Source organism: Micromonospora sp. NBC_01699, assembly GCF_036250065.1.
Taxonomy (GTDB): domain Bacteria; phylum Actinomycetota; class Actinomycetes; order Mycobacteriales; family Micromonosporaceae; genus Micromonospora_G.
Genome location: NZ_CP109199.1, coordinates 3,790,516 through 3,848,186, shown reverse-complemented (window position 1 = coordinate 3,848,186; position 57,671 = coordinate 3,790,516). Strand labels below are relative to the sequence as shown.

50 protein-coding genes and 1 pseudogene (2 of these 51 only partly in view) are annotated in these 57,671 nt (G+C 71.4%); 40 read left to right on the top strand and 11 right to left on the bottom strand.

From position 1 onward, the window contains the following. Together OG792_RS16825 and OG792_RS16820 are read right to left on the bottom strand one after the other, a co-directional pair. Nucleotides 1-961, bottom strand: the 5' portion of a protein-coding gene (locus OG792_RS16825) for a LacI family DNA-binding transcriptional regulator (RefSeq protein WP_329110683.1). 32 nt of this gene lie to the left of the window's left edge; 961 of the gene's 993 nt are visible here — the first part of the coding sequence; the start codon lies at nucleotides 959-961; the stop codon falls past the left edge of the window. Nucleotides 962-1,114: 153 nt separating this feature from the next. Further along, complete coding sequence (locus OG792_RS16820; RefSeq protein WP_329110681.1) at nucleotides 1,115-1,897, bottom strand: IclR family transcriptional regulator; 783 nt, start codon at nucleotides 1,895-1,897, stop codon at nucleotides 1,115-1,117. 205 nt (nucleotides 1,898-2,102) lie between these two features. On the opposite strand from OG792_RS16820, the gene OG792_RS16815 reads away from it, so the two are divergent. From OG792_RS16815 to OG792_RS16725, 19 genes are all read left to right on the top strand, one after another. Further along, nucleotides 2,103-3,203, top strand: coding sequence for a cupin domain-containing protein (locus tag OG792_RS16815; RefSeq protein ID WP_329110679.1), 1,101 nt, complete (start codon nucleotides 2,103-2,105; stop codon nucleotides 3,201-3,203). 26 nt (nucleotides 3,204-3,229) lie between these two features. Continuing rightward, a complete protein-coding gene (locus OG792_RS16810; protein WP_329110677.1) occupies nucleotides 3,230-4,105 on the top strand; it encodes a fumarylacetoacetate hydrolase family protein in 876 nt (291 codons plus the stop codon). A gap of 225 nt (nucleotides 4,106-4,330) precedes the next feature. Further along, entirely contained in the window at nucleotides 4,331-5,071 is a 741-nt protein-coding gene (locus tag OG792_RS16805; RefSeq protein ID WP_329110675.1) for an IclR family transcriptional regulator, read from the top strand. 220 nt (nucleotides 5,072-5,291) lie between these two features. Beyond that, entirely contained in the window at nucleotides 5,292-6,581 is a 1,290-nt protein-coding gene (locus OG792_RS16800) for an FAD-dependent oxidoreductase (protein WP_329110674.1), read from the top strand. 182 nt (nucleotides 6,582-6,763) lie between these two features. Further along, nucleotides 6,764-7,954, top strand: coding sequence for an ABC transporter ATP-binding protein (locus OG792_RS16795; RefSeq protein ID WP_329110673.1), 1,191 nt, complete (start codon nucleotides 6,764-6,766; stop codon nucleotides 7,952-7,954). Next, a complete protein-coding gene (locus OG792_RS16790; RefSeq protein WP_329110672.1) occupies nucleotides 7,951-9,780 on the top strand; it encodes an ABC transporter permease in 1,830 nt (609 codons plus the stop codon). The genes OG792_RS16795 and OG792_RS16790 overlap by 4 nt, the downstream gene beginning before the upstream one ends. 79 nt (nucleotides 9,781-9,859) lie before the next feature. After that, the gene (locus OG792_RS16785; RefSeq protein WP_329110671.1) at nucleotides 9,860-10,999 is read left to right on the top strand and encodes an ABC transporter substrate-binding protein; all 1,140 of its coding nucleotides are present in this window, start codon (nucleotides 9,860-9,862) and stop codon (nucleotides 10,997-10,999) included. A 96-nt stretch (nucleotides 11,000-11,095) separates the two neighbouring features. Continuing rightward, nucleotides 11,096-12,193 (top strand): cupin domain-containing protein, encoded by a 1,098-nt coding sequence (locus tag OG792_RS16780; protein WP_329110670.1) that lies wholly within the window; start codon nucleotides 11,096-11,098, stop codon nucleotides 12,191-12,193. A gap of 22 nt (nucleotides 12,194-12,215) precedes the next feature. Then, on the top strand, nucleotides 12,216-12,614 hold the full coding sequence (locus OG792_RS16775; RefSeq protein ID WP_329110669.1) for a hypothetical protein: 399 nt from the start codon (nucleotides 12,216-12,218) through the stop codon (nucleotides 12,612-12,614). Between the two features lie 30 nt (nucleotides 12,615-12,644). Further along, complete coding sequence (locus OG792_RS16770; protein ID WP_329110666.1) at nucleotides 12,645-13,805, top strand: Rieske 2Fe-2S domain-containing protein; 1,161 nt, start codon at nucleotides 12,645-12,647, stop codon at nucleotides 13,803-13,805. Nucleotides 13,806-13,892: 87 nt separating this feature from the next. Then, nucleotides 13,893-14,639, top strand: coding sequence for a class II aldolase/adducin family protein (locus tag OG792_RS16765; protein ID WP_329110665.1), 747 nt, complete (start codon nucleotides 13,893-13,895; stop codon nucleotides 14,637-14,639). Between the two features lie 50 nt (nucleotides 14,640-14,689). Beyond that, nucleotides 14,690-16,144 (top strand): ethanolamine ammonia-lyase reactivating factor EutA, encoded by a 1,455-nt coding sequence (locus OG792_RS16760; RefSeq protein WP_329110664.1) that lies wholly within the window; start codon nucleotides 14,690-14,692, stop codon nucleotides 16,142-16,144. Nucleotides 16,145-16,304: 160 nt separating this feature from the next. After that, nucleotides 16,305-17,333 carry an amidohydrolase family protein gene (locus tag OG792_RS16755; protein ID WP_329110663.1) on the top strand — a complete coding sequence of 343 codons (1,029 nt, stop codon included), beginning with the start codon at nucleotides 16,305-16,307 and terminating at the stop codon, nucleotides 17,331-17,333. 7 nt (nucleotides 17,334-17,340) lie between these two features. Continuing rightward, entirely contained in the window at nucleotides 17,341-18,369 is a 1,029-nt protein-coding gene (locus OG792_RS16750) for a hypothetical protein (protein WP_329110662.1), read from the top strand. Further along, complete coding sequence (locus OG792_RS16745; protein ID WP_329110661.1) at nucleotides 18,366-19,058, top strand: RraA family protein; 693 nt, start codon at nucleotides 18,366-18,368, stop codon at nucleotides 19,056-19,058. The genes OG792_RS16750 and OG792_RS16745 overlap by 4 nt, the downstream gene beginning before the upstream one ends. Beyond that, nucleotides 19,055-19,708, top strand: a complete 654-nt coding sequence (locus tag OG792_RS16740; protein WP_329110660.1) for an RraA family protein — start codon at nucleotides 19,055-19,057, stop codon at nucleotides 19,706-19,708. Before OG792_RS16745 ends, OG792_RS16740 begins: the two co-directional genes overlap by 4 nt. Beyond that, entirely contained in the window at nucleotides 19,705-20,340 is a 636-nt protein-coding gene (locus OG792_RS16735; RefSeq protein WP_329110659.1) for a 4-carboxy-4-hydroxy-2-oxoadipate aldolase/oxaloacetate decarboxylase, read from the top strand. The genes OG792_RS16740 and OG792_RS16735 overlap by 4 nt, the downstream gene beginning before the upstream one ends. A gap of 54 nt (nucleotides 20,341-20,394) precedes the next feature. Then, nucleotides 20,395-21,414, top strand: a complete 1,020-nt coding sequence (locus OG792_RS16730; RefSeq protein ID WP_329110658.1) for a PDR/VanB family oxidoreductase — start codon at nucleotides 20,395-20,397, stop codon at nucleotides 21,412-21,414. 99 nt (nucleotides 21,415-21,513) lie between these two features. Then, nucleotides 21,514-21,750, top strand: coding sequence for a preprotein translocase YidC (locus OG792_RS16725; protein WP_329110657.1), 237 nt, complete (start codon nucleotides 21,514-21,516; stop codon nucleotides 21,748-21,750). A gap of 18 nt (nucleotides 21,751-21,768) precedes the next feature. Here OG792_RS16725 and OG792_RS16720 read toward each other — a convergent pair whose 3' ends face one another. After that, the gene (locus OG792_RS16720; RefSeq protein ID WP_329110656.1) at nucleotides 21,769-24,687 is read right to left on the bottom strand and encodes an ATP-binding protein; all 2,919 of its coding nucleotides are present in this window, start codon (nucleotides 24,685-24,687) and stop codon (nucleotides 21,769-21,771) included. Nucleotides 24,688-25,025: 338 nt separating this feature from the next. Between OG792_RS16720 and OG792_RS16715 the strand changes: the two genes are divergently transcribed. Next, a complete protein-coding gene (locus OG792_RS16715) occupies nucleotides 25,026-26,252 on the top strand; it encodes a hypothetical protein (RefSeq protein ID WP_329110655.1) in 1,227 nt (408 codons plus the stop codon). 93 nt (nucleotides 26,253-26,345) lie between these two features. Here the strand turns inward: OG792_RS16715 and OG792_RS16710 are convergent, their stop codons facing one another. Continuing rightward, nucleotides 26,346-28,562, bottom strand: a complete 2,217-nt coding sequence (locus tag OG792_RS16710; protein WP_329110654.1) for a peptidase M6 immune inhibitor A — start codon at nucleotides 28,560-28,562, stop codon at nucleotides 26,346-26,348. Between the two features lie 379 nt (nucleotides 28,563-28,941). Between OG792_RS16710 and OG792_RS16705 the strand changes: the two genes are divergently transcribed. Then, a complete protein-coding gene (locus OG792_RS16705; RefSeq protein ID WP_329110652.1) occupies nucleotides 28,942-29,637 on the top strand; it encodes a hypothetical protein in 696 nt (231 codons plus the stop codon). Between the two features lie 101 nt (nucleotides 29,638-29,738). Here the strand turns inward: OG792_RS16705 and OG792_RS16700 are convergent, their stop codons facing one another. Continuing rightward, the gene (locus OG792_RS16700) at nucleotides 29,739-30,413 is read right to left on the bottom strand and encodes a hypothetical protein (protein ID WP_329110650.1); all 675 of its coding nucleotides are present in this window, start codon (nucleotides 30,411-30,413) and stop codon (nucleotides 29,739-29,741) included. Between the two features lie 236 nt (nucleotides 30,414-30,649). Next, nucleotides 30,650-32,350, bottom strand: a complete 1,701-nt coding sequence (locus OG792_RS16695) for a cholesterol oxidase substrate-binding domain-containing protein (RefSeq protein ID WP_329110648.1) — start codon at nucleotides 32,348-32,350, stop codon at nucleotides 30,650-30,652. Nucleotides 32,351-32,531: 181 nt separating this feature from the next. Here OG792_RS16695 and OG792_RS16690 point away from each other — a divergent pair, with 181 nt between their 5' ends. Continuing rightward, nucleotides 32,532-33,659 carry an AI-2E family transporter gene (locus OG792_RS16690; RefSeq protein ID WP_329110647.1) on the top strand — a complete coding sequence of 376 codons (1,128 nt, stop codon included), beginning with the start codon at nucleotides 32,532-32,534 and terminating at the stop codon, nucleotides 33,657-33,659. Nucleotides 33,660-33,987: 328 nt separating this feature from the next. Beyond that, nucleotides 33,988-35,577: a pectate lyase family protein gene (locus tag OG792_RS16685; RefSeq protein ID WP_329110645.1), complete on the top strand. Its 1,590-nt coding sequence runs from the start codon at nucleotides 33,988-33,990 to the stop codon at nucleotides 35,575-35,577. 150 nt (nucleotides 35,578-35,727) lie between these two features. Here OG792_RS16685 and OG792_RS16680 read toward each other — a convergent pair whose 3' ends face one another. Beyond that, nucleotides 35,728-37,032 carry a D-alanyl-D-alanine carboxypeptidase family protein gene (locus tag OG792_RS16680; protein ID WP_329110644.1) on the bottom strand — a complete coding sequence of 435 codons (1,305 nt, stop codon included), beginning with the start codon at nucleotides 37,030-37,032 and terminating at the stop codon, nucleotides 35,728-35,730. Between the two features lie 163 nt (nucleotides 37,033-37,195). Here OG792_RS16680 and OG792_RS16675 point away from each other — a divergent pair, with 163 nt between their 5' ends. From OG792_RS16675 to ptsP, 9 genes are all read left to right on the top strand, one after another. Further along, complete coding sequence (locus tag OG792_RS16675; RefSeq protein ID WP_329110643.1) at nucleotides 37,196-37,534, top strand: hypothetical protein; 339 nt, start codon at nucleotides 37,196-37,198, stop codon at nucleotides 37,532-37,534. Between the two features lie 248 nt (nucleotides 37,535-37,782). Then, nucleotides 37,783-38,544: a DeoR/GlpR family DNA-binding transcription regulator gene (locus OG792_RS16670; protein ID WP_329110641.1), complete on the top strand. Its 762-nt coding sequence runs from the start codon at nucleotides 37,783-37,785 to the stop codon at nucleotides 38,542-38,544. Then, nucleotides 38,541-39,485 carry a 1-phosphofructokinase gene (gene pfkB, locus OG792_RS16665; protein ID WP_329110640.1) on the top strand — a complete coding sequence of 315 codons (945 nt, stop codon included), beginning with the start codon at nucleotides 38,541-38,543 and terminating at the stop codon, nucleotides 39,483-39,485. The genes OG792_RS16670 and pfkB overlap by 4 nt, the downstream gene beginning before the upstream one ends. 75 nt (nucleotides 39,486-39,560) lie before the next feature. Beyond that, complete coding sequence (locus OG792_RS16660; RefSeq protein ID WP_329110639.1) at nucleotides 39,561-40,727, top strand: PTS mannitol transporter subunit IICB; 1,167 nt, start codon at nucleotides 39,561-39,563, stop codon at nucleotides 40,725-40,727. A 38-nt stretch (nucleotides 40,728-40,765) separates the two neighbouring features. Next, nucleotides 40,766-41,074 (top strand): PTS lactose transporter subunit IIB, encoded by a 309-nt coding sequence (locus tag OG792_RS16655; protein WP_329110637.1) that lies wholly within the window; start codon nucleotides 40,766-40,768, stop codon nucleotides 41,072-41,074. Continuing rightward, complete coding sequence (locus OG792_RS16650) at nucleotides 41,067-41,525, top strand: PTS sugar transporter subunit IIA (protein WP_329110635.1); 459 nt, start codon at nucleotides 41,067-41,069, stop codon at nucleotides 41,523-41,525. The genes OG792_RS16655 and OG792_RS16650 overlap by 8 nt, the downstream gene beginning before the upstream one ends. Then, nucleotides 41,522-42,562, top strand: a complete 1,041-nt coding sequence (locus tag OG792_RS16645) for a zinc-dependent dehydrogenase (protein WP_329110633.1) — start codon at nucleotides 41,522-41,524, stop codon at nucleotides 42,560-42,562. Before OG792_RS16650 ends, OG792_RS16645 begins: the two co-directional genes overlap by 4 nt. A 34-nt stretch (nucleotides 42,563-42,596) precedes the next feature. Beyond that, nucleotides 42,597-42,881: an HPr family phosphocarrier protein gene (locus OG792_RS16640; RefSeq protein ID WP_329110631.1), complete on the top strand. Its 285-nt coding sequence runs from the start codon at nucleotides 42,597-42,599 to the stop codon at nucleotides 42,879-42,881. Next, on the top strand, nucleotides 42,874-44,529 hold the full coding sequence (gene ptsP, locus OG792_RS16635) for a phosphoenolpyruvate--protein phosphotransferase (RefSeq protein ID WP_329110629.1): 1,656 nt from the start codon (nucleotides 42,874-42,876) through the stop codon (nucleotides 44,527-44,529). The genes OG792_RS16640 and ptsP overlap by 8 nt, the downstream gene beginning before the upstream one ends. A 9-nt stretch (nucleotides 44,530-44,538) precedes the next feature. Here ptsP and OG792_RS16630 read toward each other — a convergent pair whose 3' ends face one another. After that, nucleotides 44,539-45,330 carry an alpha/beta fold hydrolase gene (locus OG792_RS16630; protein WP_329110628.1) on the bottom strand — a complete coding sequence of 264 codons (792 nt, stop codon included), beginning with the start codon at nucleotides 45,328-45,330 and terminating at the stop codon, nucleotides 44,539-44,541. A gap of 103 nt (nucleotides 45,331-45,433) precedes the next feature. On the opposite strand from OG792_RS16630, the gene OG792_RS16625 reads away from it, so the two are divergent. The 5 genes from OG792_RS16625 (at nucleotide 45,434) to OG792_RS16605 (ending at nucleotide 51,984) form a co-directional block, all read left to right on the top strand. Continuing rightward, entirely contained in the window at nucleotides 45,434-46,921 is a 1,488-nt protein-coding gene (locus tag OG792_RS16625) for an MFS transporter (protein ID WP_329110627.1), read from the top strand. Then, nucleotides 46,918-48,540: an ABC transporter ATP-binding protein gene (locus OG792_RS16620; protein WP_329110626.1), complete on the top strand. Its 1,623-nt coding sequence runs from the start codon at nucleotides 46,918-46,920 to the stop codon at nucleotides 48,538-48,540. The genes OG792_RS16625 and OG792_RS16620 overlap by 4 nt, the downstream gene beginning before the upstream one ends. Before the next feature lie 65 nt (nucleotides 48,541-48,605). Beyond that, complete coding sequence (locus OG792_RS16615; protein WP_329110625.1) at nucleotides 48,606-50,255, top strand: ABC transporter substrate-binding protein; 1,650 nt, start codon at nucleotides 48,606-48,608, stop codon at nucleotides 50,253-50,255. Further along, entirely contained in the window at nucleotides 50,252-51,178 is a 927-nt protein-coding gene (locus tag OG792_RS16610) for an ABC transporter permease (RefSeq protein WP_329110624.1), read from the top strand. Before OG792_RS16615 ends, OG792_RS16610 begins: the two co-directional genes overlap by 4 nt. Then, nucleotides 51,178-51,984, top strand: a complete 807-nt coding sequence (locus OG792_RS16605; protein WP_329110623.1) for an ABC transporter permease — start codon at nucleotides 51,178-51,180, stop codon at nucleotides 51,982-51,984. The genes OG792_RS16610 and OG792_RS16605 overlap by 1 nt, the downstream gene beginning before the upstream one ends. Nucleotides 51,985-52,013: 29 nt before the next feature. Here OG792_RS16605 and OG792_RS16600 read toward each other — a convergent pair. The 3 genes and pseudogenes from OG792_RS16600 to OG792_RS16590 form a co-directional block, all read right to left on the bottom strand. Further along, nucleotides 52,014-52,759, bottom strand: a pseudogene (locus tag OG792_RS16600) (IclR family transcriptional regulator). 140 nt (nucleotides 52,760-52,899) lie between these two features. Continuing rightward, nucleotides 52,900-53,700, bottom strand: a complete 801-nt coding sequence (locus OG792_RS16595) for a methyltransferase domain-containing protein (RefSeq protein ID WP_329110622.1) — start codon at nucleotides 53,698-53,700, stop codon at nucleotides 52,900-52,902. Nucleotides 53,701-53,711: 11 nt separating this feature from the next. Next, nucleotides 53,712-54,428, bottom strand: a complete 717-nt coding sequence (locus tag OG792_RS16590; protein ID WP_329110621.1) for a cyclase family protein — start codon at nucleotides 54,426-54,428, stop codon at nucleotides 53,712-53,714. Nucleotides 54,429-54,692: 264 nt separating this feature from the next. Here OG792_RS16590 and OG792_RS16585 point away from each other — a divergent pair, with 264 nt between their 5' ends. The 3 genes from OG792_RS16585 to aroF form a co-directional block, all read left to right on the top strand. Next, nucleotides 54,693-55,163, top strand: coding sequence for a MarR family winged helix-turn-helix transcriptional regulator (locus OG792_RS16585; RefSeq protein WP_329110620.1), 471 nt, complete (start codon nucleotides 54,693-54,695; stop codon nucleotides 55,161-55,163). 247 nt (nucleotides 55,164-55,410) lie between these two features. Further along, nucleotides 55,411-56,607 (top strand): cytochrome P450, encoded by a 1,197-nt coding sequence (locus tag OG792_RS16580; RefSeq protein ID WP_329110619.1) that lies wholly within the window; start codon nucleotides 55,411-55,413, stop codon nucleotides 56,605-56,607. Nucleotides 56,608-56,655: 48 nt separating this feature from the next. Next, nucleotides 56,656-57,671: the 5' portion of a 3-deoxy-7-phosphoheptulonate synthase gene (gene aroF, locus OG792_RS16575; protein ID WP_329110617.1), read on the top strand. The gene runs 37 nt beyond the window's last position; 1,016 of the gene's 1,053 nt are visible here — the first part of the coding sequence; the start codon lies at nucleotides 56,656-56,658; its stop codon lies beyond the right edge, outside the window.

The window sequence follows — 57,671 nt, the reverse complement described above, 5'->3', positions numbered from 1 at the left end:
GGACGACGAGCTGCGTGGGGAGGACCCGTCGCCGCGCCACGGCGCGGCCGGGGCCGACGTTTCGTTCGGCGATGCGCCGGTGCAGCCAGCGCGCCGCGGTCGCGCCCAACGCGCGCATCGGCTGGCGGACGGTGGTCAGGCCGGCGAACCGGGCCGCGAGCATGTCGTCCCATCCGGTCACGGCCAGGTCATCGGGTACGGCGCGGCCGGCGGCCTGTGCCGCGAGGTGCACGCCGAGCGCGAGTTCGTCGTTGGCGCAGACGATCGCGTCGGTGCTCTGCCCCATCAGTTCGGCGCCGGCCCGCTCGCCGGCTTCGATGTCGTAGGCGCACGGGACGCAGCCGGGCGCGGGCAGGCCGTGGGCCCGGAGCCCGCGGACGAGCCCGGCGTGGCGGCCGGCCATGTCCGGCGAGGCGGCCGGGTCGCCGACGAAGACGATCCGCCGGTGCCCGTGTGCGGCGAGGTGCGCGGCCAGTTCGGCGGCGGTGCGTTCGTTGCGGGTGCGGATGGTGTCGATGCCGGCGACCGGCGGGCGGGCCAGCAGCACCAGCGGGGTGCCGGTGGCGGCGATCGTCCGGACGACGGCGTCGTCGACGGTGTTGCCCATGACGGCCAGCCCGTCGACCCGGCCGGCGAGTTCGACCACGGCGGCTGCGGCGTCGCGCCGGCCGTGGGTGGCCAGGATGAGGACACTGCGGCCGAGTTCGGAGGCCGCCTCCTCGTAGCCGAGCACGACCTCGGCGTAGTAGGGGCCGGTCAGGTCGGGGAAGACGATGCCGTTGGCGGCGTGCCGCCCCTCGGCGAGCGATCGGGCGAGCCGGTTCGGGGTGTAGTGGAGTTCCTCGACGGCCCGTCGTACGCGTTCCCGGGTGGCCGGGGTGACCAGGTCGGAGTCGCGCAGCGCGCGGGACACGGTGGCGATCGACACGCCGGCCCGGCGGGCGACCTCGTAGATGGTCACCGCTCTGGGGCCTGCCTTCGACGCTGAAAGCGCTTTCATCGCCACGGCGCGGCAGGTACCCGGGGTTAACGCATCGGAAACATTGGATCCATCATGTGCACGCAGCGACAAATTGCTCCCAACCGTCCACCATGGCCGGTTGGGGCGCGGGCGTCACAACTCGTTGCGCAGCAGGGCCTGGATCGCCTGGGCCGCCCGTACCACCGCGGGTGCGTGTGCCCGGCCGGACTCGCGAGTGGACATCCGACTGGCCGGTACGGCGATCGCGACGCCGGCCAGGGGAGCGCCGATCAGGTCGCGTACGGCGGCACCGACCGCGCTGATCCCGTTCTCGCTCTCCTCGACGTTGAGGCCGAAGCCCGCCTGCCGGATCTGGGCGAACTCCTGCTCCAGCGCCTTCCACTGGGTCATCGACTGCGGGGTGCACGCCGGCAGCTGCTGACCGGAGTAGCGACGTTTCAGGTCCGCCGGCGGGAGGGTGGCGAGGATCGCCTTGCCGGACGCCGTGCAGTGGGCCGGCAGGACCAGACCGGTACGGGATCCGACGCGGACCGACCGTGGGCTCTCCACGCAGTCGATGAACCGTACGGTGCGACCTTCGAGCAGTACCAGGCTGCTGGTTTCCTGGGTCTCGTCGCGCAGGGTCTCCAGGATCGGGCGGGCGACCCTCCTGATGTCGATGCGACCGATGGCGGCCAGCCCGATCTCGTTGAGGGCCGGTCCGGGGCGGTAGGCCCCGTTCGGTTTGTCCTGCATGACGAAGCCGCGTTCGCGCAGCGCGGCGAAGAGGCGGTGGGCGGTGGACCGGCCGATGCCGAGCAGGTCGGCCGCCTCGGAGACCCGGAGCGCCTGGTGTTCGCCGACGAGCTGAAGGAGATAGAGAGCGTTGTCCACAGAGCTGGACGTCGCCGGCTTAGGCAGGTAGGTATTCGACATAGAGGAATCGTAGGGTCAGGAACTTCTTAAGAACAGAACGAGCGAATAGTGTCTGGCCGTGACGCCCGCCACTGCCTGGCCACCCCGGGCTGGCCGTACGCGCTGGCCAGCGTTGTGGACCCGGTGGTCCAGTCTTGCCGTCCCGACCGGTCCGGTCTTTCCGTGCCGACCGGCCCAGTCTTCTTATGCCGACGAAGGAGTACCCGTGAGCATCGACCTGCCGTCGAGGGATACGGACGTCTCGGGTGAGCTGGGCGCGCTCTACGAGTCGCTCGCCCGCGCGGATCTTGCCCCGCTCTGGAACATCACCGACCAGCTGCTGACCCCCACGCCCCGGCCGAAGGCCGTGCCCTGGCTCTGGTCCGCGACGACCCTGCGACCGCTCGCCGAACGGGCCATCGCGCTCGTACCGATCGAGCGCGGCGGTGAGCGCCGGGTGCTGAGCCTGGTCAATCCCGGTCTGGGCGGTCGCCCGTACGCGGCCGGCACGCTGTGGGGGGCGTTGCAGTGCCTCGGCCCGCGCGAGTCGGCGCCGGCGCACCGGCACAGCCCCGGTGCCATCCGTTTCGTCCTGTCCGGTGCGGGCGTCTGGACGACGGTCGACGGCGACGCCTGCGACATGGCTCCCGGCGACCTGGTCCTGACCCCGGCCTACAACTGGCACGACCACACCAACGGCGGCGACGAGGCGATGCTCTGGTTCGACGGGCTGGACCTGCCGGTGGTCGAGGCGCTCGACGCGGTCTTCTTCGAGGAGTACGGCGAACTCCAGCAGCCGCACCTGCGCCCGCACAACCGCTCCGAGACCGAGTACGGCGCGACCGGCTACCGGACCGTCCCGGACGCGGTGACCGAGCAGCTGGATCCCACCCCGTCCCCGCTGCTGGTCTACCGCTGGGCGCAGACCGACGCCGAACTGGCCCGGCTCGCGGCGGAGACCGACTCGGCCAAGGTCACGATCGAGTTCACCAACCCCCGCTCGGGTGCCAGCGTCCTGCCCACCCTGGGCTGCTTCATGCACCGGATCGCGCCGAACGGGTCGAGCCTGCCCGAGCGGCAGGCCGGTAACCAGGTGTTCGTGGTCTTCGACGGCAGTGGCCACAGCGTGATCGACGGTGAGCTGTTCGAGTGGTCCGCCGGTGACTGCTTCGTCGTGCCCTCCTGGGCGCCGGTGGAGCACCACGCGCGGGAGCGGGCCGACCTGTTCAGCATCAGTGACGCTCCGGTGCTGCGGGCGCTGGGACTGTTCCGCCGGCAGACCCTGGACGCGGCCCAACCCGTGCTCCGGGTGTTCCAGCCGCGCTAGCCGTACCGACCAAGGAGGCACCTGCGATGCGATTGGCTATCTTCGACGACCACCGGCTGGGCGCGGTGGTCGACGGCGGACTGGTCGACGTGACCTCGGCGCTGCCGTGGGCACACGACCCCGACCCGCTGACGGCCGGCTGGTGGCGGCGGCTGTGTCGGGACTTCCCGACGGTCCGCGACCAGCTCGGCAGGACGGCGCGGGAGGGTCCCGTACTGCCGCTGGACCGGGTCCGGCTCGCCGCCCCGGCGCTCGGGCCATCCAAGATCATTGCGGCGGCGAGCAACTACGCCGAGCACGTGGCGGAGATGCACGGTGTACAGGAGCGGACCCTGGGCGGGGTCGAGGCGTGGATGATGAGCTTCGACGTCTTCCTGAAGGCGCCGTCGTCGATCGTCGGTCCGGGTGCCGACATCGTGCTGCCCGCCGACGTCCTGGCCGCCGGGCACGAGATCCACCACGAGTCCGAGCTGGTGATCGTGATCGGTGCCGGCGGGAAGGACATCTCCCCGGAGCGCGCCCTCGACCACGTCTTCGGCTACACCATCGGGCTGGACATCACCGTACGCAGCGCGGCCGACCGGTCCCGGCGAAAGAGCTACGACACCTTCAGCCCGATCGGCCCCTGGGTGACCACGCCCGACGACGGCGTGGACCCGACGGACCTGACGATCGACCTGACCGTCAACGGGACGCGACGCCAACACGTCAACACCGGGGACATGCTGATGGGGGTCGCCCGGATCATCGCGTACGCCTCGTCGGTGATGACGCTGCTGCCCGGTGACCTCATCTTCACCGGGGCCCCGCCCGGGGTGGGGCCGATAACCGAGGGTGACGATCTGCGTACGACCATCGGTGGCCTGGGTGAGCTGCGCACCCGCGTACGCCGAGCCGCCTGACCGGGGCGAATCCCACCCTCCACGGTGGACTCGGGTCGTACGGTCGGACGGGTTTGTCGTCGGGACGCGGCCCGGCCGGCCGGCGATGACGCCTGCGCGCGGCACGGGAGGACCCCGTCCGACCGGCCCCGATCGCCCGGCCGTACTTCTTGCGGGCGGCACCAATATTGGTAGCATTCCGCCATGGCGAACGACGCGTTGACTCCCGTCAAAGGCCTCGCCTCTGTGGATAATGCCCTGCGGTTGCTGGGACTTCTCGGTGAGCACCAGGTGCTGCGGGTCTCCGAGGCGGCCGACGAGCTGGGTGTGGCGCGTTCCACCGCCCACCGGCTGCTGGCGGCACTGCGTCAGCGCGGGTTCGTGATCCAGGACCGGCCGAACGGTGCCTACCGGTCCGGGCCGGCGTTGAACGAGATCGGCATCGCCGCCATCGGTCGGATCGACGTACGTCGTATCGCCGCGCCGATCCTGGAGGAGTTGCGTAACGCGACCGGCGAGACGGCCAGCCTCACCCTGTTGGAGGGCAACCTCGTCCGGTTCCACGACTGCGTCGAGAGCCCTCGGGCCGTCCGGGTCGGTGATCGGACCGGTGTCGTGCTCCCGGCCCACTGCACCGCGGGTGGCAAGGCCATCCTGGCCGGGCTGGAGCCGCACGACCTGGAGCGCCGTTACCCGACCAGGTCACTCGACGGTCGTACGCCCTCCTCGGTCACCACCTGGCAGGAGCTGACCGAGGAGCTGGAGTCGATCCGCGAGCGCGGATACGCCCTCAACTTCGAGGAGGGCGAGACCGGCATCTGCGCGGTGGCCACCGCCATCCCGGACCTAGCCGGAACCCCCTTGGCAGCCATCGCCGTCGTCGTCCCCGCCAGCCGAATGCCCGGCATCCCCGAGGCCGAAGCGCTGGCACCCCACCTAATAACCGCCCGCGAAAACATCAAACAACGCCTCCACGCAGCGCTATAACCCCCCCCGCGCCCCCGCGCCCCCCCCGCGTGCCCCCGCCACCCCCGCCTGCGTCGATCTAGGGCAAATACGTGTGCTTAGAGATCAACTAGCACGTATTTGCCCTAGATCGACGGGGAAGGCTGCGGGGGGGGGCGGGCTTTGGGGTGGGGAATTCTGCACGGTGGAATCCTGGGGGGATAACTTGTTGTGGGTGGAATAGCTATCTAGGGTCCCGGCCATGGGCAAACGGAACCTGCCGGCCGCTGGGGCGGCCGTTGGATCGACCAGGGGATCGACTGAGCGTCCGGTGATCGTGGTGGGCGGCGGACCGGTGGGTATGACGGCCGCGGCGACGCTCGCCGACGCCGGCATACCGGTGGTGGTGGTCGAGGCCCACCCGGAGCCCAAGACGGACTGGCGCGCCTCGACCTTCCACGCCGCGACGCTCGAACTGCTCGACCGGTTGGGCGTGGTCGGCCGGATGCACGACGAGGGCATCGTCGTGCCGAGGTACCAGTTCCGCGACCGCCGCGACGGGTTGGTCGCCGAATTCGACTTCGGGTTGCTGCGTACCGAGACGGCTTATCCGTACCGGCTCCAGCTCAACCAGCAGCATCTCGTACGCATGCTGCACGAACGCCTGGCCCGCGACCCGGCGGTGACGCTTGCGTTCGGCACCCGGGTGGTCGACGCCGGTGAGGGTGCGGACGGGCCGTGGATCACGGTCGACTCGCCGGCCGGTCGCCAGACCTGGCCCGCGTCGTTCGTGATCGGCGCGGACGGGGCGAGCAGTGGCGTACGCGGTGCGCTGGGCATCGAGTTCGAGGGCTACACCTATCCCGAACGTTTCCTCATCGTGAGCATGGCCGAGGACCTGCGGGAACTGATTCCCGATCTGGCCGACGTGAACTACGTCGCGGATCCCGAGGAGTGGCTGTTCATCCTGCGTACCCGGGAGTCGTGGCGCACGGTGTGGCCGGTGCCGCCGGACGCGGGCACCTCGGCGGAGGCGATGGCCCCGGCGGCGTTGCAGGCCGGGCTGCAACGTCTGGCCCACCATCCCGCCGGCTACCGGGTGCTGGACGCGCAGATCTACAACGTCCACCAGCGGGTCGCGGCCCGGTTCCGGGTCGGTGGGTTCGCCCTCGTCGGCGACGCGGCCCACGTCAACTCGCCGATCGGCGGGGTGGGCCTGAACAGCGGGATCCACGACGCGATGGACCTGGCCACCCGGCTGATCCGGCTGTCCGGGACCGGCGGTGATCTTGACGGGGAACTCGACACCTTCGCCCGGCTGCGCCGCCTCGTCGCGGTTGAGTACGTGCAGGCCGACACCCAGCGCAACACCGAACGGCTGCGGGAGCGGGACGAGTCGGTGCGCCGCCGTACCCATGACGAGATGCGGGCCATGGCGGCCGACCCGGATCGGGCCCGCGCGTGGATGCGACGGGTGTCCCTGCTGGAGAGCGTCCGGCGGTACGGGATCGGGCTTCCGCCGCAGGAGCTGGAGGTCCCCGCCGGGGCCTGAGTACGCCGGACCGCCCGGTTCCGGGCGGCGCGTCCTTCTTTGCCCGTTCTTTTCGGGCAGGTTACAAGCGATGACCTTTCAGGCAACTATTCCTCTGTGCGAAACACTTGCCGGTCATCTTTCGCCATAGCGCACTTGTGGTTAAGGTCGCACCACGACGCAGGATCGACAGGGAGAGCCCCATGGCATCAGCGCCCACCACCTCGTTGACCTCGGACGCAACGCGTCCCGCACCGGGCGACGCCGGGTTGGCGCCCGCCGATGGTTCCCCCGCTCCGGCGCAACTCACCCTGACCGGCGTCACCCGCCGGTTCGGCGACTTCGTCGCGGTGGACGGCATCGACCTGGAAATCCCGTCCGGCGAGATCTTCGCTCTGCTCGGGCCGAGCGGATGCGGCAAGACCACCACGTTGCGGATGATCGCCGGGCTGGAGCGGATGGACGCCGGCCGGATCGTGATGGGCGAGCGGATCCTGGCCGACGCCGGCTCGGGACGGTCACTCCCGCCGGAGCGGCGCGAACTCGCGATGGTGTTCCAGTCGTACGCGGTCTGGCCGCACATGACCGTGGCGCAGAATGTCGAGTTCCCGCTCCGGATGCGGCGCGTCGGACGGGCCGACCGGCGCCGCCGGGTCGCCGAGATCCTTGAGGTGACCGGCCTGTCGGCGGTGGCCGACCGGTCCGCCACCCTGCTCTCCGGCGGCCAGCAGCAACGGGTGGCCCTGGCCCGCGCCCTGGTCTACGCCCCGGACCTGCTGCTGCTCGACGAGCCGCTGTCGAACCTCGACGCCAAACTGCGCACCCAGATGCGGCACGAGATCCGCCGGCTCAACCGGGAACTCGGCACCACCATGCTCTTCGTCACCCACGACCAGGACGAGGCACTGTCGCTGGCCGACCAGGTGGCGGTGATGAACAAGGGCCGGGTCGAACAGGTCGGCCGCCCGGTCGAGCTGTACGAACGCCCGAAGACCCCGTTCGTCCGCGACTTCCTCGGCCGGCTCGTCATGATCGAGGGCATCCTCGACCGGACCGGGTCCGGGCCCCGGGTCCTGACCAGGGCCGAGGGGCTGGGGCAGGAGCACGTCACCGTCGACGAGGCACCGCCGGACCTGCCCGACGGCGCCCGGGTCGGGATCTTCTGCCGTCCGGAGGACCTGGACATCCGGGCCCGGGGCGACGGTCCGGCCGGTCCCAACGAGGTCCGCGCGGTTGTCGTCTCGGCCGCCTACCTCGGCGACTGCCTGGAGTACGTACTCGACGTCGGCGGGTCGACCGCGGTGGTCACCGGCACCCGCCGGTCCGTACACGCCATCGGGGACATTGTGCTGCTGGCGGTCGACCCGGCCCGCGCGACCGTGTGGCCGCTGTGAACGGGCGCGGGAAGCACGGCCCGGCGACGGGCGGATCGGTCGGCCTGCTCACCCCGCGGGGCCAGACCCCGGCCGGCGGCCCGACCCCATCCGGCCCGGCCCGGAGTACGTCCTCGGGCGTGCGGCGGCGGGCCCGCGTACAGGGTTCGCTGGTCTTCGCGTTCGTCGCCGCGGTGACCCTGGTACCGGTCGGGATGCTGCTGTTCAACAGCCTCAACGTCGCCCGCCCCGGCCAACCGGCCCGGTACGGCTTCGCCAACTGGGAACAGGCGTTCAGCGATCCGACGCTGCGCGACGCGGCCTGGAACACCTTCCGGCTCGGCGTACCCCGGGTGCTCATCGGCCTGGTCATCGCCACCGTGCTGTCCTGGCTCATCGCCCGCACCGACATGCCCGGCGGCAAAGTGGCCGAGGTGCTGTTCTGGTTCGCCTTCTTCATCCCGTCGCTGTCGATGACGCTGGGCTGGATCCTGCTCGCCGACCCGACCAGCGGCGCGGTGAACCAGTTGCTGCGCCACCTGCCCGGTCTGTCCGGACACACCGAGGGACCGCTGAACATCTACAGCTACTGGGGCATCATCTGGTCGCACCTGACCGCGACCACGGTCCCGATCATGACGATCCTGCTGATCCCGTCCTTCCGCCGGATGAACGCGTCACTGGAGGAGGCGGCGCAGGTCAGCGGGGCGAGCCGGTGGCGGACCGCGATCCGGATCACCGTACCGGTGATGTTGCCGACGTTGCTCGGCGCGGCGCTGCTGAGCTTCATCTACTCGCTCAAGGCGTTCGAGATCGAGCTGCTGCTGGGCAGCCCGATCGGGCTCAACGTCTACTCCACCCAGATCTACGACTGGATCCGGGACAACCCACCGTCGTACGGGATCGCGACCGCGCTCGGCGCGGTGTTCATCCCGGTGCTGATCCTGCTGGCGGTGGCCCAACGGTACGGGGTGCGGCGGCGTAACTACGTCACCCTCGGCGGTCACACCTACTCCGACGAACCGGTCCGGCTCGGTCGGGTCGGGCGCTGGGTGGCGGCCGTACTCGTCGGGCTCTACCTGCTCGTCACGGCGGTGCTGCCGATCGCCGCGATCGTGGTCGGTTCGTTCATGCGCCGGTTCGGCTTCTTCGAACTGGACAACCCGTTCACCACCCGGCAGTGGACGGCGCTGTTCGACGACAACCTGTTCCTCTCCTCGATCGGCAACAGCCTGCTGATCGGGCTCGCCGCGACGCTGATCGGCATCGTGTTCTACTTCGCGGTCGCGTACGTCATCGTGCGCAGCAAGCTGCCCACCCGTGGCGGGGTGGACGTGATGGCCTGGCTGCCGGCGGCCATCCCCGGCATCCTGCTCGGCCTCGGCCTGCTCTGGCTCTACCTCGACACCCCGCTGCGGACCGTCCTGTACGGCAACCTGCTCGGCCTCACCATCGCCGTGGTGATCAGCCACATGTCGACCGGCACCCAGCAGATCAAGGTCGCCCTGATGCAGGTCAGCCCGGACCTGGAGGCGGCGGCCCGGATCAGCGGCGCCGGCGCGCTGCGGGCCAACTGGCGGATCCTGCTCCCGCTCGCCGGACCCGCGGTGGCCGCGGCCGGCGTCCTCACCTTCCACTCGGCGGTCAGCGACATCAGCACCGTCGTCCTGTTGAGCAGCAACAACTCCCGACCGCTGTCGGTCCTGTTGCTGGAGTACAGCACCAGCGGCGCGCTGGAACAGGCGGCGGCGGTGGGCGTGGTCATCAGCGCGTTGACCGTCACCGTCGCACTCATCGCCCGTGCCCTCACCGGGGGACGGCTGCGCCGGGGCCTCGGGCCCAGGTAGAGCCGTGTCCACCCCCCACCCCGATGACAACTCAGTGCCGGCTCTGCGATCAGGGCCCGTTAAGGAAGAAGGCCGAACCATGACCCCAGGTCGGTGGAGAGCGCGAGTCATCGTCGCCGTTGTCGCCGTGTCGCTGACCGCCGCGTGCGGCGGTGGCGGCGGGAGCGACGATCCCGGCGCGGTCGCCAGCGGTGGCTCCGGATGCATACCCGCCAGTGACCCGCTGGTGGCGGCGGCGCGGCAGGAGGGCACGGTCGTCATGTCCGGTCCGCCGGACGCGAACGTCCGCCAGAAACTGCCGGCGGCCTTCGAGGAGGCGTACGGCGTACCGGTGGACTACATCGGCACCGGTGGCAGTGACAACGCCGCCCGGCTGCGTTCCGAGCGGCAGGCCGGTATCTACTCCCAGGACGTCTTCCTCGGTGGCGGCGAGACGATGGCGAACACGTACGCCGCGTCGAACTGGCTGGCCCCGCTGACCGACGTGCTGCCCGCCGACACCCTCGCCGGCGCCCAGTGGCGCGGCGGCAAGGTGCCGTTCGTGGACCCGAACAGCCGCATCCTGAAGATCAGCGAGTACGTCGCCCTGCCGCTGGTGATCAACACCGACCTGGTCAAGCCCGGTGAGATCTCCACCTGGAAGGACCTGCTCGACCCGAAGTGGCGCGGGAAGATCGCGATGATCGACCCCCGGCGTTCCGGCGGCGCGGTCTACAACGTCGGCATGTTCCTGGCCGACGCCGGCTACGGCGAGAGCTTCGTCCAGCAGCTCTACCACGACCAGCAGCCGGTCCTGCTCACCGAGTCCCGCCAGGGCGTCGACGACGTCGCCCGGGGCAAGTACCCGATCGGCATCGCCTTCGGCCAGGCCGACGTCGACACCGCGATGGCGGACAAGCTGCCGATCGAGGTCGTCGTGCCGGACCTGCTCCAGGTGACCAGCGGCTTCGGCTTCCTGGCGGTCGCCGACAAGATGCCCCACCCGAACGCCGGCAAGCTGCTCGCCTCCTGGCTCGCCTGCCAGGGCGGAAACGCCGTCTGGAACGACGCGTACGGCAGCATCAGCACCCGGACCGACGTGACCCCGGCCGCCGACACCCCCAAGTGGCAGGTCCCGGACCCGGCGGTCAAGTACTTCAACGCCAGCTCCTGGGAATTCCTCTCCGGTGGCCGCAACGCCGCCACGGAGAAGGTCAAGAGCGTCATCGGCGCCGGCTGACCGACCGGGACGCGGTGGGCGGCCGCCTCCCCCGCCCACCGCATCCCGGTCACCCGACCTGCCAACAATCAGCGCATCGTTTCGAGGAGATCCCACGTGACCGACGCACCAGCCGACCTGCCGTCGATCAGACGCCCGACCGCGTACGACACCTGGTTGGTCGAGGAAGGGCTCACCGTCATCGCCGGGCTGTACATCGAGGACCTGAAGACGGTGGAACTCGGTGACTGGGCCCGTCGCGGTTGCCGGGCCGCCGTCGCCCGGCTCCAGGGCACCGAGGACGTCAACGACGCCCACATCATCGAGATCCCGGCGGGTGGCTCGATCAACCCGGAGCGGCACCTGTACGAGGAACTCGTCTACGTGGTGTCCGGGCGCGGCTCGACCTCGATCTGGAACTCCGCCGGTGCCCGGTCGACCTTCGAGTGGCAGGAGGGCAGCCTCTTCTCCGTGCCGCTCAACGCCTGGAGCCAGCACTTCAACACCAGTGGCAGCCAGCCGGCCCGGTTCTACTCGGTGACCAGCGCGCCGTTCATCATGCGGCTGTTCCACAACCGGGACTTCATCTACGACTGCGACTTCGACTTCACCGACCGGTTCAACCCGGATGCCGACTTCGCCGGCAACGGTACGGCGTACCAGAACCGGGTGTGGGAGACCAACTTCATCCCGGACGTGGCCGCCATGGAGCTGAAGAGCTGGGACGCGCGCGGCACCGGCAGCAGCAACATCATGCTCGAACTCGCCGACAGCAGCATGTGCGGGCACATCTCGCAGTTCCCGGTCGGGATGTACAAGAAGGCCCACCGGCACAACGCCGGCGCCCACGTGATCGTGATCAGCGGGGTCGGCTTCTCCCTGCTCTGGCCCGAGGACGAGCCGCTGGAGCAGGTCCAATGGCGGGCCGGTTCGGTCATCGTGCCGCCGGACCGCTGGTTCCACCAGCACTTCAACACCGGCGCGGAGCCGGCGCGCTACCTGGCCCTGCGCTGGGGCAGCAAGAAGTACCCGGTGTTCAAGAACTTCCAGATCGACCGGCCGACCACCCAGGGCGGGGACCAGATCGAGTACGAGGACGAGGACCCGATGGTGCGCCGGCTGTTCGAGGACGAGTTGGCGGCCAACGGTGCCACCAGCCGGATGGACTCCGTCCACGCCCGGCGTCCCGGTCACACCGCTCCCGGCGCCGGATGACCCGGATCGAGGGGTGACGCGCGTGGTGTACCTGCGGAACCGGTTCGTTGACGAGTTCTTCGTGGCGACCGACGACGAGATCCTGCTGGTCGACTTCTGGAGCTTCCTCAACGCCGCCCAGGCCCGACTGGACTGGAGCCAGCTCTCCGACCGGGTGTGGAACTACCTGGAGGAGCTGGAACGGGAGTTCGAGCCGGCGCTGGAGGGCCTGGCGCCGACCGCGCCCGGACCGTTCCTGGCCGAGTTGAGCCGCCGGTGGGCGGCCCCGGCCGGGCCCAACGCGCCGGCCGGCCCGGCCGCCGAGCGGGTCGCGGTACGCCACGAGGTCGCCGCGATGCTGGCCGAGGCGCTGGAAACCAGGACGCGGCCGGACGCGGCCGGGATTGTGAGGGTGGCCGATGGTCGCCGCAGTGTCGAGTAGAAGCAGTGTCGAGTAGAACAGGAGAAGACGATGCTCAGTGCCGAGCAGAATGACTTCCTTTGCCGTGTCGGACCCGGCACTCCCGCGGGGGAGCTGCTGAGGCGGTACTGGCATCCGATCGCCGTCGCGGAGGACCTGTCCGCGCAGCGGCGTACCAAGCGGGTCCGGGTGCTGGGCGAGGACCTGGTCCTCTACCTCACCGACGACGACACGTACGCGCTGGTGCAGGAGCAGTGCGCGCACCGCCGGGTGTCGCTGTACTACGGCTTCGTCGAGGGTTGCGCGCTGCGCTGCCCCTACCACGGGTGGAAGTACGACCGGGACGGGCAGTGCCTGGAGCAGCCGTTCGAGCAGGACAACCGGCGGGCCCGCGAGCGGGTACGGATCGCCGCGTACCCGGTGCGGCGTTACCGGGGGCTGCTCTTCGCCTACCTCGGTCCCGGCGAACCGCCGGTGCTGCCCCGGTGGGACGTGCTGGAGCGCACCGACGGCGAGCTGACCCTGTACGTCGAGGAAGACCTCCAGTGCAACTGGTTGCAGCCGATGGAGAACGCGGTCGACACCGTGCACACGTACTGGCTGCACGGGCACACCATGCACCTCAAGGGCATCGACAAGGGGCAGTACTACTACCGGCCGATCGAGAAGTACTCGTTCGAGCTGGTCGAGTGGGGCATCCTCAAGCGCCGGGTCTACCGCGACCGGGTCACCGACGAGTTGGAGGAGGAGCAGGGCCACCCGCTGGTCTTCCCGAACATCCTCCGGCTGCCGGAGGGCCCGAGGCAGGCGCTGCACTGGCGGGTGCCGGTGGACGACGAGCGCACCATGCTCTTCCGGGCCGGCCTGCTGCCGGACGCGCCGGGCCGGGAGCGGGAGCACACCGGGGAGCCGACCGTCGAGCGGATCGCGCGGGAGTTGACCCCGGACGGCGACCACGCCATGAACACCTTCTCCAGCCAGGACCGGATGGCCTGGGAGACCCAGGGCGCGATCTACGACCGGACGAAGGAGAACCTGGGCGCCGAGGACAAGGGCATCGCGATGTACCGGCGGCTGCTGCGCGAGCAGATCGGCAACGTCCAGGCCGGCGCCGACCCGATGGGCGTGATCAGGGACCCGGCGAAGGCCGTGATCACCTTCGAGGTCTCCACCGGTCAGGCCCGGCCGGAGTTCACCAGGTCCGCGAGCTAGCCCGGCGTGCGGATCAGGGGAGATCTACCGGACCCGGCGACGGACCGCGCCGAGCGAGCGGAAATCGAGCGAGCGGAAATCGAGCGGGTGCGCGACGAGCGGGTGGACGTCACCCGGATCGCGGTCGCCTGCCGGGTGCTGGGCAAGCTCGACCTCACCCGCGAGCCGGCCGGACACGTCAGCATGCGGGTCGGCCCCGACCGGGTCCTGATCAAGTCCCGGGGCGCGGACGAGTCCGGGCTCAGGTTCGCCGGCGACGCCGACGTGGTCGCGGTGGATCTGGCCGGTCGCCGGCTCGACGGCGGCGGGTCCGCGGGCGTACCCAAGGAGGTGTTCCTGCACCTTGCGGTCTACCGCGCCAATCCCGGCGTACGCGGCGTCGCGCACGTCCACCCAGTAACCCCGGTGCTGCTGACCATCTGCGCCGTTCCGCTGCTGCCGCTGATCGGCGCGTACGACCCGCTCGCCCTGCGGCTGCTGAACCGGGGGATCCCGGTCTATCCGCGCAGCGTGCTCATCGCCACCCCGGAACTCGGGGCGCAGGTGGCCGAGGTGCTCGGCGACAGTGCCGCCTGCCTGCTGCGCGGGCACGGGGTGACCACGACCGGCGACAGCCCGGAGGAGGCCGCGCTCAACGCCATCAAGGTCAACGAGATGGCGGAGCTGAGCTACCGTGCACACCTGCTCGGTACGCCACAGCCGACCGACCCGGCCGACATCGCCGCGATCGGCGAGGTCGGCGCCGAGGTACGCCGGGGGCACGTGGAGTCGGCCTGGCGCTACTACTGCCGCCTGGTCGGCGAGACACCGGTCGGGCCGGCGGCCCCGCGATGACCGGCCACCACCACCATCACCACGATCATCAGCACCACGAGCACGACGAGGTGACGATCGACGACGCCGAGCATCCGCTGCACGAGCTGGACCGGATCGAGCTGACCACCGTCGGCGTCGACATCGGGTCGGCGACCTGCCAGGTGCTCTTCTCCCGGCTGCTGCTCCGACGCCGGGCCCGCGACCTGTCCAGCCGGTACGAGGTGGTCGACCGGGAGGTCCGCTACCGGTCCCCGGTGACGCTCACCCCGTACGCCGAGGGTTTGCTCATCGATGAGCGGGCCGTGCGCGGCCTGTTCCGGACCTGGCTGGCGGAGGCGGGTCTGACCAGCGACGACATCGACACCGGCGCGGTCATCCTGACCGGCGAGGCGACCCGGCGGCGCAACGCGCGGGCCCTGGCCGAGCTGTTCGCCGCCGACAGCGGCGCCTTCGTCTGCGCCACCGCCGGGCACCGGATGGAGGCGACCCTGGCGGCGTACGGGTCGGGTGCGGTGGACCGGTCCCGGCGCGACGGCAGCCGGGTGCTGAACATCGACATCGGCGGCGGGACCACCAAGTTCGCCGTGGTCGACGGGGCGGCGGTGGTGGCGACGGCGGCCCTGCACGTCGGCGGTCGGCTGGCCGCGGTCGACCAGCGGTTGCGCCTGGACCGGCTGGAGCCGACCGGCCGGGACATCGCCGCGCACGCCGGTCTCGACTGGGCGCCGGGCGCGACCGTCGGCCGGGACGAGTTGCGCCGGGTGGGGGAGTGGATGGCCGACGCCATCGTCGCCGTCGCCGGATCGGGGCGGCTGTCGGCGGAGGTGGCGAGCCTGCTGCTCACCGAGCCGCTGCCGGACACCGGCGGCTACGACGCCGTCCTGCTCTCCGGCGGCGTCTCCGAGTACGTCGCCGGGCGCGAGTCCCGGTGGTTCGGGGACCTCGGCCGGGATCTCGGCGAGGCGCTGCGCGAGCGGGCGGACCGGCTCCCGGCCCCGTTGCTACCGGTCGGCGGCGGCATCCGGGCCACCGTGCTCGGCGCGGCGCAGGAGACTGTGCAGATCAGCGGTAGCACGATCTACGTCAGCGACCCGGGCGTACTGCCGCTGCGGAACCTGCCGGTGGTGCGCCCGCCGGTGGATCTCGGTGGCGACATCGACCCGGCCGGGGTCGCCTCGGCCATCGCCGCGCACCTGGCGGGACTGGATCCGGGCGTGACCGACGAGGCGGCGTTCGCCTTCCGCTGGCAGGGTCCGCCCGAGTACCGCCGGCTGGCCGCCTTCGTCGACGGGCTGAGCGGCGCGCTCGGGCCCAGTCGCCGGGGCGGACGGCCGCTGTGCCTGCTGCTGGACGGAGACATCGGGCGGACCGTCGGCGCGATGCTGTACGAGGACCGGGGGTGGCCGGGCCCGGTGGTCTCGATCGACTGTGTGGCGGTCACCGAGTTCGAGTACGTGGACGTCGGCGGCGTACGGGCGAAGACCGGCACGGTGCCCGTTTCGGTGCGGTCCCTGCTCTTCTGACGGGCGGTACCGTGCGGCAACTATTCCATCTAGAGGAACTAAAACTCTATCTATTCTGCTATCAGGGCCAGATATCTAGGCTTGGGCTGTCCGATCGAGGGCACCACCGCCGGCTCGGAACCCGCCGGACGCTGTTCACCACGCACCCACGACCGGATGCGTGCCACCCAGGAGGTTGATCAGCATCTTCATCGACATTCACGGGCATGTCAGCGCTCCGGCGCAGCTCTATGCCTACAAGGCTGGTCTGCTCTCGCACCGCGGCGCGCACGGACGGGGAGGCTCCGGGCTGGACGAACAACTCGTCCGGGACGCCCTCGACCAACCGAGCAAGAACTTCGGCGGCATCTCGCACCGGCAGCACCTCGACGAGGCCGGCATCGACCTCCAGTTCATCTCGCCACGACCGTTCCAGATGATGCACAGCGAGTCGCCGGCCAAGCTCGTCGAATGGTTCACCGCCGAGACGAACGACGCCATCGCCCTGGCCTGCGCGGTGGAGCCGCGCTTCCGCGGGGTCGCCGGCCTGCCGCAGAGCATGGAACTCGAACCCGCGCGGTGGACCGCCGAACTGCGGCGCTGCGTCAGCGAGCTCGGCTTCGTCGGCGCGCTGCTCAACCCCGACCCGTACGAGGGGCTGCAACAGCCGCCGGGACTGGGGGACCGGTTCTGGTACCCGGTCTGGGAGGCGCTCTGCGAGCTGGACGTGCCGGCGATCATCCACTCCGCCGGGTGCCGTCCGCCGGCCCGGGAGAGCTACTCGCTGCACTTCGTCCAGGAGGAGACGCTGGCCGTGATCGGCCTGCTCCAGTCCTCGGTGCTGACCGACTTCCCCGACCTCAAGATCGTCGTTTCGCACGGCGGCGGGGCGGTGCCGTACCAGAAGGGGCGCTTCTACGCCGGTGCGCTGCGGCAGGGCACGACGTTCGAGGAGAAGCTCCGCTCGCTGTACTACGACACCTGTCTGTACACCCGTGACTCGATCGAGTTCCTGATCCGTACCGTCGGCGTCGACCGGTGCCTGTTCGGCACTGAGAAGCCCGGCACCGGCTCCGTACGCGACCCCGCGACCGGCCGCTGGGTGGACGACATCCACCTGCTCATCCAGGACATCGACTGGCTCGACGACACCGACCGGTCCCAACTGTTCGAGACCAACGCGCGGCAGCTCTTCCGGCTGGGAAGTTGAGGACACCATGGCTGCACTGACGCTGGGCGTGGGCACCTCCCACGGCCCGCTGTTGAACACCCCGCCCGAGCAGTGGGACCTGCGGGCGCGGGCCGACCGGTCGAACCGGGCGCTGGCCTACCGGGGCGCCGACTACACCTTCGCCGAGCTGCTCGCCGCCCGCGCCCCCGGCTTCGCCGCCGAGTGCGAACTGCCCGAGCGGCAGCGCCGCTACGACAACAGCCGGGCCGCCATCGACTCCGTCGGCCACACCCTGCGTACCGCCGACGTCGACGTCCTGGTCGTGGTCAGCAGCGACCACAAGGAGATCTTCGGCGACGAGATGCTGCCCCAGTTCGCCTTCTTCTGGGGCGAGCAGATGCGCCACGAGCCGTTCACCGAAGCCGACCTGGCCGCCATGCCGCCGGGACTGGCGCTGGCCGAGGTCGCCAACGTGCCCGCCACCGGCACCATCCGCCGGGGCCACCCAGAACTCGCCCTGCACCTCATCCGGGAAACCTCGACCGCCGGCTTCGACCCCTGCGCGTCCAGGGAACTGCCCGCCGGCCGGTACGGCAACCACGGCATCCCGCACGGTTGGGGCTTCGTCTACCAGCAACTGCTCGGCGGCGAGACCGACCTGCCGGTGGTGCCGCTGTTCGTCAACACCTTCTGGGAGCCCAACCCGCCGTCGGCGGCCCGCTGCTTCGACTTCGGGGTGGCGCTCGGCCGGGCCATCGCCAGTTTCCCGGCCGACCTGCGGGTCGGGGTGGTGGCCTCTGGCGGACTGAGCCACTTCGTCGTGGACGAGGCGCTCGACCGGGCATTCCTGCGGGCGCTGGCCGAGCGCGACGCGGCGTACCTGCGCGGTGTGCCGAACAACCTGCTCCGCTCCGGCACCTCGGAGCTGCGCAACTGGATAGTGGTCGCCGGTGCGCTGCACCAGCTCGACCTCTCCCTCGACGTGGTGGCGTACGAGCCCTGCTACCGCTCCGAGGCGGGGACCGGCTGCGCCGCCGCGTTCGTCACCTGGACGCCGCCGGCGGTGTCGAAGTGAGCACCCCGGACAGGTCGCCGGTCGATCAGTCCGTGCTGGTCGACCGGCTGCGCCAGCTCGACACCTGCGCGATCTCCGACGCCCTGGACACCCTCGGGATCGTCGGCGTACCGCTCGGACCCCGCCCGGTGTGGCCGGTCCGCCGGGTCGTCGCCGGCCTCGTCCGTACGGTGCAGGCCGGCCCCCGGCGGTCCGACGGGCCGGCCGACCACATCGCGGCGGCGGCGGTCGACCGCTCCGGTCCGCTGCACGTGCTGGTGATCGCGAACGAGGGCCGCACCGACGTCTCCTGCTGGGGTGGCATCCTCTCCCGCGCGGCCGTGAACCGCTCGATCGCCGGCGTCGTCATCGACGGCGCGTGCCGCGACGCGGGCGAGAGCGACGCCCTGGACTTCCCCGTGTTCGCCCGCGCCGTGGTGCCGGTGAGCGCCCGCGGCCGGGTGGTCCAACTGTCCATGGACGAACCGGTCGCCTTCGGGGACCTGTGGGTCGCGCCCGGCGACTACGTCATCGCCGACGTGAACGGCGTCGCCTTCGTGCCCGCCGGGTACGCCGATCTGGTCATCGACCTGGCCGAGCGGATCGTCGCCCGCGAGGCCGACATGGCCGCCGCGGTGGACGAGGGCCGTCCGGTCAGCGTGGTCATGCACGACTCCCAGTTCCCCACCGTGGAAAGCGACCGATCGTGAGCAAGCTGGACCACCCGCTGTCCCAGTTCTCCACCGCCACCCTCTCCGACGGCCTGGACCGGCTCGGCCGACCGGGCAGCCTGCTCGGGCTCTCCCCGCTGGGTGCGGGCGCCGGACTGTTCGGCCGGGCGTTCACCGTCCGGTACGTCAACGCCGGCACCCCGGCCGGAACCGTGGGCGACTACCTGGACGAGGTAGAGCCGGGTCGGGTGGTGGTGCTCGACAACGCCGGACGGACCGACTGCACAGTGTGGGGCGACATCCTCACCGCGATGGCGCACCACCGGGGGGTCGGCGGCACCGTCATCGACGGGGTCTGCCGGGACGTGGCCCGCGCCGTCGACCTGTCCTACCCGATCTACAGCCGGGGCCGGTTCATGCGTACCGGCAAGGACCGGGTGGAGGTGTCCGACACCGGTCGGCCGGTGTCGGTCGGCGGGGTGCAGGTCGCGCCCGGCCAACTGGTCTCGGCCGACGCCGACGGCGTCGTGGTGATTCCGGTCGACGTCGAGGACGACCTGGTCGACATCTGCACGAGGATCAACGAACGGGAGCAGGCCATCCTCGCCGACGTGCTCGCCGGAAAGTCGCTGGCCGGCGCCCGCGCCGAACACGGCTACCACCTCCTGCAACGACGGGGACAGTCATGACGGCGGCACTGGGCGACCGGGAACGGGCCGAACTGCTGCGACTGGGCACCGCCACCCTGTACGAGGCGGCCCGGCGGGACTGCTTCCTGCCGCACCGGCTTCGGCCGGCCTGGCCCGGCGCCGCCCTGGTCGGGCGGGCGCTACCGGTCTGGGCCGCCCCGGCCGACAACCTGGCCCTGCACGCCGCCCTGGACAGCGCCGAGCCGGGGGACGTCCTGGTGGTCGACGGGCACCAACGCGCGTGCGGCTACTGGGGGGAGATCCTCGCGGTGGCCGCGCTGGCCCGGGGAGTCGTCGGCCTCGTCATCGACGGCGGCGTACGGGACGTGGCCCGGCTGGCGCAACTGGGCTTCCCCGCCTTCAGCGCCTCGATCGCGGTCCGGACCACTGTCAAACAGGACGCAGGCCGGATCGGCCAGCCGCTCGAACTCGGCGGCGTGACCATCGAACGCGGGGACGTGATCGTCGCCGACGACGACGGGGTGATCAGCCTGCCGGCCGCCGACCTGGAACAGGTGCTCGACGCCGCCCGCGCCCGGGACCGCGCGGAGGCCGGCTACCTGGAGCGGATCGGGGCCGGGGAGTCGACGCTCGACATCTACCAGCTCCGCCGGCTGCTCGGCCCCGGCTGAGCGACCGGACGGATACGGGCTAGGTGTCGGTTGGCGGGAGAGGGTGTGCGGGTCGTGACCGGGTTTCTCGAAATGGACGTGGCGGAGCCGACGGCGCCGCCCGACGATCCGCTCGCCGCGATGGAACTGCTGGTCAGCCAGGTGAGCTGGGAGTCGGACGGGGTCGTGTCGATCCGACTCGTGCACCCCGACGGGGTGCCGCTGCCGCCCTGGCAGCCGGGCGCGCACCTCGACGTACGGCTGCCCAGCGGCACCGTACGCCAGTATTCGCTGTGCGGTGATCCGGCCGACGATCGGTCGTACCGGATAGCGGTGCTGCGCGAACAGGACGGGCGCGGCGGCTCGCGGGAGGTGCACGACACCGCCCTGGTGGGCCGTTCGGTGCAGGTACGCGGCCCGCGTAACCACTTCGCACTCGTGCCGGCGCCGAGCTACGTGTTCGTGGCCGGCGGGATCGGGATCACCCCGATCCTGGCCATGGTCCGCTCGGTCGCGGCGCGGGGCGGGCGGTGGTCGCTGTTCTACGGGGGACGCAGCCGGCGGAGCATGGCGTTCGTCGACGAACTCCGGGCCCTGGGCAGCGACGAGAACCTGCACCTGCTGCCGCAGGACGAGCACGGCCTGATGCCGCTGGCCGACCTGGTGGAGCACAGCCCGCCGGGCAGCGCGGTCTACTGCTGCGGGCCCGACGGCATGCTCCGGGCGGTGAGCGAGGTCTGCGCCGGCCTCGGCCGTACGGCAGATCTCCACCTGGAACGGTTCGGCCGCGACACCGCCGCGTTGGTTCCGACCGATCCCGCAGACAACACCACGTTCGAGGTGGAACTGCGACGGTCGGGAGTCGTCCGATCGGTGCCACCGGACCGCACCCTGCTCGACGTGGTGCTCGACGTGGTGCCCGACACCGCCTTCTCCTGCACCGAGGGTTACTGCGGCTCCTGCGAGACGCGGGTGCTGGCCGGCGTACCCGAGCACCACGACCAGGTGTTGTCGGACGCCGAGCGGGAACGCGGCGAGGTGATGATGATCTGTGTCGGCCGGTCCCGGTCCGACCGGCTGGTTCTCGACCTCTGACGCTCCCCGGGCCCGGTCGCGGATTCCCGGCCACCGGTTTCACCCGTGCCGGTGCGGGTAGGCGGGCGGGTCGGGACCGGCGAGCACGGGAGGCGGATCGTGGGATATCGGGTACGCGAGGGCGAGTCTCCGGTCGACCCGGAGAACGCCGAGGACGAGACCGGCCAGTTCCCGCTGCCCCAGGTGCCCGCGGACACCGAGGTACCGGCGCCGGACGGCACCGACACCCGACCGGACATCGTCACCGAGGACGACTCCTCCGGGGTGGCCGGCGGCTCCTCGGGCAGCAGTGCCGGTGGTTCCAACCTGCCGGGACACCCGGACGCCACCCGCTGAGCATCCCGAACCCGCCGGTCAGGACGGCTGCGGCACGGCGACGTACGCGCGCAGTGCCGACCGGTGTGGCTGGTCCGTCTTGCGCAGAAGGTTCGCGACGTGCTTCTCCACCGTCCGGTGGGACAGGTGCAGGCGTCGGGCGATCTCCTTGTTGGCCCGGTGATCGGCGAGCAGGACCAGCACCTCGTACTCCCGTACGGTCACGCCCTGTTTCCACAACCGGATCGGTATCCCACCGTGGCCGGTACGGCGTTGCGGGGCTCGCTGTCCCGCCCGCCGGATGAGGGTCCGGCACGCGGCGGCGACGAGCGGTGTGCCGATGGTGTGGAAGTACAGCTCGGCTTCGCGCAGCCAGGCGTCCGGGTTGCCCCAACCGTGTTCCAGGGCGGACTCCGCCACCAGCCGCAGCCCCAGGCGGTGTGCGGTGGGAAAGACCGCCGCCGCTTCGCGGGCCCGGCCCAGCGCCGCCTCGGCGGCTTCGCGTTCGCCGGCCGCCCCGAGCAGGACCGCGTGGGCGAAGTGGACGAACTGCCGGTTCCAGCGCGGCGTCGCGGCGGGATCCGCGGCGACGTCCCGGTGATCGTGGTGGTCCGCCGCCCCCGAGAGCGCGTCCAGCAGCAGGGTCAGGCCGTACCTGCCGTACCGGTGGTCGACGGCGGCGTACCGGTCGGCATGGTCGCGGGCGGCGTCCAGTTCTGACCGCGCGACGGCCCGGTCCTCCTGTAGCAGGGCGCAGAAGGCGCGGCAGAGGCCGTGCACCATCGCCATCTCCGGGGAGTTCGCGCCGCCCCGGCGCTCGAACTCGGCCAGCGTGGTTTCCATCTCCGTCCGCGCGGCCCGGTGCGCGTACGCCGCCGCCCCGACCATGAGCGCGTACCGCAGGTCCCCGATCCGGCCGATCCCGGCCATCGCCGCCGCGCACTCGCCCGCGACCCGGACCGGGTGCTCGTACCCGCCGGACAGGACATCGTGCAGGGCGAGGCCGGCGTCGGCCGCGTAGCCGCTGGTGACCGCGCCCATCGCCCGCGCGGCGTCGCGAGCCCGACGCAGCGGCTCGCCCTGCCCGGTCCGGATCGTCTGGTGGGTGGCGAGCCGGACCGACGCCCTGATCTGCCACAGCGGAAGCCGGTGCCGCTCGGCCACCCGGAGGATGTCCAGCAGGTGTTGGTCCGCTTCGGCGCAACCCCGTCGCCCGGCGAGCAGCGCCAGTAGCCGCCGGGTCCGACACACCAGCTCCGGCAGGCGTACGCGTTCCGCCGTGGCCACCGCCCGCGCCGCCAACTGTTCGGCCTCGTCGGCCCGCCCGCCGTCAAGGACGAGCAGGTGCGCCCGCATGGCGTCGATGACGGCGACCTGTTCGACGCGGTCGGGGCTGGCCAGCATGCGTGCCGCCGCGAGCCGGCTCTCGGCCTCGTCGGTACGACCGCCGTCGAGCGCCATCCAGCCCAACCGGAGGTGCAGCGCGATCGTCTGGGCGGTGGTCAGGACCGCTGTCGCGAGCAATTCGTCGACCAGCCACCGCGCCCGGTCGAACTCGCCGGTCTCCTCCAGCGCGCCGAGCAGGGCGTCCAGTACCGCGACCGCAGCCGCGTCGTCGCCGCCGCGCCGCAGCAGGTGGTGAGCCCGTTCCAGCAGCGTTCCCGCCGAGTCCGCCGCGCCGTGGGCCAGCGCGCGGGTGCCGGCGCGGGTCAGCAGTCGGGCCGCCCCGGCGTTGTCACCGGCGGCGAGGTGGAGGCGGGCGGCCAGCGGGCACAGCTCGCCCGGCAGGTCGGGGTGGCGGGTCTCCAGTGCGCGGGCGGCGGTGGCGGCGAGCCGGGCATGCTGCGGCTGGGGCAGCTCACCGAGCAGCGCGTCGGCGGTCAGCGGGTGCCGGAAGGCGTACCAGTCGGGGTCGGCCGGATCGGGGCGTAGCAGGTGCGCGGCTGTCGCGGCGCGCAGCAGTTCGTCGGTGGTGCCGGGGTCGAGGTCCGACATCGCGCGGAGCACGGGGAGCGGGAACCGGCCGCCGATCACCGCGGCGGCGTCGAGCAGGCGGCGCCCCTGCGGCCCGAGTCGGTTGGCCCGGTCGCCGATCGCCCGTACCGCCGTGGCCGGGACCGGGCCGACCGGGTCGCCGTCGATGCGCCAGCGGTCGCCGTCGCGGCGCAGCACCCCGCCGGCCACCATGCCCGCGAGCAGTTCCTCGACGACGAACGGCACCCCGTCGCAGTCCGTGGCCAGCCGATCCACCAGCCGAGCGGGCAGGTCCGCCACGTCGCTGTCCAGGCAGCGTGCCGCGAGCCGGGCGACGTCCGCGCGGGTCAGTGTCGCCAGTTCCAGCAGCGGCACGTCGTGGTCACGCCGGATCCGGTACGCGAGGTCGAGCGCCGCCGACGGTCCGGTGCACAGCGTGCCGAGCAGGAGAACGGGCAGCCGGTCCAGGTTGACCGCGAGATAGCCGAGTACGTCGAGCGTCTCCGAATCGGCGTCGTGCAGGTCCTCCAGCACCAGCAGCAGCGGCCGTTCCCGGCCCAGCGCCGCCAGCAGCCGTAACACCCCTTCGGCCAGCACCAGTCCGGTCCGGCCACCGGTGCCGCGCCCTGTTTCATCCCCTGATCCGTCTCCGGTTCCGCTCCGCCATTCGGGGAACAGCCGGGACAGGGCCGGGCGGAACGGTTCGAGGTCCGGGTCGGTGGGAACCGGGCCGTTACGCAGCCGGCTGTTGAGTGCCTCCACCAGTGGCCGGCAGGGCATCGACGTGGCGGACCCGCCGGCCCGCCCCGCTAGTACCGCCATCCCGGTCGCGGACCGGCCGATCTCCCGGATCAACCGCGACTTGCCGATGCCGGGCTCCCCGGTCACGAACATCGCCCGGCCGTGACCGAGCCGGGCCCGGCCGGCCGCCGCGCTGATCGCCGCGACCTCGGCGTCGCGTCCGATCAGGACGGGCGAGGTCATCCGGGTCGGGTCCATCTCACCGGCGTTCCCCGGTGGGGACGCGGTGGTGAGGGGCGGGACCGACCGGAGGTGCCTGGTTCGGCGCGGTTTCTCGGGTTCGTTCTCAGACACGGGGCAGTCCTCAGCCGGTGATGGGCGCGGCACGTCCGCGGCGTGTCGTGACGGTTCCGTACGATGGTCCCGACCCACCAGGGACGGCCGTCCCGGCGGAGCGGGACAGCGTTCGGGACCACCACGGCGGCCGACGCGACCGCCGCCCCGGTGGGTGGTGTCCATCGAGAAATGTGGGTGGTGCGCACCCATGCCGACGGCCGTGACCGCCGTCGATGATCTGTCACATGTCAACACTTCATGCTGTACGGCGCTCGGGTTGGCTCGGTAGAGCCATCGCCGTCACCTGCGCCGTCGTCCTGGCGGCCGGCCTCGGCACCGCCCAGGCCACCGCCAAGCCCACACCGGCACCCGTGCCGGTTCCCGACAGCGAGGTCACCGATACGCTTCGCGTGATCTACTCCGACGCGGCCGACGCGATGCGCTACTCCCTCGCCGTGGCGGCTGCGGAACCCGACCGGGCCTGGCCCGCCGGCAGCGTCGAGGCGGAACTCGCCGCCGCCGTCCGGGACCTGTCACCGCAGCGGCGCGGCGTCTTCGCCGACAGCGCCCAGACTCTGCTCGCCGACGCCGACGCCAACTTCGGGTCGTACGGCAGTCTCGCGCCGGCCGACTACGCGGTGCGCGGTTTCGACCGGGTCTACGCCGACAGCCCGGTGCCGGGCGACGCGGCCCGGTTCGGCTCGGCACTCAAGGCCCAGCACGCCGCCGGGACCTCGACGAAGGCCGCCGGAACAACGGCGCAGCGCATGCCCGCGCCCGCCGGTGGGGCCGAGCAGCGTTCCTGCCCCACCTGCCCGCCGCCAGAGTGCGACGACGAGATCGAGAACTGCGACCCCACCCCGGGCCCGACCCTGCCCAAGACCGGCATCAGGTTCATGATCGATAGGGTGGTCTGCATCGACGAGACCAGCGGCCCGGGCTCCGACGAGATCGCCTTCGGCGGTACGGTCGTCACCCCGGCCGGGGTCACCGTCCAGGTGCCTTCCTACGAGATCCCGCAGGCGTTCGACAGCGGCGACATCTGGACGTTCTACGGTTCCGGCTACCGGTTCGGCAACTTCGACCTGCCGACGACCTACCCCGGCGTCTACAGCGCCTCGGTCCTGCTGAGCGAGGTGGACCTGGGCGGCTTCGCCAACACCATCACCGCCGTGTGGCAGAAGGTGCAGACCGAAGTCCAGAAGAAGATCGCCGAATGGGTCGGCCAGGTCCTCGACCCGATCGTGCGGAGCCAGTTGATCGCCGCGGCCCTCGGCGCGTTGGCCGGCTGGCTTGGTGGAGAGTTGATCACCTGGATCGTCAACTCGTTCCACGACGACGTCTTCTGGGACGTCCTGAGCTCGCAGCTCACGCTGAGCAGCATCAACGGCCCGCTACAGAGCGGCGTGTTCCGGTTCGAGGGCCACGGCGGTGCCTACGACGTGCACTACTCGTGGAGGTGGCGCAACTGACTCCTCCGCCCGGCCGGGTGGTGACGTAGGACCTCGCCACCCCGCCCGGCTCGCGGGCACCCGCCGTGGCAACACGGCGGGTGCCCGCACCGCTCAGTGCGCCGCGCCGCCCGGCTGGACGACGCCGTTCACCGTCAGGGTGTACGGCGCGTACTGGGCGTACTGCTCGGTCGGCTCGTCGTACGCGACCACGGCCACGACCGTCGGGAACGCGCTCAGGATCGCCGTCTGGATCACGCCGACGTTGACGCTGTCCCGACCGTCGAACTCGAACTGGAGGGCGACCTGCTTCTGCTCGTCGATGCCGATCAGCCGCAGGTTCCAGTTGTCCACGTCGACCGGGTTGAGCTCGCTGGGTGAGTCGAACGGGGCCAGGCTCGACCCGTCGCTGACCAGCGTGCCGCCGACGGTGATGTCGTCGACCAGCAGACCACCCTCGTTGACGCCACCGTCGGAGACGTACCGGATGCCGACCAGCACGGTTTGCCCGGCGTACGCGGACAGGTCGAACGAGTGCGGCTCGAACCCGTCGGTGGTGCCGTTGAGCGCCGGCCCGAGCGGCCCGTCGATCGTCCGGTCACCCGGAATGATCGTGTACGTGGCGCCGCCGTCGGTCGACACGGTCACGTACCCGTAGTCGTAGCCGGCCTCGGCGCCGTACTTGGCCAGGAAGCGCAGCGTCGGGTCCCCGGTCGGTACGGCGACCGAGGTGACCGCCGCGTTGTCCAGGCTGTTGCCGTCGCCGCCCCAGAGCACGGCGTTGCCCGGCCGGTCCGGGTCGTTGCCCACCGTGGTCCAGGCCAGCGGCACCGCCGGCAGTTCCTGCGCGCCACGGAACTTGATCGACCGGAGGTCCCGCCCACGCAGGATCTGGCCGTTCGCCTTCTGTAGCGGTACGAAGTCGGCGCCGTTCGGTGCCGCACCCGGGGTGATGTACGCGGCCGGGTTCGCGAGGTTGACGGTGGACCGCAGGCTGGGCGAGGTGACCCGGCCCTTCGGCACGCCGAGGATGATCCCGCGCCGCGAGTCACCCACGATCTTGTCGACCAGGGTGGCGGTCTGGTAGTCGTGGATCACCTGGTAGAGGTCGCCGACCCCTTCCGCCTCCAGGGCGGCGTCCAGGCTCGCGAGACCCTGGAGTGCACCGTCGCGGTGCAGCCGGGAGACGAAGTCGGCACCGTAGCGGTCGTACAGGAACAGCACGAAGGCGTACGCGTTGCCGTAGTCGGCGAGCACCGCGCTGGGGTTGCTGCCCTCGTCCCAGAGGTTGAGCGAGTTCTCCGGGCCGCCGCAGTCACGCGGGTTCGTGTTGTACGGCGTCTGAACAGTGCCGAAGCCCTGGTAGCAGTAGATGTGGCTGTCCGCGCCCCGGTCGTACACCGTCTTGGTGGCGTCGACGTACCCGACCAGCGTCTGGGCGAAGTCGGACAGACCCTCGTTGAGCAGGATGCTCTCGAACGGGTCGGTGTAGTGGTGCAGCAGGTGCTGGTACTCGTGGGCGAACGTGCCCTCGTACGCGTTCGGCCGGGCGGGCCGGCTGGTGCACAGGTCGCCGGTCGGCTCGTCCGGCGGGTTGTCGCCGGTGCGGTGCAGCCAGTCGAACGCGTCGACGGTCATCACGTTGCGGTCGAACAGCTCGTTCAACTGCGACGAGAAGAAACCGGCGATGTACGTCGGCGCGGCCGGGAAGTCGTAGAAGTTGTCGTCCCGTACGTTGTCGACCAGCGTGACGATCTTGTTCCCGGCGCCGGTGTAGTCACCGCCGTTGCCGTTCGCGTCCGGCGGCACCTGGGAGTTGCTCCCGTCGCGGTCCGGCGGCGTGCTGAACGCCTCGGACTCCTTCGGGTACATGTTGGTGTCGAACTCGCTGACCAGGCGGTTGACCTGCGCGTCGGTGATCTGCGTGCTGGACGGGATCTGTGCCCGGCAGTCGCCGGCCGGGAACGCGATGTCGTTGGCGACCCACACCTCGATGTGCTCGCCGAGGCCACGCAGGGTGTAGTTCTTCCGGTAGAGAATGCCCTGGGCGTCGTCGCGGCCGAGCCACTGGCGGACGGTACCCACCGGCGGGGTCTCCGCCGCGGCGCGGGCACCACGACGGGCGTCGGTGGGGGCCTGGTAGCGCTCCGGTGTCTGGACCGGCTTGCCGTCCAGCGTGAAGTCCTTGCGGGTGGCCTCACGGAAGTCGCTCTGGCCGGTGGCGGCCGGCGCGGTCGGTGCGGCCGACGCCGGCGTGGCCTGCGCCACGACCACGAGCAGGGGTGGTACGAGGACGGCGGCGGCTACCCCAGCTAGGCGGCTGCGTGCCATGGAACCTCCTTCAGATGTCGCGTGAGCCCGGCGTACCGGGCGTGCCCGACGTGTGGGCACCGCATAGATCGATCACGTTACGTTATCCCCTGTGCACCCGTCCGGGGTCGAGTATGTGGACCTTCCGTTCGTCCTTTATGGACACTCGGCCGACCGGCATCGTGCCGGCGGTCGTACTCTCATGCTGGTTCGGCCGAGTGTCCGTCGTCCCTGGACGTGCTGGGTAGAACCTGCCCGCCCTATCGGACCAGGTTCCTAGGATGGATAGCGGTAGTGACGGTTTCCGAGGGCCGGCGCAGGCGCAAAGGGCGCTCGGTTAGCATTGCCGCTTCTGCGACGGCTGCTAAAGACGGGGCGATTTATGCGGTGGTTCCGCTTTGTGCTTGGTAAGCGGCAGGTTCAGCACGATCCGACCCGGCAGGAGGCGCTGCTCCAGGAGGTCCGGCACCGGTTCGGCGCTCCGGTGCACGGCCCGGTGGCCGATCAGGTCGACGCGGTCGCCCGGTTGTTGGACGGCGACGACGGCCTGTTCGTGGCGGCCAGGATCGTGCGCGAGTTCGCCGACGAGGCCAACACGGAGCTTCTTTCCCAGGCGTACGAGCTGCATCGGCGTACCGGGCACCGGCTCGTCGTCGACCGGCGCAACTACCGGCCACTGTGGGAGGCGGCCGGGTCGCAGTTGCGGTGGCCGCTGTTCGCGCTGCCGGGCGGCTTCCATCCGTACGTGCAGGTGGCCGCGGCGGTCGCGGTTCTCGGCGCCGGGGCGCCCCGGTACGCGCGGATGACCGACCCGAACCAGTCGCTGACCCACGTGTTCGAGGTGTTCGACCTCACCGCCGTCGGCTGGGAGTACGGCCGGGTCCGGGTGGACACCGACGCCGCCTCCCTGGCCAATCGGCTGATCTCGACCGCCAGTCAGCTCCGCGAGGCCATGGAGAAGCCACCACCGCTGCCGCCCCCGGTCCGGGAACTGATGCGACGCAACAACACCGTCGACGTGTACCACCCGCTCGACAACCGGGTGGTCGGCGGGATCAACCTGGGCGGGGAGTTGAGACCGGCCCTGCTCGTCTGAGACAAGCGGTTCACGAGACTCCGCTCATCCGAAGGTGTGGCATGCCGTCGGCTGGGCTCGGAGGCAGATCCCCGGTGGGATTTCCCTCCGAAGATCCGGGATCAGGGCTGGAGGAGTTGGTCGAAATCCGTCATCCGGGTTTCGTGGCGCACGTTCGATCCGTCCAGCACGGCCGTCTTCAGTGCGTCTGGCACCACCTGTGCGACATTCCGCAGGGTGGTGACACCCTGCGTCTGTTCGTAGTTCCAGACGATCACGTCGAGGAAGACCGGTGCCTTGAGCCGCCACCCCGACCGCAGTAGCGCCTGGGCGATCACCGGGTAGAGCGTGTGGTCCGGATTGGCGAGCCAGTTACGCAGTTCGACTTCCGTGACACTGAAATCCACGCCAATCCTGACCAGCGCACGGATGACGGCCGGAACGAGGGACGGGCCGTTCTGCTCCGGGTTCAGCCGGAGCAGAACATCGTACAGTCGGACCGCCTCGACCAGCGCCTTCTGGGCATCCTCGGGCTTCCCGTCCCGGTCCAGCTGCTCAGCCGTGACAAAGAGCGCGTGGGCGTCGTCGATCCCGCAACCGCTGCGGGTGTCGACGCATGCGGGCGCCTCGGTGGCACTCGTCGTGGACAGGGCCGGTCCGATGCGGTTCGACTCGCCTGGCTGCGGGGCCACCGGCATCAGATGCATGAACACGGCCACCGCGCCAGTGATCAATGCGGCGCCGATCGCGCCGATCGCCATCCAGATCTCGGCGCTGAGACGCCTGCTCTCTGCCACACGGACACCCCCGACAAGGCTGCGCCACGATCATCGATATAGGCGAAGATTGCGTGTGCGCGGTGATCCTAACAATTTCATCGGTCAGACAGAATGATCCGCAATGGATATCGATAAACGAGCGTAAAGCGAATCGTGGCGACAAACCAGTCGCTATCCCGGCCATTCACCACGTGGTTCCAACCGGCCCGTCACCGTCGACCTCGATCGGCCTCAGTCGATCGAGGTCGAGGCGGCTACCGGGACGGGCGCGGCAGCAGCAGGTCCAGGAACGGGTTGCTGAACAGCCGGTGCGGGTCGTACGCGTCGAGGGCCGCGACCGCCCGGTCCCAGGTCGGGTCGGGTCCCTGCCGGTACGACTCGGGCACCGTCGAACCCAGCATCGACGGCTCGGCCCAGGCGGCGGTGTCGGTGTACCCCCAGCCCTTCGACCACTCGACCCGGCAACCGGCGTACGTGCCGCTGTAGTTGGCGAAGAAGAACCACTCCATCTCCCGGTAGAACCGGTGGGCCCCGGGCGCGCTCGAAAAGGTGAGCACGTCGAACCAGACGACCACGTCCCACTCGGGGTGGTCGGCCCGGGGCCGCGCGGCGGACAGTGCCGGTGGCTCCGCCCCGGGTACGCCGACGTCGGTGGCCCGGTCGAGCCCGGCGACCCGGATCTCCACCTGGCCGGTCACCGGGAACTCGCCCCGCGCCTGGTAGGCGGCGAGCTGTCGTTCGTAGAAGCCGGCGAACTCGCTGACCACCCGCTGGATCGAGTTGCGGCTGGTGTGCACCGCGTACCCGTTCGCGTGCTCCCGCAGGGTGGTGGGTTTGACGTAGAGCAGCAGGTTCTTCGACGGTCCCCACAGGTCGGTGGCGAGGGTGGCGGTCAGGCCGGCGGCGGCCGTCGTGTACTGCACCCGCCCGAACGTCGGGGCGAGTGCCCAGGCGCCGTTCAACAGTTGCTCGGCCAGCACGGCGACCGGCTCCGGCACGTTGTCGGAGAAGACGTAGTTGTAGGGGGTGAACACGGGGCGGGAGGTCAGTGGGCGTTGCGGGCTGACGCTCCAGACCTTCAACCAGGGGTGACCGGTGAAGGCGAACCAGATCGCCTCCACCCGCCCGGCGGTGGCCACGAAGCTGGCCAGCGTACGCCGGGCCCCGCTGCCGGGCGGGGCGAACAGTTCCGAGGCGGGGATGTCGACGCTGCTCACGCAGCGGAGGTTCTGGTTGGCGCCGACCCGCAACGTCACCTCGGTGAGAAACGCGCGGCCGACGTGGGTGAGCAGGGCGGTGCAGGCCGGGTCGGCGCGGTCGAAGGTCCGCAGGACGTACCCGTCGGTCGCGGCGTCCCAGACGACGGCGGTGACGGAGAGGATCAGATTGCTCAGCGTGCCGTAGGTGTGGCCCGGTGTGCGGATCTCGCCGTCCGCCGGTACGGATGTGCCGTGGCCGTTGATGGCGAGCACCCCACCGACGGTCAGCTCACCCGGCGCCGGGGTGTTCGTCACGCCGAGGCCGTGCTGCTCCAGGAAGGTGAGCAGGTCCTCCATTGACGCGCCGGTCTGGACCCGGACGGCCGCCGGGGCGGTCGACACGATCGCCATCGCGGTCAGCTCCCTGGTGGTGTCCACCAGGATGACCCGTTCCGCGTCGGCCCCGTCGGGTACGGTCAGCGGCGACCAGGTGTGCCGGTAGCCGCGTGGGCGCACCGTGAACCCGTGCTCGTAGGCCCAGTTCACCACCGTCACCACGTCGGCCGCCGTGCGGGGCACGCAGGTCCACATGCCGGTGGCCCGGATCTCGCCCGCCCAGTTCCGGTACGCCTCCCGGTACACCGCGATGTCGGTCGGGAAGCCGGGCGGTGTCGACCGGTCGGTGGTCGTCGTCCAGAGCGGACCGAGCGCCGTGACGGCTGACGCCTCCAGGAAGCCGCGTCGGGTAAGGGTCATCGTGGTCCTTTCTGCGCTGGTCCGGGTCGGTGTGTCGGGCCACGTCCACCCCGCGCCACGCCGGCCGGACCGGGCCGCTGGTATCGATGATTGTCCCTGCCCAGTCCGACAACCGCGACACCGTCGACCGCCGGTCGCCTGCGATGCCGGATCGCGGCACGGACATCCCTAAGGTGATCCCATGCCTGGCACACTCAGCTCCGCGAAGACCCGAGCGGCACTACGTACGTCGGCGCGCCTCTCCGTGCAGACCCTGCTGGTCCTACTGATGACGTGGGTGGCCCTGTGGCTGCTGGGCCGAACCTGGTCGGTGGTCTGGCCGGTGGTGGTCGCCCTGCTGCTCACGACGCTGACCTGGCCCGCGGCCCGGTTCCTGCGCCGGCACGGGTGGCGTCCGGCCCTGGCCGCGTCGGTCGTGACCGTGCTGTTCCTGCTGGTCGCCGCGGGCACCGTGGTGCTGATCGCGGTGCCGGTGGCGTCGCAGTCGGGCGATCTGGTCTCCGGTGTGGTCGACGGGATCCAGCAGTTGCGCGAGTGGGCCGCCGGCCCGCCGTTGAACATCGGCGACGACCAGGTCACCGAGGCGTTCGACGCCGCGATCGCGCGCATTCAGGACAGCGTCGGCAGCATCATCACCGTCACCCTCTCCGGGGTGGGCACGGTGGTCGACGGAGTGGTCACCACCGTGCTGTCGGTGTTCCTCATGTTCTTCTTCCTCAAGGACGGTCCGCGGTTCCTGCCGTGGCTGACCCGGCAGTTGCCCGGCCGGCTGGCGGTCGACGTACCGGTGGTGGCCGAGCGTGGTTGGGAGGCACTCGGCGCGTTCGTGCGGTCCCAGGCGTTCGTCGGCCTGCTCGACGCGGTCTTCATCGGCCTGGGCCTGTGGATCGTCGGTGTGCCGCTGGTGCTGCCGTTGGCGGTGCTGACCTTCGTGTCGGCGTTCGTGCCGATCGTGGGTGCCCTGTTCGCGGGCTTCGTCGCGGTCCTCATCACGCTGGTGTCGAACGGTCCGACGGACGCGTTGATCGTGCTGGCCATCATCATCGCGGTGCAGCAGCTTGAGGGGAACGTGTTCCAGCCCATCATGCAGAGCCGTGGTCTCGGGCTGCATGCCGCGGTGGTTCTGCTCGCGGTGACCCTGGGTGGCAGCCTGGCGGGCATCGTGGGGAGTCTGCTCGCCGTGCCGGTCGCCGCGTTGATCGCCGTGGTGTGGAACTACGTACGCGAGCAGCTCGGCGAGGAGCCCCGGGAGCCGGATCCCGGCGAGCCGGACCCGGGTGCGGTGGCACCCGAGGGGGAGCCTGGCTGACCGACGCGTCGGTCGCACCGGCGGGTACTGCAAAAAACCTGCAAACAGCAGCTCTTGCATTCGAGGAAACCGCTTTCCTAGGATTGTGTTTCATAGATGTTTCATCCTGGGGCCGGGCGGGGGCCGGTCGCTGCGCAGGTGGTGCCAACGCCGCCAACCCGCCCGGACGACCTCGGATCACTCCACCACGACCGTGAGTGGAGCGGTTCCGTGTGCGTCGCCGACGCCCGGAACGCGACCGGAGGCGCCGGCACGACGGCGGAGCGGGCGGGGTACGCGGTCACGGTGACCAGGTACCGCCCGACATTCGACGACGAAGTGAGGCGAGATGAGACGACCAGTCGCACTGCGACTCCAGGCAGCGCTGGCCACGGCAGCCGTCGGGGCCGCGATCGGTGTGGCGCTGCCGGTACCCCGGGCGTCGGCGGCGGCGGGCAGCGCCACCGGCTACGCGACCCAGAACGGTGGGACCACCGGCGGTGCGGGTGGGCAGACGGTACGGGCCAGCACGGGGACCGCGATCCACACGGCACTGTGCGGTCGGGCCAGCAGCAGCACCCCGATCGTCATCGAGGTCGAGGGGACCATCAACCACGGCAACACCGGCAAGGTGTCGGGCGGCAGCTGCAACACCGCCGCCGGTGTGATCGAACTCAAGCAGATCAGCAACGTCACGATCATCGGGGTCGGCGGCGGCGCCGTCTTCGATCAGTTGGGCATCCACATCCGTGAGGCCAGCAACATCATCATCCGGAACGTGACCGTGCGGAACGTCAAGAAGTCGGGCTCGCCCACGTCCAACGGTGGTGACGCCATCTCCATGGAGAGCGACGTCCGCAACGTCTGGGTCGACCACACCACCCTGCTGGCCTCCGGCGGGGAGTCGGAGGGGTTCGACGGCCTCTTCGACATGAAGGACAACACCCAGTACGTGACCCTGTCCTACAGCATCCTGCGCGACTCCGGCCGTGGCGGCCTCATCGGGTCCAGCGAGAGCGACCGCTCGAACGGCTTCGTCACGTTCCACCACAACCTGTACGAGAACATCGACTCCCGTACGCCCCTGCTGCGCGGCGGGATCTCCCACATCTACAACAACTCGTACGTGAGCCTCAACGAGTCCGGCATCAACTCCCGGGCCGGGGCGCGCGCCAAGGTGGAGAACAACCACTTCCGGAACTCCAAGGACGTCCTGGGCACCTTCTACACCAGTGAGGCCGGCTACTGGCAGGTCAGCGGCAACATCTTCGACAACGTGACCTGGTCGGCCCCGGGTGGCGACATCAATCCCGCCGGCCCCGACCCGCAGTCCAACACCACGGTCGGCATCCCGTACTCCTACAGCCTCGACGGGGCGAGCTGCGTGCCGGACATCGTCCGCCAGACGGCCGGCGCCAACACGGGTCTGCGAGAGTCGAACGGCAACTGCTCACCGCAGACGCCCACGCCGACGCCGACCAGGCCCACGCCGACGCCGACCAACCCGACCCCCACACCGACCAACCCCACGCCGACGCCGACCAGCCCGACCCCGACGCCGACCCAGCCCGGCGGGACCAACCTCAGCATCGGGGCCAGCTCCGACGGCTCCAGCAAGGCCAGCGGGACGGGCTACGGCGACGTACGCGACGGCAATCTGGGCACTCACTGGTCGCCGGCCGGCTCGACCGGTTCCATCTCGATCAAGTGGGCTTCCGCGACCGCGGTGTCCAGGATCAACATCCGGGAGGCGGCGGGCTCGGTGGGCAGCATCGGCTCCTGGCGGGTGATCAACCACGACACCGGCGCCGTCCTGACCTCGGGCAACGGGGCGGGTGTGATCACCTTCCCCCGGACCTCGCTGCGCAAGATCACATTTGAGATCACCGGCTCGACCGGGACACCGAAGGTCGCCGAGTTCGAGACCTACGCCGGCTAGGTCCTCGCCCGCGGATCTGGTCGGTCCGGTTTTCATGATCTCGAAGGGTCTGGCCGGTCAGAACGCGCCACACTCTTCGCGGGTCATGGGAGCGCGCACCCACCGCCGGCCCCGGTCCACGACCGGGGCCGGCCGATCCCGGTCCCGTGCTCAGCCGGGCGCCGATCCGTCCGGATGCGGGTCGCCGCCCGTCGCCGGCTGGCCGGTCCCGGCCCGCCGCCGCCGGACCCGCCGCACCAGGACCAGCGCCAACGCACCGAGTACGACCACCGGTGATCCCGCCATCAGCAGCCCGCCGGGACGGGACCGCTGGTCGTCGTCGGGCCGGACGCCGGCGGTTCCGGCGGCCCGCGCCGGTACCGGCGGCTGCGGGTTGAGCTGTCCTCGGGCGACGAGCTGACCGACGCTCGCGCCGCTGGGCAGGCCGAATCCCCAGTCGAGCAGCGCGGCGCCCTGCTGCCAGCCGGCGAGCGGGGACGCCTCCGCGCCGAGCAGGGTGACCAGCAGCGTACGGCCGTTTCGCTGGGCGGCACCGACGAAGCTGTGCCGGGCCAGGTCCGTGTAGCCGGTCTTGCCACCCAACGCGCCCGGGTAGCGGTGCAGCAGCTGGTTGTCGTTCCAGATCGGGTAGCCCTTCGTGTTGTTCGCCGCCTGGGCGGGGACCTGGGCGATCTTCGTCGCCGCGTACCGCCGGAAGTCGTCGCGGGCGAAGCAGGCGCGGGCGATCAGCGCCACGTCGTACGCGCTGGTGTACTGGCCGGGGCCGTCCAGGCCGGACGGTGTGGCGGCATGCGTCTGGTACGCGCCGAGCTGCCGGGCCTCGCTGTTCATCGTCGCGACACCGCCGGTCAGCCCATCCGGTCCACCACCGAGCCGGGCCAGTACGTTCGCCGCGTCGTTGCCCGAGTTGAGCAACAGCCCCAGCCACAGCGTCTCGACCGAGTAACGCCCACCCTCGACCAGGCCCACCGCCGAGCTGCCCGGCTCGAAGTCGAGGTCCGACTCGGTCACCTCGATCACGCCGGCCGGGTCCAGCCGTGGCATCACCGCCGCCGCGAGCAGCAGTTTCTGCACGCTGGCCGGTACGCCGTACTCGTGCGGACCGCAGCCGCCGAGTACGGCGCCGCTGTCCAGGTCGGCCACCAGCCAGGAGGTCGCGCTGACCCGTGGCGGTGCCGCCGTGTCGGGTGGGGTCACCAGTCCGGCGGTCGCCAGGTCGGCTCCACCGATCGCCGCGTGGACCGGATCGAGCGGCGGTGGCGCGGGTCGGGTCGGCCGGGCCACCGGCGGGGTCGGCGCCGGGCAGGGGCGGTTCGCCGTGCCCGCCGCCGCCGTGATTGGCGTACGTTGTGCCGCCGCCACGGGCTGCCCCGCTGCCGGCGCTGCGGCCGTTGCCACCGATGGCAGCACCAGCACGGCACTGGCTACTCCGAGTACCAGCAACCCTCGGGTCATACTTCGGAGCGTAACCTCGACCACCCGTACGGGTGACGGGTTCGGGTGGGAACGGGAGCGTTCTTCACGTACTCCGGCGAGCGCGGTCAGCGGGTCAATGGCTTGCCGATCCCCGGCACCGGTTCCACGATCGGGTCATGCTCCGATCAGAGGTCACGGTTTCGTGCACGGCTACTACGACGACCCGCGGTTCCGTGGCCTGGTCGAGCGCGTCCTGGTCGGTGGGGTGCACAGCAACGCCGATCCGGCGCGGCCCTTCTTCACCAGCGCGTACTTCCACCGTCCGGACGAGGTGGCCGGCGAGGTGACGGACGCGGGTCTGCTGGTCGAGCGGCTGGTCGCGGTCGAGGGCCCGCTCTGGCAGTCCGGTTCCCGGCTGGACGAGATCCTCGCCGATCCGGAGCGGACCGAGCTGATGTTGGAGATGCTGCGGCGGGTCGAGGAGGAGCCGAGCCTGCTCGGGGCGAGCAGTCATCTGCTCGCGGTGGCCCGCCGCCGGTAACCGCCCGCGTCCCGGCAGAAAAACAACACAACCAGACATCGGTACGGCGGCCGCGAGCCGTGTCGCTCCTAGGCTCGCTCGAATCACACCTCCGCAGGTCGGATCGGATCCATTCGCGGGGTGATATGTCCCAGATCACCTGGATCGAGTCATGTAGATGACGAGAAAGTTACGACCACGTGTTGACTGGCCACAGAAACGGGCGTAAACAAAAGCAAAGCCAACACGAGCAAGCGGGTGAAACGCGGATGTACGCCGAGGAACGCCAGCAGGAGATCCTGCGTACCGCCCGGGCGGACGGGCGGGTCGACGTGATGGCGCTCGCCGAGGGCATGAACGTGACCGCCGAGACGATCCGCCGGGACCTGACCGTGCTGGAACGGGCCGGGATGCTCCGCCGGGTGCACGGCGGGGCGATCCCGGTGGAACGGATCGGATTCGAACCGGCGCTCGCCACCCGGGACGCCGTACTGATCGCCGAGAAGGAGCGGATCGCCAAGGCCGCCCTGGCCGAGGTGCCGGACGAGGGGGCGATCATCCTCGACGCCGGCACCACCACCGCCCGGCTGGCCCAACTCCTGCCCACCGACCGCGAGCTGACCGTGGTGGTCAACTCGCCGGTGCTCGCCGCGACGCTCGGGCCCCGGCCCAACATCAGCGTGCTGCTGCTCGGCGGCCGGGTCCGGGGCAAGACCCTGGCCACGGTGGACGACTGGGCGCTTCGCCCGCTCGCCGAGATGTACGTCGACGTGGCCTTCATGGGCACCAACGGCTGTTCGGTCGAGCGGGGGATGACCACTCCGGACCCGGCCGAGGCGGCGGTGAAACGGGCGATGATCGCCGCCGCCCGCCGGGTGGTGCTGCTCGCCGACCACACGAAGATCGGCAACGACTACCTGGCCCGGTTCGGCACGGTCGCCGACCTCGACCTGCTGGTCACCGACAGCCGGCTCGACGAGGAACTGGCCGACGAGGTCGAGGCCGCGGGCGTCCGGGTGGTCCGGGCATGATCGTCACGGTCACCCTCAATCCCAGCCTGGACCGCGCCATGGAGATCGGCGCGCTGGTCCGCGGCGAGGTGATCCGGGCCGCGTCCGCGCACCTCGATCCGGGCGGCAAGGGGGTCAACGTCTCCCGTGCGCTGCTGGCCAACGGGGTGGCGTCACGGGCCGTGGTGCCGTGCGGCGGGGACGAGGGGGCCCAACTCGTCGCGCTGCTCCGGGCCGAGGGAGTCGACCTGCTCGCGGTGCCGATCGCCGGGCGTACCCGGTCGAACATCACGCTCGCCGAGCCCGACGGCACCGTGACGAAGATCAATGAGTCCGGGCCGGTGCTCGCGGCGGACGAGTTCGCCGCGGTGACCGACGCGGTGCTGGCCGCGGCCGCCTCCGCCCGCTGGGTGGTGGCCTGCGGCAGCGTCCCGCCCGGCCTGCCGGCGCGGGCGTTCGGTGAACTCTGCGCCCGGCTGGTCGCCGCCGGGGTACGCCTCGCGGTCGACACCAGCGGGCCGGCCCTGCGGGCCGCGGCGCAGGCCGGCGCCGCCCTGGTCAAGCCGAACCGGGAGGAACTCGCCGAGGCCGTCGGCACGCCGCTGCGTTCCCTCGGTGACGTGGTCGACGCCGCGCAACGGCTGCGCGGCTGGGGCGCCGGCGCGGTGCTGGCGAGCCTCGGTGCCGACGGCGCGGTGCTGGTCGACGACCACGGTGTGGTCACCGGCGAGTCGCCGGTCGAGTTCCCGCGCAGCACGGTCGGTGCCGGCGACGCGCTGCTGGCCGGCTTCCTGGCCGCCGGTGCCCACGGACCGGAGGCGTTGGCCGAGGGCCTGGCCTGGGGTGCGGCGGCGGTCAGCCTGCCCGGCAGCCGGATGCCCGGCCCGGACGACCTGTTCCGGCACACCGTACGGCTGCATTCCCGGCCGGACCTGGTCCGGCCGCTGATCGCCGGGGGATGAGACGGCCATGGCCGCCCGCGCACCCACCGACGAACACCCCCACCCGCCAGCCATCCGCTGCGAAGGAGTCCCCTCATGGCCGTCTCATACACCCCCGAGGTCCAGGGAGCCGGGTTCAAGGCCCGGGTCCAGCGGATCGGCGGCCATCTGGCCGGCATGGTCATGCCCAACATCGGCGCGTTCATCGCCTGGGGCCTGATCACGGCACTGTTCATCCCCACCGGCTGGTTGCCCAACGAGCACCTGGCCCAACTCGTCGACCCGATGATCGGGGTGCTGCTGCCGGTCCTGATCGGATACACCGGTGGTCGGCTGGTGCACGGCCAGCGGGGTGCGGTGGTCGGCGCGGTCGCGACGATGGGCGTCGTGGTCGGGGCTGACGTACCGATGTTCCTCGGCGCGATGATCATCGGTCCGCTGGCGGCGTACCTGCTCAAGCTCTTCGACGGGCTGGTGCAGGACCGGATCAGACCCGGCTTCGAGATGCTGGTCGACAACTTCTCCGCCGGCATCATCGGCGGTGGCCTCGCCCTGATCGGGGTCTGGGTGATCGGCCCGGTGGTCGAGCAGCTCACCACCTGGGCCGGCAACGCGGTCGACTGGCTGATCGGGAACAACCTGCTGCCGCTGGCCTCGGTCCTGGTCGAGCCGGCCAAGGTGCTCTTCCTCAACAACGCGATCAACCACGGCGTACTCAGCCCGCTCGCGGTGGCCGAGGCGCAGGAGACCGGTAAGTCCATCCTGTTCATGATCGAGTCGAATCCCGGCCCCGGTCTCGGCCTGCTCGCGGCGTTCCTCGTCTTCGGGCCCCGCAGCCTGCGACCGAGCGTGCCGGCGGCGATGATCATCCAGTTTCTCGGCGGCATCCACGAGATCTACTTCCCGTACGTGCTGATGAAGCCGCGGTTGATCCTCGCCGCCATCGCCGGTGGCGCGACCGGCGTCGGCACCTTCATGGTCACCGGGGCCGGCCTGGTCGCCACCCCCTCGCCGGGCAGCATCTTCGCCTACGCGGCGGTCACGCCCAAGGGCGGCTGGTTCGGCGTCTTCCTCGGCATCCTGCTCGCCGCCGCAGTGTCCTTCGTGGTCGCCTCGGCCCTGCTCGGCTTCGGTCGGCTCAAGAGTGACCAGGAGGCGGCCGAGACCGACGAGGCCGCCGCCGAGGGACAGTTGCCCGAACCCCGGCAGCCGGCCGCCGACGCCAGCCCGGCCGCGCCCCGTACGGCGAACGCGGAAGGCTGACCGACCCACCACCGGAACGAACGAGAGGGGTGCCCGCCATGGGCAGCATCAACGGTAGGGACGTCCGCAAGATCGTGGTGGCCTGCGACGCCGGCATGGGCAGCAGCGTCATGCTGGCCAGCCAACTGCGCCGGCAGCTGAAGAAGTTCTCGGTCACGGTCGAACACACGCCGGTCAACTCCATCCCGGCCGACGCCGACGTGGTGGTCACCCACACCGGACTGGCCGCGCGGGCCCGGGCCAGCGCCCCGGACAAGATCATCGTGCCGTTCCAGGTGTTCCTCGGCGACCCGGCCGTGACCAGGGTGGTCAAGGCGATCGAGAAGGGCGACGAGATCAGTGGCTGACAACCTCGCCGAACTGCTCGCCCCCGAGGCCCTACGCCTGCACGAAACCGCCGCCGACCGCGACGACGCCATCCGCCGCTGCGGGCGGGTGCTGGTCGAGATCGGCGCGGCCGACCCCGCGTACGTGGACACCATGCTCGCCCGCGAACGCTCCGTGCCCACCTACATCGGCGAGGGGGTCGCCATCCCGCACGGCACCCTCGCCGGCAAGGACCTCGTCCACCGGGACGCGCTCGCCGTGCTCCGGTTCCCCGAGCCGGTGGACTGGGACGGCCAGCCGGTCAGCGTCTGTGTCGCGATCGCCGCCCGGGGCGACGGGCACGTCGAGATCCTGGCCCGCCTCGCCGACATCCTGCTCGACCCCGACCAGGCCCGCGAACTGCGCGAGGCGACCAACCCCGACGACGTGCTGCGCCTGTTCGCGGCGGCACGGGAGGACAGCAACCCATGAAGGTCGTTCGTTTCCACGCCCCCGGTGACGTACGGATCGAGGACGTCCCGGAACCCAGCCCGGGTCCCGGCGACGTCAAGATCCGCGTACGCGCCTGCTCCACCTGCGGCACCGACGTCAAGATCTCCAAGTTCGGGCACCACCACATCCACCCGCCGAGGGTGATGGGACACGAGATCGCCGGTGAGGTGGTCGAGACCGGGGCGGACGTGACCGGCTGGGCTCCCGGCGACCGGGTCCAGGTCATCGCCGCCATCCCCTGTGGTCGGTGTGCCGAGTGCCGGCGGGGTCGGATGACGGTCTGCCCGAACCAGGAGTCGATGGGTTACCACTACGAGGGCGGGTTCGCACGGTACCTGGTCGTACCGGCGAAGGTGCTCGCGGTCGACGGGCTCAACCGGATCCCGGACGGGGTCGACTTCGCCTCGGCATCGGTCGCCGAACCGCTCGCCTGCGTCCTCAACGGCCAGGAACTCGCCCGCGTCGGCACCGGCGACGACGTGGTGGTCATCGGCTCCGGCCCGATCGGCTGCCTGCACGTACGGCTGGCCCGCGCCCGTGGCGCCGCCCGGGTGTTCCTGGTCGACCTCAACCGGGCCCGGCTGGACCTCGCCGCCGACCTGGTCGGCCCGGACGCGGCGATCTGCGCCGCCGAGGTCGACCCGGTCGACGAGATCATCAAACTCACCGACGGCCGGGGCGCCGACGTGATCATCACCGCCGCCGCCTCGGGCGCCGCCCAGGAACAGGCGATCGGAATGGCCGCCCGGCAGGGCCGGATCAGCTTCTTCGGCGGCCTGCCGAAGGACAACCCGATCATCTCCTGCGACTCCAACCTGGTGCACTACCGGGAACTGACCATCGTCGGGGCCAACGGCTCAAGTCCCGCGCACAACGCCGAGGCCCTGCGGCTGATCGCCACCGGGGCGGTCCCGGTCGTCGACCTGATCACCCACCGGCTCCCACTGGACCGGGCGATCGACGCCTTCGGCATCGTCGCCCGGGGCGAGGCCATCAAGGTCACCATCGAGCCCTGACCCGGACCGCCGGGTTTCAGGAGGGGGAGGCATCATGCCCACGCGTACGGTCACCGTCGGATCCGCCAGCGGCCTGCACGCCCGTCCGGCGGCCCTGTTCGTCGCCGCCGCGACGGCACAGCCGGTCCGGGTCACCATCCGGGTCGGTGACAAGCGGCCGGTACCGGCCAACAGCATGCTGTCGGTGCTCTCCCTCGGCGCCAAACGGGGCACCGAGGTGGTCATCGAGGCCGAGGGGGAGGGCGCCGAGGCGGCCCTGGACACCCTGGCCGACCTGCTGGTCCGCGACCTCGACGCCGAGGAACAGGCCGATGCCTGAGCCGTCCGGCCCGCAACCACTGCGCGGCATCGGGGTCAGCCGGGGGGTGGCCGGCGGGCCGCTGATGTGGGTCGGCGCGGTCCCCACGCTGCCCCCGCCGGCACCGGTCACCGACCCGTCGGCCGAGGCCGACCGGGCGGTCGCCGCACTCGCCGAGGTGGTCGTCGAACTCGGCCGACGCGCCGACCGGGCCCGCGAACAGACCGTCGCCGACGTGCTCCGGGCCCAGGCGATGATGGCCGACGACCCGGTCCTCGCCGACACCGTACGCGAGGAGGTGGCCGCCGGCCGGGACGCGCCGCACGCCATCGACACCGCCTTCGCCACCTACCGGACGGCGTTCGAGGCGGCCGGTGGCTACCTCGCCGAACGGGTCGCCGACCTCGACGACCTGCGCGACCGGGCGGTCGCCGTCTGCCTGGGACTGCCGATGCCCGGGGTGCCCGCACCCGGCCACCCGTACGTGCTCGCCGCCCGCGACCTCGCCCCGGCCGACACCGTGGACCTGGATCCGGAGCAGGTCGTCGCGCTGGTCACCGAGGTCGGCGGCCCGACCAGCCACACCGCGATCCTGGCTCGCGCGCTCGGGCTGCCCGCGGTCGTCGGCGTCGCCGGCCTGCGCGAGCTGACCGAGGGCGACCCGGTGCTGGTCGACGGCGGCAGCGGCCTGGTCGAGATCGGTCCGGACGCCGCCGCCCTGGCCGCCCGCCGGTCCGTCGCGGCGACGACCGCCGCCGGTGCGACCGGGTCCGGACCGGGCCGCACCTCGGACGGGCATCCGGTCGCCCTGCTCGCGAACGTCGGCTCGGCCCGCGAGGTGCCCGGCGGCGACGACGCGGAGGGGGTCGGGCTGTTCCGGACCGAGCTGCTCTTTCTCGACCGCACCCGCGAACCCGACGTGGACGAGCAGGCGGCGGCGTACGGGAAGGTGTTCGCCCGGATGGACGGCCGCCGGGTGGTGATCCGCACCCTCGACGCCGGGGCCGACAAGCCGCTGCCCTTCCTGCGCCAGCCGGAGGAACCGAACCCCGCGCTCGGGGTCCGTGGGCTGCGGGTGGCCCGGCGGCAGCCGGCGGTGCTGCGTACGCAGCTCGCGGCGATCGCCCGCGCGGCGGCCGACACCGGCGCGGACGTGTGGGTGATGGCCCCGATGGTGGCCACCCGCGCCGAGGCGGCCGATTTCGCCGAGGCGGTCCGCGCCGCCGGGCTGCCGAAGGCCGGCGTGATGATCGAGGTGCCGGCGGCGGCGCTGCGCGCCGGGCAGCTCCTGGAGGTCGTCGACTTCCTCAGCATCGGCACCAACGACCTGAGCCAGTACACCTTCGCCGCCGACCGGCAGTGCGCCGACCTGGCCGAGTTGCTCGACCCGTGGCAGCCGGCGCTGTTGCAGCTCATCGCCGGCGCGGCGGCGGCCGGGCGGTCGGCCGGCAAACCGGTCGGGGTGTGCGGTGAGGCCGCCGCCGACCCCCTGCTCGCGCCCGTCCTGGCGGGCCTCGGCGTCACCAGCCTCTCCATGTCCGGACCCGCCCTGTCCTGGGTACGGGCGGCGCTGGCCGAGCACACGTTCGCCGACTGCGAGCGGTTGGCGAAGCTCGCCCTCGACGCCGACGACGCCCGACACGCGCGGGCGCTCGCCGGCAACGCCTGACCGCCCCGGTCACGGCGACCGGACCAGCCAGGGCTGCACCACCTGTTTCCACAGGTCGGGGCGTTCGTGGTGCAGCCAGTGTCCCGCCTCGGGCAGGCAGATCACCCGGCTGGCGCGATGCTGGCGCAGCTGCTCCTCCACCTCCGCGCGGGCCCGGTCGCGGTGCAGTGCCAGCACCGGCTGCCGGCGGCGGGTCAGCCAGGCGTCGCTGCCGGGCCGGAAGCGCATCCCGTCCGTGGCCTCCATGTGTGCGCGCAGCATCCGGGCCCGGACGAAGCCGGGAACCCGGGCCGCCTCCCGCCAGTGGCGCTCGCGCAGCTCCGGTGGCGTGTGCGGCCCCTCCAACCCGGCCAGCGTCGTCCGGGTCAGCGCCTCCCCGGCCGGGGAGGCGAGCCGTTCCAGCCACTCCCGCGACGGTCGGGCACCCGGGTCGCCCGCGTAGTCCGGGCTGATCAGCACGAGCGCGTGGACCGCCGCCGGCTGGTGGACCGCGACCACGGTCGCCAGCGACGCGCCGTACGAGTGTCCGACCAGGATGACCGGGCCCGGGTCCAACTCGGCCAGCAGCCGCTCGACGTCACCGGCGAGTTCGTCGAGGGAGTACGTGCTGTCCGGCGCCGGTGAACGGCCGTGCCCGCGCAGGTCGACCGCGATGGTGCGGCGGTGCCGGCGGAGCGCGGGCAGTTGGAGATCCCAGGTACGCGAGCTGCCGAGCCAGCCGTGCAGCAGCACCGCCGGCAGCGCCCCGCCGCTCGGGTGCTCGGCCGGGTGGTCGGTGTACGCGAGGTGTGGATAGCTCACATCGGTCGCCCTTCAAGAAACGATCTTCGCCAAGATAGTTGACACACAGATTATTGGTTCACACACTGTCCGGTGTGGTGTGTACCGATCACTGGAGGGCGACATGGTGACCAAGGACGCGACGCGGGGGGCCCTCGACCGGACGAAGAAGCTGGCACTTCTCGTACTCTGTGCCCAGCTCTTCCTCGACTCGATGGACGTCTCGCTGATGGGCGTGGCGCTGCCGCAGATCCAGCGTCAGCTCGATCTGCCGGAGAGCACGTTGCAGTGGCTGATCTCCGGCTACGCGGTGGCGTACGGCGGGTTCCTGCTGCTCGGCGGCCGCGCGGCGGACCTGTTCGGGCGGCGGCGGGTGTTCCTCGTCGCGACCGCCGTCTTCGCGGTCGCCAGCCTCGCCGGCGGGTTCCTCTCCGACGGCACGGCCATTGTGATCACTCGGGTGATCAAGGGAGTCGCCGCGGCGTTCATCGCCCCGGCCGCGCTCTCGATCATCATCACCACGTTTCCCGAGGGGCCGCAGCGCAACCGGGCGATGGCGGTCTTCTCCCTGACCGGTGCCAGCGGTTACAGCGCCGGCCTCGTGCTCTCCGGCGTACTGACCGAGGCAAGCTGGCGCCTGACGTTCTTCGCCCCGGTGCCGGTCGCGCTGCTGGTGCTGCTGCTCACCCCGAGGGTGGTACGCCGGGACGAGCCGTCGACCGGTGAACGGCGCGGCTTCGACCTCGCCGGGGCGACCACCGTCACCGCCGGCCTGCTGCTGTTCGTGTACGCGCTGACCCAGGGGCCACGGATCGGCTGGCTCTCCGGCGGCACGCTCCTCATGCTGACCGCCGCCGTCGCGCTGCTCGTGGCGTTCGTGGTGATCGAGCAACGCCAGGCCAACCCGCTCGTGCCGCTCGGCGTCTTCCGTACCCGATCGCTCGGCGCGGCCAACCTGGTCGGCCTGTTCTGGGCCTGCGCGACCATCGGTTGGCAGTTCGTCGCGGTGCTCTACCTGCAACAGACCCTCGGGTACGGCGCCCTGGAGGCCGGGCTCGCCATCCTGCCGATGGGCCTGTCGATCCTCGTGGTGGTCAACTTCGCGCCCCGTCTGATCGCCCTGCTCGGTCTGCGGTGGCTCGCCGTGCTCGGCATGCTCGTGCAGGGCGCGGGAATCCTGCTGTTCCTGCGCGCCGACGCCGACAGCGGCTATCTGACCGTGCTGCTGCCCGCCCTGGTCGTGCACGGCATCGGCAACGGCCTGTCCTTCCCCGCGTTCAACATCGCCGGTGTGAGCGGTGCGACCGAGGGGCGCCAGGGCCTGGCCGCGGCGCTGATCACCGCGTCGGTCCAACTCGGCGGCGGACTCGGCGTGGCGGTGCTGGCCGCGCTGCTCTCCGCCGCCGGACCGGGCCAACTGGTCGGCTTCCACCGGGCGTTCCTGGTGGCCGGTGTGTTCTCGGCCGTGGGCGCGGTGATCGCCGCGGTCGGCCTCCGCCCGCAACCCCCGACGGTGGAAACCCGCGTCGAGTCCGAAGACGACCTGGCGCTTTCACTGGGCGACAGTGAGGCGTTGTCCGCCTCCGGTCCGGACCCGACAATCCGACCGTGACCTCAGCCGGCAGCATCCTCCCAGCGATCGCCAACCCGCCCGCGCCGCCCGACGCCCTGCTCGACGTCGAGGGCCTCCAGGTGAGGTACGGCCGCGGCGGCCGGCAGGTGCACGCCGTGCGCGGCATCTCCCTGCGGCTGGGCCGAGGCGAGTGTCTGGCCATCGTCGGCGAGTCCGGCTCCGGCAAGACGGCCACCGCCCGCGCGCTGGTCGGCCTCGCCGGCCCCGGCGCCCGGGTCACCGCGGACCGGCTCGACCTCGACGGGCAGGACCTGCGCCAGCTCAGCGAGCGGCAGTGGCGGCGGACCCGTGGGCGGCGGCTCGGGTTCGTCTTCCAGGACGCGCTGGTGTCGCTGGACCCGCTGCGCCGGGTCGGCGACGAGGTCGCCGAACCGCTGCTGGTGCACCGGCGGGTCACGGCGCGGGCCGCACCCGGACGGGTGCGCGAACTGCTGGCGGAGGTCGGGGTACCCGACCCCGACCTTCGCGCCCGCCAGTACCCCCACCAGCTCTCCGGCGGCCTGCGCCAGCGGGCACTGATCGCCTCCGCGATCGCCGCCGACCCCGATCTGCTGGTCGCCGACGAGCCGACCACCGCGCTCGATGTGACGATTCAGGCCCAGGTGCTCGACCTGCTGCAAACCCTGCGGCAGCGGGGCATGGCGCTGCTGCTGATCAGCCACGACCTCGCGGTGGTCGCCCGGCTCGCCGACCGGATAGCGGTGATGCGCGACGGGGAGGTGGTCGAGTCCGGCCCGGCCAGCGAGGTGCTCGGCGCGCCCCGGCACCCGTACGCGCGCTCGCTCGTCGCGGCCGTGCCCGGCCTCGACCCACCACCGCCCCGACCGGCGGTGACCGGTGCGCCGATCCTCACCTGCACCGGTCTGGTGAAGCGGTACCCGACGCCCGGTGGCGAGCGGGTCGACGCGGTCCGGGACGTCTCGCTCTCGCTGCGGCCCGGCGAGACCCTCGGCGTGGTCGGTGAGTCCGGGGCCGGCAAGAGCACCCTCGCCCGGCTCATCCTCGGCCTGACCGAACCGGACGAGGGCGAGGTGCGCTTCGACGGACCCTGGAGCGGGCTGCCCGAGGCCGCCCGCCGCCCCCGCCGCCGCGAACTCGGCGTCATCCACCAGGACCCGCTCAGCTCGTTCGATCCGCGCTTCACCGTGGAACGGGTCATCGGCGAGGCGCTCGGCGCGGTCGGCGTACCGGCTCGACAGCGCCGATCGGCCACCGTGGACCTGCTGGAACAGGTGGGGCTCGGCCCGGAACACCTCGGCCGGCGGCCGTTGCGCCTGTCCGGTGGGCAGCGGCAGCGGGTGGCGATCGCCCGCGCCCTCGCCACCCGGCCGCGCGTACTGCTCTGTGACGAGCCGGTGTCCGCACTGGACGTCTCCGTGCAGACCCGCGTGCTCGACCTGCTCACCGCGCTGCGCGACCGGCTCGGCCTGGCCATGCTCTTCATCACCCACGACCTCGCCGTGGTGCGGCAGGTCTGCGACCGGGTGATCGTGATGAAGGACGGCCGGGTGGTGGAGTCCGGCTCGGTCGACGCCGTCTTCACCGCACCCCGGCAGCCGTACACGAAGGCCCTGCTGGCGGCCATCCCGCGCTGGTAGGCGGCGCTTTCACTGGCTGAAACACAACCGTGGACCGGGCCCACCGGGCGGGAGAGTCTGGCGCGGTGACCTTGACCTCTCCCGCCCGTCGCGCGGTGCTCGTCGCCGTCGTGACGTTGGCCCTTTCCGCATGCTCGAACGGCACGGCCGCCCCCACCGGGTCGGGCGACGCCGGCCCGCCGAGAAACGGCGGCTCGCTCGTCTTCGCCATCACGCCCGGCACGTCCTGCCTGAACCCGCAGGCGAGCCCGAACAGCACCACCACCGCCACCATCGCGCGGGCCATCGTCGACTCGCTGGTCGCCCAGGACGCCGACGGCCGGCTGTACCCGTGGCTGGCCGAGAAGTGGGAGGTGACCGACGGTGGTCGCGGTTACCTGTTCACCCTGCGCAAGGACGTGAAGTTCCACGACGGTACGCCGTTCGACGCGGCCGCCGTGAAGGCCAACTTCGACCACATCGTCCGCCCCGAGACCAAGTCGCAGTACGCGGCGAGCCTCTTCGGCGGCGCGTACGAAGGCACCGAGGTCATCGACCGGCACACGGCCAAGGTGATCTTCTCCCGCCCGTTCGCCCCCTTCCTCCAGGCGACGAGCACCGCCAACCTCGGCATCCAGTCGCCGAAGGCACTGGCCGAGTTCGGCGACAAGCTCTGCGCCGGCGGCGAGTACACGGTGGGCACCGGCCCGTTCCGAGCCGAGCGGCACATCAAGAACCAGGGCGTCGAACTCGTCCGCAACCCGGACTACGCCTGGGGACCGGACATCGAGGGACGCAAGGGGCCGGCTCACCTCGACCGGCTCACGTTCCGTTTCCTGCCCGAGGAGACCGTCCGGGTCGGCGCGCTCACCAGCGGGCAGGCGCAGGTCGCCGTCCTCCCGGTCACCTCGGTCGGCCGGGTGAGCAAGGACCCGTCGTACGCGTACCACCAGCGGCGCCAGCCGGGGGAGTCGGACAGCCTCTTCCTCAACACCAGCCGGGCACCGTTCGACAACGAGGGCGTACGCAGGGCGTTCCTCCGCGCGATCGACCTCGACCCGATCATCAAGGGCGTCTACTTCGGCGTGTACGAGCGGGCCTGGAGTCCGTTGAGCCCGGCCACGCTCGGGTACGAGCCGTCGCTGGAGGGGAGCTGGAAGCACGACCGGGCCGAGGCCGAGCGGCTGCTCGACGCGGCGGGCTGGACCGGGCGGGACTCCGCCGGATACCGGACCAGGGACGGTCGGCGGCTCACCGTCGAGTGGCCGTACCTGGACCAGAGCGCGCAGGCGAACAGCGTCGGCGAGGCGATCCAGGCGGACGTGAAGAAGGTCGGCATCGAGCTGGTCCGCCGCTCGATCGACACCGGCACGTACTGGGACCTGCTGCACAACGGCCGGTACGACATCTGGCAGATCGGCTACGTGCGGGCCGAGCCGGACGTACTCACCGGGTTCTTCCTCTCCACCAGCCTGCCGAACTCCGGCGGTCAGAACGCGGCCCGGGTCGGCGATCCGCAGGTCGACGCGTGGCTGCGCGAGGGCGCGGCGAGTACCGACGAGGCGGCCCGCGTCCGGGCGTACCAGCAGGTGCAGCGGTGGGCGGTGGAGAAGGCGGTGGTGCTGCCGCTGGCCGTGACGGCCACCACCGTGGGCGCCAGCCGCTCGGTGCAGGGGCTGGCCTTCGACGCGGACGGTCGGCCACTGTTCACCGGCGTCTGGCTGACCACGTCGTGATCCGTACGATTCTCTGGAAGGTCGCCTCGGCGGTCGCGGTGCTCTGGGGCGCCGCGACCGTGTCCTTCCTCACCCTTCACCTGGTGCCCGGCGACCCGGCGAACGTGCTGCTCGGCGGGGCCGCCGCCACCTCGTCCGGGCTCCGCGAGCAGATCATCGCCGAGTACGGCTTCGACGACCCGGTGCCCGTGCAGTACCTGCGGTACCTCGGGAAGCTGCTCACCGGCGACCTCGGCCAGTCGTACCAGCAGCAGTTGCCGGTCAGCACGGTCATCGGTGAGCAGCTCGGCGCCACGGTCGAGCTGACCGTCGCGGCCACCGTCGTCTCGGTGCTCCTGGCCACCGTGACCGCGACGCTCACCGCCGGCCGGCGACGCCCCGGCGTACGCGGGCTGACCTCGGGGCTGGAGCTCTTCGCGCTCTCGATGCCCGCGTTCTGGCTCGGCACGCTGCTGCTCGCGGTCTTCTCGTTCCGGCTCGGGCTCTTCCCGGTGGCCGGTGACGCGGGACCGCGCGCCCTCGTGCTGCCGACCCTCACGCTGGCGCTGCCGATCGCCGGCATCCTCGCCCAGACCATGCGCGACGGCATGGACACCGCGCTGGCCCAACCGTTCGCGGTCACCGCCCGCGCGCGGGGGCTGGGCGAGCTGGCGGTACGCGCCCGGCACGCGCTGCGGCACGCCCTGCTGCCCGCGATCACGCTCTCCGGTTGGTTCGTCGGCAACCTGTTCAGCGGCACCGTCCTGGTGGAGAGCGTCTTCGCCCGCCCCGGTCTGGGGCGGGTCACGTTGGACGCGATCAACGGCAAGGACATTCCGGTGGTGGCCGGCGTCGTGCTGGTCTCCGCGCTGGTGTTCGTCGTGATCAGCGCGCTGTCGGACGTGCTGTACCGCGTCGTCGACCCGCGTCTGCGGAGCGCGTGATGGTGACGCGCCTCGGCCGCGGGTTCGGCTGGCTCGTACTCGCCATCATGCTGGTGGCGGCGGTCGCGCCGGGTCTGTTCACCGACCTGCCGGCGACCGAGCCGGATCTGGCCTCCGCGCTGCGTCCGCCGGACGGCACGCACTGGTTCGGCACCGACGAGCTCGGCCGCGACGTCTTCAGCCGGGTCGTCCACGGTGCCGGGTACTCGCTGCTGGTCGGCGGTGGCGCGGTCCTGCTCGCGACCACCGCCGCCACCGTGATCGGCCTGCTCGCCGCCTTCGGCGGAAACCCCGTCGACCGTACGGTGGTGGGGGCCCTCGACCTGCTCCTCGCGCTGCCCGGTCTGCTGCTGTCGCTGCTGGTCATCACCGTGACCGGCGCCGGTACGGTGAACGTGCTGATCGCGGTGGCGCTCGGCAGCCTGCCCGGCTTCGCCCGGGTGATCCGGGCGCAGGCACTGCTCGTCCGCCGGTCCGAGTACGTCGAGGCGGCCCGTTGCCTCGGCATCCGTCGCCGGGCGATCCTCTGGCGCCACGTGGTGCCGAACACCCTGGCCCCGCTGCTGGTGCTCGGTACGACCGGGGTGGGCACCTGCGTGGTCGCGGGCGCGGCGCTCAGCTTCCTCGGACTGGGCGCGCAGGCCCCCGCCCCGGAGTGGGGAACGATGATCTCCGACGGTCGGCACCTGCTGGACCAGGCGTGGTGGGTGGCCGTCTTCCCGGGTCTGGCCATCTCGCTGACGGTGATCCTGATGACGGTGCTGGGCCGGGATCTGGAACGCCACTTCGGCGCCGGCACCACCTGAACCGGACCGGAACCCGCCGCCGCGCCGGCTCAGCCGGCGCGGCGCGCGGGTAGCGGCGTACCGGCCCGCCGGGCGGCCTCGGCGGCCACCGACTCGCCCATCCGCACCGCCGCCATCCGCACCGCGTGGACGATGCGGGTTACCGCACCGCCGGGGCCCAGGTCGGCGACGATCGCCGCGACCACCCCGTCGGTCGGGTGGAAGACGGGGGCGGCCACCTGGGTCAGCCCCAGCCGGTGCTCCTCGCGGACCACCGCCACCCCCGCGTCGCGGACCTGGGCCAGTTCGCGCCGCAGCCCGGTCGGGTGGCCACGGTGTGCAGGGTCAGTGCCGGCAGTCCACCCCGGACGACCTCGTCGACCAGGGTCGGGTCGCCGAACGCGAGCAGGACCCGGCCGGCGCCCGTGGTGTGCAGCGGCAGCCGCGCACCGACCGACGGCGCGGCGTGCCCCGCGCCCAGCCGGGACAGCACCAGGGCCCCGGTGCCGTCCAACGCCGCCAGGTGTACGCCCGTACGCCCGCGCGCGAGCAGGTCCTGTAGATGCGGCTCGCCCAGTTCGCGGAGCTTGCGCAGGCACGGTGACGCGTTGCCGAGCAGCCACATCCGGGTGCCGATCCGGTACGACCCGTCCTGTGCCCGCTCCAGGCCGCCCCAGCTGACCAGCTCCCGTACCATTCGCAGCGCGGTTGGCATGGACAGCCCGCTGCGGCCGACGATATCCGTGAGCCGCAGCGACTGGCGCCCGCCGTCGAACGCGTCCAGCACCGCGAACACCTTGCTGGCCACACTGCTACCGTGCCTGGAGTTGTTGCCGGCCAAGGCCCACCTCGTCCCTGAAAAACCTACTTAACCCATCGGGTCGATAGGATTATACAGGCGCCGGTTCCCGGCGGCACGGGCGAGCGATGGGTCGCTCAGCCGGGGCGGCGGCCCCATGCGGTGAAGACGGCCAGCGAGAGGTCGAAGAACGCCGGGTCGGCCAGCTCCGCGTACGCCAGCTCGAACGCCTCGTCGGAGACCAGCCCACGCTCGACGATCGGCCGGCGGGACTGCTCCAGCGTCAGGCGCCACCATTCCGCCTCGTCGTCGCCGCCCCGTACCGGTTGGATCCGGGTGTCCACCTCGACGTCGACCAGTCCGGTACCGGCCAGCGGCAACGGCAGCGCGCGGGCCCACTCGGTGCGGGTGCCGACCGCGTCCTCAAGGTACGTACGGAAGGCCAGCATGACCTCCCGGTAGGCCGGGTGTGGCGACCCGGCGATCGGGAAGAACGCCGGCTCCTCCAGCACGAGCACGCCACCGGGCGCCAGCCAGGAGACCAGCCGGGAGATCGCCCGGTCCTGGTCCGGCAGGTGGACCAGCACGTACCGCATGTGGATCAGGTCGAACGAGCCGGGCGGGAAGTCCTCGGTGTACATGTCGTGGCGCAGCACCCGTACGCCGAGGTCGGCGAGGTCGCCGAGGAAGCTCACGTCGAGGTCGGTGGCGGTGACCCGGGCACCCCGTCCGGCCAGCCAGCGGGCCACCGAACCGGCGCCGCTGCCGATCTCCAGGCACCGGGTGTCCGGCCCGATGTCGAACGTTCCCAACCGTGCCTGGCTGTGCGGGTCCAGTACGGACTCCAGCAGGCGCAGGCGGTGCCGCTCGGTGTCGACGGCGTGGCTGAACACCCCGTCGCGGTAGCGCTCCTGGCGCCATTCGGTCTGAGTAGTCACTGCGCTTCTCCTTACAGCAGGGCCAGTACGCGGGCGGGTCCACCGGTGCCGCCCCGGTGCTTGGGCGCGCCGACCAGCAGCGTGGCGCCCCGGTCCGGCAGGGTGTCGAGGTTGGCCAGGCACTCCACGCCGTACTTGCCGGCGCGCATCAGCACGTGGTGGGTGTAGGGGTCGGCCGGTCGTACGCCGGTGTCCAGGCTCGGCCCGTCGACACCGACGCCGACGACCGAGCGCCGTTCGACCAGGAAACGCGCCGCCTCGACGCTCACCCCGGGGAACCGGAAGATCTGCGCCTCCTCGTCGACGTTGAAGAACGCGCCCGGTACGCGTACCCGGTCGGCCCATCCGGCGTCCACCGCGACGAACGCCCGCTCGGGCAACGCCCCGTTGCGCCGCTCCCACGTCTCGATGTCGTCGACGGTCAGCTCGGTGATGTTGTCCGCCGCGGCCCGGTCGCCGATCCGGATCACGCAGAGCGGGGCGATGAGGTCCTCGACCGCGATCTCGTGCACCGCCAGCCCGCCGTCGTCGAAGTGCAGCGGCGCGTCGATGTGCGTGCCGATGTGCTCGTTGAAGACCAGTTCGTTGGCGTTGTAGTCGTTGTCGGCGAGGCAGGCCAGCTGGATGATCCGGGGCGGCTTGACGTAGAGCTCGAAGACCGGCCAGTCCTCGTCGAGCACGTGGGTGAGATCCTGCACCCGGCTGATGCCGGAGGGTAGCGAGATCATGGGACTCCTTCCTGTGCATACCTCAGCGCGCCGCGATGCCCGGACGTGGGCGTGCGGGCAGGGGCGAAGGGGAGGAGGGCCGGCGGCGCGGTGCGGGCGCCATCCCGGCACACGACGGTGGGTGGACAGGCAGCCACGTTTACCGTCTTGGCAAAGATCGTCTACGGCGAGAATGCTTCGGCGGAGACGATCTGGGACGGTACGTTAGCATGGGATCGACGGCCTGAGTAGACGTCGTCGCCCGCGAAGTGGAGGAGCCACATCGTGACCCAGACGGCATCTCGCCCGGCGTCCTCCTCGCCGGCGGCGTACTTCGCCCAGCTCGTCGAGACCCGTCCGGACATCGCGCTGTGCCGCACCACCACCACGGTGACCAAGGGCTCCGAGCGGCACTACGCGGACCAGCCGGTGAACGTCGCCGGCCACCTGGTGCTCGGCATGCTGGCCGTGACCGGGCCCTGCTCGCAGCAGGAGTTGAGCGAGGGGCTGCGCATCGACCGCAGTGTGATGGTGGGCTGCGTCGACGGGCTGGAGCGGGCCGGGCTGGTGAGCCGCGAGCGCAACGCGACCGACCGTCGGGCGTACGACGTGACCATCACCGCGACCGGTCGGAAGGTGCTGGCGGAGGCCGATGGCGCCCTGCCCGGGCTGCTGGACGGCGTGTTCGGGGCACTCAGCCCGGCGGAGCGCCGGCAGCTCGCCCACCTGCTGCGCAAGGCTCTCGGCCTGGGCTGACGCCCACCCGACCGGCTGCCGGCGTGACGTTCCGGCTGATTGACAACATCGTTAACATTCGATCTCATCCATTGTTTGTGGCTGAGTCGTCGCTTAGTGTGCGTTCGAAGGTTCGTTGATATACGAACGAAAGTTCCAGGGCAGGCAGCCCACCTTTCTCGTCTCGTTGCCGGGTGCGCGGCAGCGTAGGAACCCCCCCCGTACTGGCATGCGTCGCGGCATGCCCGGAAACGACTGGGAGTGCACGATGAGCCTCGATGAGTATCCGCTGGCGCTGGGCTCGCTCGCCGAGCCGCCCGAACGCTTCGCCGAGCTGCGCGACAGGTGCCCGGTGGTACGGGTGAAGCTGCCCAGCGGTGACACCGCCTGGATGGTCACCGGCTACGACGAGGTGGCCGCCGCGATGGCCGACCCGGCGCTGTCCCGGGCGGCCCTGCGCGAGCCGGGCGCACCCCGGGTGATCTCCGGTCCGGACTTCTCCGACAACCCGTTCAACCTGCTCAACCAGGAGGGGCCGGACCACGCCCGGCTGCGTCGGCTGATCGCGCCGGCGTTCAACCACCGCAAGGCGCGGGTGTGGCGGCCCCGGGTGGAGCAGATCGCGCACGAGGCCGTCGACCGGCTCGAAGCCGGCGAACACCCCGCCGACCTGCACCGCGACTTCGCCTCGCTGCTGCCCATCTGGGTCATCTGCGAGATGGTCGGCGCGCCGGTCGAGGATCGTCCTCGGCTACAGGAGTGGACCGACCGGCTGGTGAGCATCACCGCGTACTCGCCGGAGGAGCGGTTGCGCGCCCGCGACGAGTCAGCGGCGTACGTGGCCGGCCTGATCGCCCAGCGCCGGGAGGAGCCCGGCGAGGATCTGCTCAGCGCGCTCGTGGCGGCCCGGGACGACAACGACCGGCTGACCGAGCGGGAGCTGGTCTGGCTCGGCATCAACCTGTTGGTCGCCGGCCATGACACCACGGTCGGCGCGCTCTCCCGTGGCCTGTACATGCTGCTGCGTCACCCGGATCAGTGGCGGCTGCTCGCCGAGGACCCGGCGATCCTCGACCACGGGGTGGAGGAACTGCTGCGGTACGCGCCGCCGTCGGAGATCGGCTTCATGCGGGTCGCGACCGAGCCGGTCACCATCGGCGGCGTGGAGATCGCCGAGGGGGAGGGCGTCATCCCGGTGATGCACGCGGTCGGGCGGGACAGCCGGCACGTACACGACCCGGAACGGCTCGACCTGGTCCGTACGGACGTCAAGCACCTCGCGTTCGGCCACGGGCCGCACTACTGCCCGGGAGCCGGGGTGGCCCGGATGGAGTTGCAGGTGGCGTTCGGCACGCTGGCCCGTCGCCTGCCCGGCCTGCGGTTGGCCGAGCCGGCGCAGGACACCAGGTGGATCGACGGGCTGCTCACCCTGCGGCCCGAGCGGCTGCTTGCGAGCTGGAAGTAAGCACCCCGCCGGCTGTGCCGTGGGCCGGTGGCGACCGAATGGAGAGCCGTGACAGAGCTGGTAGCGATCTCACATGTCGACGTCCCACAGAGCGAGGTGAACACACTGGTCGACGAGGCCGTGGCGGCCGGGTACAGCGTCGCGCTGCACCGGGCCGGACGCCGCTTCCTCGTCTTCGCCAGGTCGGCGCACGGTGCGGTGCCCGGCACCGAGTTCTTTCGCGCAAAATCCTACATTTCCGATGTGGTATTAGAAAATTCGTTACACCCGCTCGGTGACCGGGTGCGACATCCGCAGGGCAGCGTGGTCGAGGTGGGCGGCGTGCGCTTCGGCGGCGGCAACACGGTGATCATCGCCGGGCCGTGCTCCGCCGAGACACCCGAGTTGCTGCTGGAGACCGCGGCGCAGGTGCGCGAGGCCGGTGCGTCGATGCTGCGCGTGGGCGTGTTCAAGCCACGCACCTCGCCGTACGCCTTCCAGGGTCTGGGGGCGGGTGCCTTCGAGGCGCTGCGGGAGGCGCGCAGCCGGTACGGCCTGCCGATCGTCTCCGAGATCATCTCGGTGTCCGAGCTGGACGGTCTGCTCACCGCGGTCGACATGCTCCAGGTCGGCGCCCGCAACATGCAGAACTACCCACTGCTCAGCGCGCTCGGCACATGCGACCGGCCGGTGCTGCTCAAGCGCGGCCTCGCCGCCACCGTGGACGAATGGCTCAGCGCCGCCGAATACCTGATGGCCGGTGGCAACGAGCGCGTCGTGCTCTGCGAGCGGGGCATCCGCACCTACGAGCGGACCACCCGCTTCACCCTCGACCTCGGTGTGGTGCCGGTGCTCAAGGGGCGTACGCACCTTCCGGTGATCGTCGACCCGAGCCACGGCACCGGGCGGGTGGACCTGGTCCATCCGATGTCCCGGGCCGCCGTCGCCGCCGGCGCCGACGGTGTGATCGTCGAGGTGCACCCGCGACCGGCGCAGGCCCTCTCCGACGGTTTCCAGTCACTCGACCTGCCCGGTTTCAAACAGCTGATGACCGAGCTTGAGCCGGTGGCCCAGGCGGTCGGCCG

Excerpts from the sequence above, each read along its gene's own strand:
- OG792_RS16660 (WP_329110639.1), top strand. The coding sequence starts at position 39,561 with ATGGCCGTCTCATACACCCCCGAGGTCCAGGGAGCCGGGTTCAAGGCC.
- OG792_RS16605 (WP_329110623.1), top strand. The coding sequence starts at position 51,178 with ATGGTGACGCGCCTCGGCCGCGGGTTCGGCTGGCTCGTACTCGCCATC.
- OG792_RS16655 (WP_329110637.1), top strand. The coding sequence starts at position 40,766 with ATGGGCAGCATCAACGGTAGGGACGTCCGCAAGATCGTGGTGGCCTGC.
- OG792_RS16690 (WP_329110647.1), top strand. The coding sequence starts at position 32,532 with ATGCCTGGCACACTCAGCTCCGCGAAGACCCGAGCGGCACTACGTACG.
- OG792_RS16715 (WP_329110655.1), top strand. The coding sequence starts at position 25,026 with ATGTCAACACTTCATGCTGTACGGCGCTCGGGTTGGCTCGGTAGAGCC.
- OG792_RS16580 (WP_329110619.1), top strand. The coding sequence starts at position 55,411 with ATGAGCCTCGATGAGTATCCGCTGGCGCTGGGCTCGCTCGCCGAGCCG.
- OG792_RS16590 (WP_329110621.1), bottom strand. The coding sequence starts at position 54,428 with ATGATCTCGCTACCCTCCGGCATCAGCCGGGTGCAGGATCTCACCCAC.
- OG792_RS16680 (WP_329110644.1), bottom strand. The coding sequence starts at position 37,032 with ATGACCCGAGGGTTGCTGGTACTCGGAGTAGCCAGTGCCGTGCTGGTG.
- OG792_RS16645 (WP_329110633.1), top strand. The coding sequence starts at position 41,522 with ATGAAGGTCGTTCGTTTCCACGCCCCCGGTGACGTACGGATCGAGGAC.
- OG792_RS16695 (WP_329110648.1), bottom strand. The coding sequence starts at position 32,350 with ATGACCCTTACCCGACGCGGCTTCCTGGAGGCGTCAGCCGTCACGGCG.
- pfkB (WP_329110640.1), top strand. The coding sequence starts at position 38,541 with ATGATCGTCACGGTCACCCTCAATCCCAGCCTGGACCGCGCCATGGAG.
- OG792_RS16670 (WP_329110641.1), top strand. The coding sequence starts at position 37,783 with ATGTACGCCGAGGAACGCCAGCAGGAGATCCTGCGTACCGCCCGGGCG.
- OG792_RS16720 (WP_329110656.1), bottom strand. The coding sequence starts at position 24,687 with ATGACCTCGCCCGTCCTGATCGGACGCGACGCCGAGGTCGCGGCGATC.
- OG792_RS16735 (WP_329110659.1), top strand. The coding sequence starts at position 19,705 with ATGACGGCGGCACTGGGCGACCGGGAACGGGCCGAACTGCTGCGACTG.
- OG792_RS16810 (WP_329110677.1), top strand. The coding sequence starts at position 3,230 with ATGCGATTGGCTATCTTCGACGACCACCGGCTGGGCGCGGTGGTCGAC.
- OG792_RS16640 (WP_329110631.1), top strand. The coding sequence starts at position 42,597 with ATGCCCACGCGTACGGTCACCGTCGGATCCGCCAGCGGCCTGCACGCC.
- OG792_RS16685 (WP_329110645.1), top strand. The coding sequence starts at position 33,988 with ATGAGACGACCAGTCGCACTGCGACTCCAGGCAGCGCTGGCCACGGCA.
- OG792_RS16795 (WP_329110673.1), top strand. The coding sequence starts at position 6,764 with ATGGCATCAGCGCCCACCACCTCGTTGACCTCGGACGCAACGCGTCCC.
- OG792_RS16750 (WP_329110662.1), top strand. The coding sequence starts at position 17,341 with ATGGCTGCACTGACGCTGGGCGTGGGCACCTCCCACGGCCCGCTGTTG.
- ptsP (WP_329110629.1), top strand. The coding sequence starts at position 42,874 with ATGCCTGAGCCGTCCGGCCCGCAACCACTGCGCGGCATCGGGGTCAGC.
- OG792_RS16820 (WP_329110681.1), bottom strand. The coding sequence starts at position 1,897 with ATGTCGAATACCTACCTGCCTAAGCCGGCGACGTCCAGCTCTGTGGAC.
- OG792_RS16770 (WP_329110666.1), top strand. The coding sequence starts at position 12,645 with ATGCTCAGTGCCGAGCAGAATGACTTCCTTTGCCGTGTCGGACCCGGC.
- OG792_RS16800 (WP_329110674.1), top strand. The coding sequence starts at position 5,292 with ATGGGCAAACGGAACCTGCCGGCCGCTGGGGCGGCCGTTGGATCGACC.
- OG792_RS16785 (WP_329110671.1), top strand. The coding sequence starts at position 9,860 with ATGACCCCAGGTCGGTGGAGAGCGCGAGTCATCGTCGCCGTTGTCGCC.
- OG792_RS16710 (WP_329110654.1), bottom strand. The coding sequence starts at position 28,562 with ATGGCACGCAGCCGCCTAGCTGGGGTAGCCGCCGCCGTCCTCGTACCA.
- OG792_RS16625 (WP_329110627.1), top strand. The coding sequence starts at position 45,434 with ATGGTGACCAAGGACGCGACGCGGGGGGCCCTCGACCGGACGAAGAAG.